Raw genomic sequence first — 41,669 nt, 5'->3', positions numbered from 1 at the left:
TCTCATGATATTTTTACACAAAAAATCATAAAATAAGCCAAAACCTGATTTTAAATATATTATTATTCAATATTTATTACATAATCTTACCTAATAGGTTATACTTCTGATTACATAGATTATATCGCAATTTTTTCATCTGATATTTCATAAATACTACAGGCCATCGGCCCAAAATACCTAATAATGCGACTACGAAATGCATCTATATTTAATACTTTGCGTATAGCAACGCCATCTATATTCATATCAAGTAAATGTATACCATGAAATAAACGATATATCCATTTCATAGTAGGTTTTTTAGTCTGTTTACCACTCTGTGTGGTTACTGTAGTATCTGTGGTTATTAACTGTTGTCTCAAAAAATACTGTGCAAAACTGTAAGTCATTAAACAAAGTGTCATTATCATCATAAGTGCATTAATACGTCCTGGTTTTTTGAGAAAAATAGAATCCACTTCAAAGGTGTTATCTTTTATAAACTTAAATCCAGCCTCTGTACCTGCCTGTTCTTTGTAAGTGGATAAAACCTCTTGATTGGGCAAGGATTGTATATCCCACTGATTAGTAGCTAATACAAAACGTCCTTTAGTTCTACTAGCTTGTGTAATAGATACTTCATTACGAGAAAAGACAGGAACTACTTGATAAACGGTAGCTAGGGGTTGGGTATCTTTGGAAGGACGTCCTTTACATTTATATTGATGAACCTGTTTAGTAGTATAGTCTATTTTATGATATTTAATAGTTTTAGATAGTTGTTTTACAGATTTATCTATATCTTTTTGGCAACCAAACTGTTCATAACTTAAACGCACTAACTGTTTTTGTAGATCTATACCTTCTTTCTTGATACGATGATTCAGCGTAATTATTTCTCGATCGTAAGCTTGTTGTGAATAAATTAAAAACCAACGTTGTTTAACTTTTTTATATGTCACTATAGTAGGATAGATCTGGTATCCTCCTTCTAGAGGTATCCATGGTATATCTGATCGATGTAAAAGTGTTTTACAATCTTGTATAGTAGAGGGAACTCGGGTAAGCCATAATAAATGGTCTCCTTGTTCAACACATTTGGGATAAAAGGATGCATCAGCAACATAAAGTAAATCAGGAACTTCTTTAAGTGCTTTACAAAATTGTTGTAATCGACTTGCAGCTGCATCTAAGGTTTTACTATCTGATGCATTACCAGAATGGGCTTCCATCCAAACAGGAAAATGGGCAGAACCTGTTGTGGCCAAGAGCAATGTCATTTGTTTAAGATCAAAGCGTTTATTTTTGGCGTAGCCATAAGTTGGAAATGGAACTTGTGCATCAGATGAAAGAGAGGAATCTAAATGATTATCATAATCTGTGCCATATACACTTAAGGTAGTAGTGTCTAAATGAACTGATTTGCCGATTAAATTATATTTTAAAGCAATAGATAACGCTATATGAGAAAATAACTTCTGGGGACCATACGCGAAAATAGCATCTAGAGCACGGCCTAAGGCATCATCATTAAAGTCTTCAGCTAAAAGACCGGGACCTAATAATTTATCTACTGGCTTGTTCGCTAAGAATTTAGGAAATAAGTATAGCCTATCATCTATAAAACCTAGTCCATTGAGTATCATAGCTAATACACGCTGACCATAAGTAGTTTTCGCGTTTTTGCTAAGAGGTAAACATTCGTCAATGAGTGATACCAAAGATAAGTTGTTTGCTGTCGCAGATACTAAACCTAAATGATCTAGAACTTTACTGCTTGCTTCCATATCAATACAAAATAAATTAATAATCAATCTAAAATTACATAATTATTTAATTAAAAAAAACTTTTTTTAGTGCGGAATGTCGGTTAGATAATACTGATAATCAAATTATATTAAATAAGTGCAAGGATATTCGTGTTGTTCAGATTAAACTAGCTGATAGATTGCATAATCTAAGAACTATAGCTGCACGAAAACTAGAAGACCAAAAAAGAATAGCAAAAGATACTATAGATTTTTACATTCCATGGTCCAAAAAAAATAATGCTTTAACCTGGTTATCAGAAATGGAAAATATATGTGAGCAAATATTACATACTAATCCTACATAAGATTAGGGTCTTTTGAACAGGACTTTCGAAAAGTAGTCAATAATTGATATTTTGTAACTCCCCAGGTACCTTTTTTAACTTTTATTTATGTTATATAATTGTTGTTTTTCTAATACCAGTTATGTGTTTATTGAAAATGAATAAAAAAAAGATTTCATCGTGCGCTTTATTTATTCTTAGTTGGTGCTTGTCATGATAAAGATGGCATAACAGTGTCTGTAGAAGAGCATTCAGGTAGTGGACGTCCGGATATAGTAATTAATGACCATAATCATAAAACCGTTTATATTTTAGAACTAAAAAAGAATGGAAGCGCTAATGAAGCATTGCAACAAATAGAAGATAGGAACTACGATAAAAAATATTATAAAGATTATAAAAGGGTGATCAATATGGGATTGAATTGCATTTTTGATGTGCAAACAACCAATAAAAATCCTAACCATCGCAATATAAATGCATCCTCTATAGTAGTAAAACGCAAAAAAAGTAATGATAGCTTAAGATTTTTACAAGAGGATAAGCAATATTTTGAACGTAAAGATGGAGATTTTGTATTATCCAATAAAACAATTACACGAAAAAGTAAAACAAGAAATAAAGGGGTATAAACACACCAATATTCCGCACAAAATTGATAATAAAATGGATAAAAAAGAAAGTGCTTTAGAATCATTTGAATATCATAATTCTTCAAATTACTTAATTAATTCAGAACAAGAATTTCAAACGGTTATAAAATTAAGTGCATTAAATATATCTGATTATTTTGAAGTATGTAGGCATATAGATTGTGAATCAGAAGATTATCTTCTACTTTATCCACATGAGAGGAATAGCAGTCGAGAAGAGCAATTACGGATGATCCATGATATAAATTTGTCTTTTATTACTGGTTTTATTGTTTATACTGATCAAGATATCCCAGTAGGATATATACTTGGTATGAGAAAGAAGCTTGAAAAAGTGAAACATGTCATGAATTTAGTAATAGCAATACGATCAAAATATTTTGGAAAAGGTTATGCTAACTTATTATTAAAATCATTGGAAAATGATGCACGGAATCAAGGAGTAGAAATTTTTCGACTTAGCGTCCTAAAAAACAATATTAGAGCCATTAATTTTTACAAAAAACATGGATTCCAAATAGATGGTACACTAACACACAATGTGAAAATTAGGAACTTGTTAATGTCAGAATGGTCTATGTATAAAACATTAGGTAATAATGATAAATTCTAGTAAGTTTTAATTGTGGGATGGGTATCCCTTAATAAGGTATTAATCTACAAGAATGATGAGGTCTTCTATATATTTATTAATCCGTTTCAGAACTTTCGCACAATAAGTAATAATGCTTATTCACATATCTTTTTTCTTTGTAATTTTAGTAATAAAATTTTAATTAGGTGTTATTGATATGCGAACCCGTAGCTTTTGGATTTTCTTTGTAGTAATATTAAGGTCATTTTTTATTGTAATACTTACTTTATTAGCTAATAAGGTTTTTGCTCAGGTAGATGAGAAAGCATTGGAAATTTTAGAAAAGACTTCTGCATATTATCAAGGATTAGAAAACTTTCGTGCTACCTATGATCTTGTTATTAAATATCCAGAAGAAGATATAACTCAATCCTCTAAATTGACCATTATAGTTCGAGGTCACCAGTATAGATTATCTTATGATCAAAAAGAAACTATAACGGATGGCGAAACCATCTGGGTATATGATAAAGAGATGAAAGAAGTTACGATTAGTGATTATGATAAAACCAATTATTCTCTGAATTTTGCTGATCTTTACAATCTTTATCAATATGGGTACCTTTTTTTTTATGTTCAAGAGCATGTCTTAAATAAAAGAAAAAATATCATTCGAGACGTTGTACAATTGATACCTTCTAGTGAGGATAGTGCTTTTAAAAGCATTACGCTTGAAATAGATCGTGCTTCTTTTCAGATTCATAAATGGGAAATAGTACAAAATGAAGAAATAAAGTATGTATGTACCATAAATAGTTTTGCTGCTAATATTCCATTATCTGATGACTATTTTAAGTTTGATATACATGTATGTAAAGACTTAGAGATAATAGATTTAAGAGAAAATGAAGAGGATATTTCTAGTCCTATTTTGGATGAATCATAGTGTTTTTTAAAACATCAATTTTTTATGGCTTGATATGTCTTTCGGATTTCATGGCCGCTTTATTGTTGTAATACCTTCCGGATTGGCCCGTGATTTAATAGCAACTCTATGATTTTTACATGACCACCATGCACTGCTTGAGCAAGTGGGGTACGTCCGTGCAGGTTTTTTTGTTCCAGATATATTATCTGGATGCTCTTATAGTCAACACCAACTACTTTGGGCTACTAGTGAAATGCTTCAGCTTTATATTTAAATCGAACGAGTAAAAACAAGCTTAATAAAACACGTTCAAATATTAAAGATAACCACACACCATTTATGCCCCAATTATATTTTATAACAAGAATATAACAAACCATTATCCCTACAAGTTGGGTAATAAAACTCAATACAAATGGTAAAGTTCTATCGTTCAAACCACGTAGTACACTAGTACCCCAATAACATAATCCGTAGAATAATTGAAAAAATGATAAATGTTTAATCAAATGTTTGATTAAGTAATCTACATCATAAGATGGCTTATAAAAGCGGATAATATAAGGACTAATAAATAACATCATAAATCCAATTAGTATAGAAATAGATAGAATCATCCAACATCCTGTAGTAACTATTTTTCTTACTAAGGAGCCATTGTTTTTACCATGTTGTTGAGCTACCAATATAGAACCAGATAGTCCTAAACCTACCGTAAAAATTGTAGTTAATTGACATATATTAAATAATATGGCATGTGCTGCTTGTGCTTCTACACTAGCCCAACTTGCCATTATTGTAATCAAAAACAAATATACTCCTTCAACACCAAACTGCAGCCCAACAGGCAAACCCATGCCTAATATTTTTTTAAAATATTTCCACGATATTTGGTGAATACTATATTTTACTGGATAGCCATTTGGTTGTACATAAGTCAAATAAAGCATGCCTACCACTGCAGTAAGTGTTTCTGAGAGTACAATAGCAATACCAGCTCCATTTAGTCCAAGCATAGGGAATCCACATGTACCATAAATCAATAAAAAATTGAATACAACATTTAGAATTAGTGTTAAAAATCCAAGAAATAATCCAATTTTCCCACAAGCAAGTCCTTCTAAATAACGTCTTATCATATTATTAATAGCTGAAGGAATAAGGGAAATAGATATAATCAGCAAATAAGGACGCCATAAAGCAACAACCTTAGCAAACTTGCTTATTTTTCCCATATAAAAAGATAGCCCAAACAAAAAAATAAGAAAAAGAAAAGCAAAAAATGTATTTAGCAACAATGCATGATTTAAGATATAGGTAACTTTTTTGTTGTTTTTCCTGCGATCTGAAAGTGCAATTAATGGAGAAACACTTACAGAAATACCAGAATTAACTCTCTTAAAAATATTAAACAATGTATTGGCAAACATAACAGAAGCAGCATGATGCATGTCAATCCTACTTACCATAATTGTGTTAACGGCTTCGAGTGCAAGAAAATTTAATGTACTGAAGATAATGGGGTAACTGCGAATGAGATATTCCCTAACTAAATTCCTATCGATATGAAAAAGAGATGACATACTAAAGATGTACCCAAAAAAGATAAATATACTGAAAGCTTAAAAAAAAGGTTTAGAAAATGTTTATGCCAACAAAAAGCGTAGTAACGTTATTAAATAACAATCAAATAGGAGATACATTATAGTAGCTTCACAGTAAAAACGAAAGGAAGAGAAAAAAACATATGCATAAGGACGTGATAAACAGTCTTCATTTATTTTAGAAACATTAATAAAAAATATACATATAATTAATAAAAAATATACATATAAAAGATTACATTAAAGAATATATATATATCAATATACAAATTTATTAAATAAAAACAATCATAAAAAGAAACTCCTCAGATGCTTTTTTAGGGTCTTGTTTGTTTTATTAAAAAATCATTGATTATTAAGCATAAATATTTTTTAAACCTTATACGGAACATAGAGGATATGGGGAGTTACAAATGATACCAGTTCATATGTGTAGCTAAAGAAAATTCAACTACACACGTGAACCGATACAGAATCATCTTTAAATAATTTTTTTCTTTTTGGTATAGAGCTATATTAGCCTCCTACACTAATTCGTTTGAATGCAGTAACTGTTAACGATGGTGCAATTTCCTGAAGAAACTGAGCTACTGTTAGCTTATTGTTTTTTACAAATGGTTGCTGCAATAGTGAATTTTCTTGGAAAAACTTAGTAAGCCTACCTTGGATAATTTTTTCTGTTTTATTTTCTGTAAGTCCTTCCTTCGTAACTTGCTCTTCAATAATGGCTCGTTCTCTTTCAATTAGAGCTGGATCTATCTGATCCTTATCAATTGTTATTGGATTCATGGCAGCTACTTGCATGGCAATGTCCCTACCTGAAGCTATAACTTGTTCACCTGTAGCCCCTTGTAATGCGACTAAGACCCCAAGGTTATTACCGGCGTGAATATAAGAAACAACACTATCTCCTTGTAATCTTTCATAAGTAGAGATAGCAATTTTTTCGCCTATAGTACCTATAGATGCAACAATAGCATCTTGAACAGTTCCATCACCTAATGGTAATGCATGTAATGCTTCTATAGAAATAGGCTTATGTGCTACTACAGCTTCTAATATTGTTTTTCCTAATTTCAAAAATGATTCATTTTTAGCCACAAAATCAGTTTCGCAATTCATAACTATTAAAAAAGCCTCTGTATGTTCTGCATTTACACTGGCAAAAACGCTTCCTTCACATGCATTGCGTTCAGCACGATTTGCAGATATTTCTTGCCCTTTTTTTCTGAGAAAAATAATTGCTTGTTCAAAATCACCCCCAGTTTCTGTCAGTGCTTTTTTGCAATCCATCATTCCTGCACCAGTTTTTTTTCTCAGTGCAGCTACGTCTTGTGCTGTAATAGCCATATATAAAAAATATTAAGTGTAATAAGAAACTTCTTTATGCCAATAGAGAAAAAACTATTTTTAGTTTAGGGAATATACCAAAACTATATTTGGTTATAGTAAACAACAAAAAGAAAATTTCAACGCTAATTTTCTCAATTAAAATAAAAACAGAAAAAATTAGCGCTAGAAATTAATTATCCCAGAACGATCCCTATCTACTGACTGCTTAACTTTCGTTAGAAGTTGGTGCTTCTTGCTGATTTTCAGTCGTTGTATTAGATAACTCACGCTCAGCAACTGTTGTTTGTGTCTTCTCAACTACTGCATTGGATGCAACATCAGAGGCGGTTGTTGCTTGAATCTGCTTAATTGCTGGATTGGATGCAATATTAGGAGCCATAGTTGTTTCTTTTGACTTATTTACAGAAGGTTTAAACCTAGTAGTCTTGTTCATCTTTGATGCTTCTGAAAAAGTTTTCTTTACTGCCACACCCTGCACAATTTTTACACCTTTCTTAGCGATAGTTTTAGACATACCGGCACCATTAACCTTTACCTCTTCAGTAGACTCTTGCTTAGACAGTGTTTCTGCTTTTTCTTTTTTATAAAGCTCAAGCCCTTCTTTGATTGCATGTGCCATATAATCCACTATAATATCAATGGAGCGGAAAGAGTCGTCATTTCCAGGAATGGAGTAATCAACTAGATCTGGATCTGTGTTGGTATCTGTAAGTGCAAAAACTGGAATGCCTAATTTACGAGCTTCTTGTATAGCAATATGTTCCTTATTGACATCTATTACAAATAAAGCAGATGGAAGCCTAGTAACATTAGCAAGTCCTTGTAATATTCTGTTCAACTTTTTTTGCTCTCGTGCAATAACCAATTGTTCTTTCTTTGCTAAATTTTTGTAAGCAGCTGAGTGTATGTTTTTTTCTATTACAGACATACGCTTTAGTAACTTTCTAATAGTTACAAAATTAGTAAGCGTACCACCAAGCCACCTTTCTGTGACATAAGGCATCGCTAAATCTTTTGCAACTTTTTCGACAACGACCTTAGCTTGTTTTTTAGTAGCCACAAATAAAATCTTTTTTCCAGTTCGTGCTATTGCATTTAATTGCAAAGCAACTTCTTGCATGGAAGTAATTGTTTGGTTTAAATCGATTATGTGGATACCATTCTGTTTCATAAAAATGAAAGGGGCCATCTTAGGATTCCACTTTCTGGTCAAATGTCCAAAATGGACACCAGCATCGAGCAGGGTTTTGTGTTCTAATTTTATCATTATGGATAATAGTAACTTAAAATAGGACTAACGTTTGGTGAACTGGAATCTCTTTCTTGCTTTTTTACGACCATATTTCTTTCGTTCTACTACTCTAGCATCTCTGGTAAGAAAACCTTCCTTCTTGAGAAGAGGTCTATTATTTTCTAGATCTAGCTTACAAAGAGCCCTAGCAACCCCTAAACGAATGGCTTCAGCTTGTCCACGTAGCCCCCCACCAGCAACATTAATATTTAGATCATACTTATCTAATATTTGCAATTTTTCTAGTGGTTGTTTAACGATTAAGCTAATTTCTTCTACTGGAAAGTAATCCAAAAGGGATCTTCGGTTAACTTTTATTTCTCCTGTTCCCTTAATAAGATAAACCCTAGCTATAGCGGTCTTTCTACGACCTACCGCATTGATTGTTTCCATCTGTTAGTATTTTAGCATTATGTGGACTGGTTTTTGAGCTGCATACTGGTGTACATCTCCCTCACAAACATGTAGGTTTTGAAACAATCTCCTTCCTAATCTATTTTTTGGCAACATGCCTTTTACCGCATGCTCTATAATGCGTTTGGGATTGGAAGTTTCAAGTTCCCTAGGGGTTGTTTTTTTGATGCCACCAGGATAACCTGAGTAAGTAACATAATTCTTTTTCACCCATTTATTACCTGATAAAGATATTTTTCCTGCATTAAGCACAATAACATGATCTCCACAGTCTACATGAGGTGTAAAATTTGGCTTGTGCTTTCCTCGAATCACGTAAGCAACCTGGCTAGCCAATCTACCCAGTGTTTGTGAAGAAGCATCAACAACCACCCATTGCTTGTCAACACTCTGCTTATTAGCATATTTTGTCTTATAACTTATATAATCCACACTTTTTTAAAAAAAACTGAACCAACAAAAAAATTTGAAAATCCTATAAAACAAGGAGACATCAAATATACTTTCTTATTATATTAAATGCAAATAGCGTTAAGATATATCTTTTCGAAAAAACGAATAACGCTATATCATTTCATTAACTTACAACTATTTCTGTTAAAGTACTTAAAGATAAGTATTTCCGAGCTAAATTTCTAATTTCTAAAGGTGTTATATTACGAACTTGATTATAAAATGCATTATAATAACTTTTATCCAATCCATGTAAGTATGCTGCTTGGAATTTTTGCATGATAGAAAAAGGATCATTAATGGTTTTTAAAAAACTGCCTAGTAAATAGTTTTTTACTTTTTGCAATTCTTCTTCTCCGACCAACTCATGCTGTAGTGTTTCTATCTCTTTATATATTTCTTGTATGGTTTCTTGTGTTACATTTTGAGCGACTTCTGTGGCAATACCTAAATAACCAGCTTCTTGTAAAGCATTAATACTAGAGTAAATACCATAACTATAACCCTTCTCTTCTCGTATGTTTCGCATGAGTCGAGAGCCAAAATAGCCTCCCAAAAGCTCATTTACAACAATCATAGGTAAAAAATCAGGATCTTTTTTAATCATCAATGGTTTGCCAATTACAATTGCAGACTGTAAACGTTGTCCATTAGTTAAGTGAACTTTATTCGCAGGATGTTTATAATGAACTTTTTTATTGTCTTGGTATCTTTTTTGTTGAGGCAATTGCTCTAAAAATTGTTGAATACGTTGTAATGCCGCTGGAGTAATTTGTCCACTTGCAAAAGCTGAACAGTCACAAAAGAAAGTATTTTTGTAATAGTCATCCAAATAGTCTATCTGAATATCAACAACGTTTTTTAAGGTCAAATGCCTCCCATAAGGATGTTCCGTAGTAAAAAGAGATTCAAAAAATTGCTTATAGGCAACTTTTCTATTTTTTTTATTTGCTACTTGAATAGTTTGAGCCTTTAATTCTTTTAGTAGTTTGAGTGACTTTTGAGGAAAGTTAGATTCTAATAGTATTTCTACCAATAGATCTAGCATGGGACTAAGATGTTTGTACAAAGTAGACAAGGACACGACACAAAAATCAGCTTGTGATCGTGTGCCAATCGTTGCACCATAATAGTCCATTATATTGGCAATGTCTTGTGTACTTTTATGCTTGGTACCTTCCAATAACATAGCGGAAGTAAAATAAGCTGTTCCTGGATACGTTTCGTAATAACTCCCAGACCTAAATACCAATTCTAGCTCTATAATTGGTTGGCTACCACCATTTAAAACATAAAGGGGGATTTGATTGCGAAGTGCATAAAATTCTGGCCAAGGAAAATCAATATCTTCTATTTCCTTGGATTTAGGTGGAATGGTTCTATCAAGCATAAAAAGAATTCATTTTTTTAGTGTGTAAAGTCGAAATCTGTTTTTCCTTTTGTAATTGCTGGATCTATTGTAATGAAAAAGTCTAAAGGCCATCTGGTTTGTATGGTATTTCGCAAAAAATCTTAATATCAATAATTTATATGATCATGGATATTATCCATGCAAGTAAAGATATATTAACTTTTTGCTTGGTCTTCCTCAACTATAGTTATTGGATGAAATGAGCGCATAACAATCAATAGACCAATAAATATAGCCACATCAGCTATGTTGAATACAGGAAGACAGTAGACTTCATAGCCACCCCATATGGGCATCCAATTAGGCATAACACCTGACCAAATATCGACATGAATCATATCTATTACCTGTCCATAAAACCAGTTGATTGGAGCATCAGAAGGTGTATTTCCTAAGCAAACACCATAGAAAATACTATCTATACTATTACCAATAGCACCTGCTAATACCGATACCCATCCCCAAATATAAATAGTAGGACCATGTTTTTTTAAAAAGCGAATGATATACCAAGCAATACCCGTGGAAGCAAGAATGCGTAGTATCGATAGAAATAATTTTCCATATTTTAGCCCTATTTGAATGCCAAAAGCCATACCAGGATTCAATGTATAGGTAAGTTTTAAAAAATTACCTAAAATATGGATTTGTCCACCAGGTCCCATTTCCATGTTGTGATAGACCCAAAGTTTAGATACCTGATCTAAAAGAATGATAAATAATAAGATGGAAAAGCATTTAAGGTACTGCTTCATAACAAAAATTTTATTTACAAGGAATAATTTAGCACTTCATATTTTTTTAGGCTCCATTACACAAAAACTTTTTGGAATTTATAAGTGTAAAACAATAACTAAAATATACAAAAGAGTACATATTATGTTTAATAATGAATAAAAAATATTTATTAATCTTCAGGCATCGAAACGAAAATATTGATATTCCAATACAAATAGAGGCGCTTCTCGTATAACGTATTAAACTAAATTTAAGTAAATTAAAACAAATTACCAAGAAATAAGACCGCTATCCTCTGGAAATAGGAGAGGTCTTTACACAAGTTCTTATAAACAAAAGGACAATGCTATGTGCATGAACAAATATACGTGATTTAGTTAAAGTTTTTTAGTAGAAGTAGCTGTTTTGGCTGTTTTCATTTCTTTTTGTAATGGTATACCTAATATAATATAAAAGCTGTATCCAAAGGCATGTTCATGTTCCTCTAGTCCAAAGCCAGGGATGTCAAATGGTAGGATATGAAGTTTATCTTCCATCTTTTTACCAAATTTATACCGTGCCGTACAGCCAATATACACTATGTTAATAACTCGTACCTTGCCTCCTGCTATAATTTCCCACCAATGAGCTATCCCTTTGCCTTTTAGATCGCTCAGAGACAGTGGTGCACTACATCTTTGTTTGCAATCTTCTTCTGGTTTGTGCTTGCATTGCAACTTATTACTCTTTAGTTGAAAATTAAAAAAGCTTCTTGCATAGCGCAAGCCTATAAAAAACTGATTATGGTCAAAGGTGGAAGATAAAAGGTTATAACCAAGTCCTACTCTAAAATAACGCCCATCTGTGTGCGAAAAAGAGCCTTTCTGCATTTGCTTATCATAGTGAATTGCTCCAAATCCATAATCTACATCCAATAAAATATTATTTAAATCAATAGATCCATTTATCTCATACATACTACCTGTCTTGTTGTACCAGCCAGTACAAGTTTTAGCAAAGTCAACGCCAAAATATAAAGCGGCAGGGAAAGTATTATTTTTTTGAACTTTATCATTTGCCATAATGTGGTCTATAGACATATGTAGTAAAATAAAACAAAATAGCAGTCTAGTAATATATGGTAACATGATTATCATTTAATTTTGTATTATCTTCTTTTATTGAGGGAACTCGATTTTCTATCTTAAACGTTTTAAAAATTGTTTTTTTATTTTTTTTACTAGAAAATTCGACATTTTTGATAATGTACTTTTGCTGAAGTCCCCCAGCATCTGGAGAGATTAAAGACACAATACATTCATAGGAAATGGTAATTTTTTGATAGTAAGCATCATTATATATGGTAAAACTGGTTTGATTGATAGTTGGCTTTAGGTAAATACTAAAAGGGTTTTCTAATGTAAAAGAACGATCATTTTTTTTTTTATCTTTTATTATATCACCATCTACTTGAAAATTTTCAAATTTCAATGATACACTACGTAAGCTCTCTAATTTGTCTGGAACAATATCGTCTTTTTTTTGTTCAAAAGTGATGTGTATTTGATCAGTATATCTACTTTCCCAACTTTTAAAATCCTTGCAGGATAGTAGGATAAATAAACATAATGGCATAATCTTTTTATAGATCTGTCTGTAAAAAGAGAGTCTTAAAGTAAATAAAAAAGCAAGCATGTAAAAAACTTTATAATGGTATGTTAAGCATTTTAATAGAATGCAACATTTTATTTAGTTAGCACTAGACAGATCCACATTATGTGTATGATCTTCTTCTTGTTTTTTAGTCAATGATTAGTCCTTTTATGAAGGATATATACGGCAAAAGCAACTATTACAAAACAAAGGATTGAAATTATAAAAAACCCCAAACAACTACTGTTTAGTATAGCATTCAACCAGTAAGCCAATCCTGAAAGTAAAAATCTTAATCCCAAACTGAATAATAAGAAAATAACAGCCACCAATGCGAAAATTGGTCCCATTTTTTTTATTTTTTCTCTCATAGTATCCTGAAATTCAGAGATAGATACAATAAGCTTCTCTCTTACTTTTTCTGCTATGTAGACACTACCAAACAGTTTGCACAGTAGTTTTATTATTCTATTCAACATCTTATTATTTTATATTAAAAAGTAAAAAAATAAATAAAAAAAGAGTTTAGTTTGCCTTATGGAAAAACCAAATTGATACACAAGGTATAAAATAGAAATGAGATCTAAAAATATTATAACTCCCGGTACCCTGTGTTCTGCATACAACAGATTTTTTTTATGGTTGATTTTTAATGAAATATAAAATTAGTGGTAAAAATTTTGGTAACATATTTTCCGATATGATAAAAATATTTCTATTTAACAATCAGTTGTTTTTGAAAAATTCAAAAAAAGTGCCTGGGGGAGTTATAAAAAAAACATTTTACACAATCTCTTCAAAAGCCTCACAACAATCACGCCAGATTACTTCTTTAGAGTCTTTTCACAGACGAGATCAAAATAATAAAAAGGCTTATGATGATCATATAATGGTATATCGTAGTGTTTACGCAATCTATCTTGCTCAGCTTGTTGATGCTGATGGCGTTTTATATTATGTTGTGCTTCTATAGATAAGGATAGAACATGATGCAACTTGAATGAAAATGGATATGGTTTTAATAATAAGGTATCATAGTAACTGCTACCAATACCACCTATCAAATTTGTGTACACGTCTAAATCATACTGTTGTTTAAAAAGCAGCATAAAATCTTTTTCATCTAATTTTCTCATAGTATTGAAAATCAATTCATTTATTCTTCCTTGAAGTGTGTGTTTTCCATCCTTATGGGGGTCAGGAAATGGATTGCGTAACAATTGATAGGCATCCTCTATGTAATATTCAGGATGCTCGTACAACATTCTGAAATCAAGCACCATCAATATATCCTTCAAGATCTATATAATGCTTATAGTACTTAGATTGATCGATAATATGCATGATGGTTTTAACAAACGGTATTGGCTTTTTCTCCCATTTAAAATTTGTACTCACCTGGTTATGTTGCCAATGTTCCCACATAGCACCTGTCCGAATCATTTCTATATTATTCTGAAATTCATCTGAGAAGTTATATTTTTTGATGGTATTAAAGAATCGCACTACATGTTCATCTTGATAATGCTTTACCATAGGATGGTCACCAGCTAAACAATAACCTAATGCCATCTGCAATAAAGAATCAGGAATCATGCTTTTACAATAAAGCTGATAGCAATCTTCTGCTAAAGACAAGTATGCGTCTAAATCCAGTTGCTCCATGCTATAGAGTGCGATTTTCTTATGTACTAAGGCTACCTTAGAATTGGCTAGTAACCTTTTTACATGTTTTTGATAGGTTTTTGGATAACGATAGATAACTGCAAAATCCTTTGAATGGAATAATGCAGTAGGATTCTCCCACATACCTACTTTTTCTGCAATTAAATGTACCTTTTCTTCAAAAGAAATATTTTGGGGCCATGTACAAGAACTTCCATTGTAGATCAGATAATAGTTACTCCATGTTTTTCTATAACACATACGAACACATGTTCCTACTGAAAAAGAAACTATACAGTAGAAAACAGACAGAAAATAACTCGATTTCATTAGTTTGCAACTATTTACATATGTATCCTTATAATGGACGAATGGTTTATTTTCAGTACTTTTGCAGTAAATATTTGATCCATCTATAACAGACAAAGATAAATATATATAGGATAACCATAGCATCAGCATACCATCTGGCTGCTATATCTTCATGAAAGCAAAAAGATTTGTTCATCTCCTTATGGTATGAATGTATCATTTTTTCTTTTCCAGATTTTACATCTGCTATAGATAACTTAAACCTTACAGGAAGTTGCTGATTGGTAGTTATATCATTCAAAATGCGTTGTAGCATTGGATGCTTGTAATGGTATATAAAGTAGCTTCTACACCCGGTGTTACACGAAATAAGTATGTTCACTGATATGTCTCCTTTTAGGTAGGCTGTACAAAAAGCTTCTACCAGTCTAGCATAGTTTTCTGCTTTTAGATGAGTCATGGCATCACGCAAAATGCGATAATGGACCCGAGTGTATCTGCCTTGTTTGATATAAGCTAAAGCTTCTGCAAAATAGCAATCTGGATGGGTATAAATCTCAATAAAATTACTGTAAGACAATAGGACATCCTTATAGATAATGGGATCTGTTTGTTTTTGTTTCTGTTTTTCTTTAGCAATAATATCTTCAATCATTGCTTTGAGAGAAATAGGTGGTCGTAAAAACTCTTTTTCTGTTTCTAAATCAGAGTGATAATTATTTATACACATCTGTTTTAGATACTCTACCACGTGCCCTATTTTCTTATCCATTTGGATATACAATAGTATATTAGTCACTTTAGCGTCTTGAATATGGGTAATAATGGGATGTGTATGGGTGATAGGCTTGTTCCCCAACATAGTAGACAGCACATCTACTTCTAGATAACCGGTCCGGTAAAGTTCGTAGCTTTTTTCTAAAAAGGAGATATAATCTGTAAGAGGCAATTGTGACATAGCGTAAGCTACAATTATTTTTTGCCTTTGACTAAACCAACGACTATGCAAGACAGACCATATATGGGAATAGTAGTATTGAGGATGCTGGTAAATACCTATAAAATCTTTAGATTGGAATAGGCTATGAGGGGATGTACCATCTTTTATCTTGCAGTCAATAGCAATTATTTTTTCCGCAAAGGTAGCACGATCATATTTTTTGCATCCATTTCGACTGATCGCATGAGCAGACCACGGAAAGGTTGGAAGACTTATATCTAAACCTCCCAAACCTACTAAAAAAGAGCTAACAATCCATACAAAAAGCAAACGATAGTTCATGCGCTAATATTAGACCTGTTGCGTAAGTCCTCAGTACTATTAATTAAAAATTGACCATAGCTTTGTGTAGTAACTTTCATCGTTGAGTACAATAATTTGCAGTTAGTAACTATAACTACAAAAATATCAATTATTCACTACTTTGCGAAAGTCCTGCAGAATATAGGTTTTGAAATTGACGAATTAGTAATAATTGTTTCCTTTTCTATTGTATGGTAACTTTTTATTTAGTATAATATTGAAACACACTTAATCATTCTGCATGAAATGAGTATTTCATTAAGCAAAATTTTCTATAAAGTGTTGTTTTTGAAGTAATATTAAATAAGTTTAATACTGCCGGTTGATTTTGATTTAATTAATGAAAATCTAAAAATTTGGTGCGGAATGTGGGATAAAAGAAAATAACTTAAATATATATAGCAGGAAAATGCTATACATACTATACAAATACTTACCTATGGAAAAGCTAACCCCCAGAGTAGACATTGTCTTTAAAAAACTATTCGGCGTTGAAGAGAATAAAGACTTATTGATATCACTTATTAATTCTATTGTTAATGAAGAAGATCAAGTAGCAGACATTACCTTATTGAATCCTTATAATCATCGGAACTTTAGACAGGATAAGTTATCTATCTTAGATATTAAAGCAGAGAGCTGTACAGGAAAGCGGTTTAATATTGAAATACAGATTACCGATGCCAAAGACTACGATAAGCGCGCATTGTATTACTGGGCTAAATTGTATACGGAGCAATTAGAAATTTCTAGAAGCTATGATATTTTATCCAAAGCCATCGGTATCCATATACTTAACTTTACCAGTATTCCTAAATCAGATAAGTACCATAATATATTTCATATTAAGGAAACAGATAATAATATACATTACTTCAAAGACCTAGAATTACACACCATAGAGTTAAAGAAATTTATTAGTGACAAAGATTCAAAACTATCCGACATCGTCTCTAAAGTAAGTAGTGGATTAGACAGATGGGTTACCTTTTTATCCCGTCATGATTTATTAAACAAAGAGCATTTACCCTCTGCGTTAAATGACAGCAGTATAAAAAAAGCGTTAGACGTCTTAGACGTTATGAACTTTAATTCAGAAGAAAAAGAAGTTTATGAAGATCATTTAAAATGGATTCGCACAGAAGCCTTGGCTGTTAAAACAGCCGAAGAGAAAGGCGAAAAGATTGGATTAGAGAAAGGTAAAAAAGAAGAACGTTATACAACCGCCTTAAAGATGTTAGGATTGGGCATCAATATAGACACCATATCCATTGTTACCACCTTTTCAAGAAAAGAAATTATTTCTATTATGGAAGAAAATAACTTAAGTATACTGGACTGATTTTTTAAGACAAAATTTTTGTTAATTTTGCTTCCGATTTTTTTCGGTCTATTAGGCCGCATTTTTTAAATAATTAAGATATACATTCATCGGGTTTTGATAATTAATACTTGAATGGAATCTTTGATCCCACATTCCGCACCAAAAAATATGATTTTTTAATTATTTTTATAATTGATTAATAATAAATTATGGTATTTCTATTAAAAACTTTAGCAGTACGCCAGCTTATGTATTAATTTTTATAAAAATATTTCCATCTGATAATCAATTATGCTATTTAAAAAATATATTTATCCATATTTTTTATTATATTTATAATCATTTCAAAAAAAGGTGCGGAATGTGGGTTTGATAATTATAGTTACATAACTACCCAGGTACCCTGTGTTATGCACACAACAGCTGTTGTTTTTATAGTTGATTTGTAATGAAATATAAAATTCGTGGTAAAAATTTTGGTAGCATATTTTCTGATATGTTAAAATTGATAAAAATATTTCTATTTAACAATCAATTTTTTTAATTCAAAAAAGGCACCTGGGGAGTTACGAAACACCTAATCAAAACAATAAAAAGGCTTTTCTTGGTTGTATGTAGCAATGCCATATAGCTTTTGTTGATAGATTATTTCTGGTAAACATTCTTTGATATAGTAGGAAAAATCTCTTTGCATGGTATGAGGAAGATGGAGATATTGGTTTAAATTGGTAGATATGGGAAATGGTTTTAGACTTAATGTATCGTATTGATTATACACTATATTGTATTCACTCCAACAGGATAATAGTAAAGCTAAATATCTGTACTTAGCATGGTGTGCTTGATATAAAGCCATCACCAGATCTAAGAATTGATGTTCGTCTAGTTTGCGCATGGTATTGATCATCACATCATGATAGATCCAAAGGGGATGATATTTTGTTGTTTCATCTACTTCTAAAAAAATATTGGGTTGTTCTAGCCATAGATGTACAAAGTCTACCGTTTTTATATAATAGTCAGGGTGTTCGTAAAGCATCATAAATGCATCACTACGTAATAAACCTTCTGTACTAGCTGACCATCCAATAAAGGAGTCTTGTACAATTTGCTTTACGGTATCATGAAAAGGCAGTGGTCGTTTTTCCCATTTAAAATGGCTGAAAATCTGTTTTTTATTCCAATCTTTTAATAAAAAACCATTTAGAATAAGGCTTACATGCTGTATAAGTTTAGGAGTTGGATGTAAAATTTGTGCTAAGAGCTTTTGTACAGCTGGGGCCTTATGGTTTTGTACAATCGGGTGATCTCCACCTAAAGTATAACCCAAAGCAGTGATCAATAGATGATCAGGAATTTGTGCTTCATTATACAAATGTACGCAATGGGAAGCTAATGCTAAATAGTCAGAAAAAGGTAATTGTTCCATCGCATATAATACAATTGCCTTATGTTCCAGTAAGTTTGTATGATTTGCTAAAAAAGCATATGTATGAGACAGATAAGATCTGGGATAACGATACATAACGGAAAAATCTTTAGAAGCGAATAACACCTTTGGATCTGTAAATGGACCTGCCTTTAATGCTATAGATGTTATTTTTTCATTGAAAGAAACATTTTTTTTCCATACACAACCACTTCCATGTTTTAAGAGCTGTTGGTCTTCTATGCGGTAGTGGAATATTTTATTCGAAATACTAAAAATTATATCGGTTATCTCATATTCTATTGTATGTCTGGTACAACTTCCTACTTTCCAGAAACAAGTAATAAAAAATATAAAACGAATACATTTACGGATCACTAACATAAAAAATACACTTTTTTGCAACGTAATGAATTAAGATACATTTTCCATCATTCTATAAAAAAAGTAGGTCTATATTTTGAAGTATACCAAAATTCGCCTGCCAGTTGCTTATATGCTTTACCAGAAGCCACGTCTGCTATACATTTTTTAAAATAAATGGGGAGATGTGTATTTTGCCTTATTCTATGCAGGATAGCTTGTACTTCAGATTTTTTGTAATTGACTAGAAAATAACCGGGTCTCCAACTGATGTGTCTTGACCGTATATTCCATCGAATGGGACGTGTTATTTCGATAAGCATACGTGTGCTCATCTTCTTTTCTATATAGGCTTGTGCACATGCTTCTAAAAATAGGGCATAGTTTTGAGCAGAAAGGAGTTCCATCATATGTTGTACAATAAGATATTCCTTAGTAGTATGATCAGGTTCGCTTAAAAATGTCATCACTTCTTCTATACAGGACTTTCGCAAAACAGATAATTGTGTTTGCATTTTTAGACATGGACATGTTTTATAGTATTGATAATCAATAATATTAACATTTCTCTATTTTATAGACTAGTCTATAAACAGTGTTTTTAACTAAAAGTGCGAAAGTCCTGATTGCATTAAAGAGTGGTTATAACAAAATAGTTGAAATCTTAATAAATATTGATAAAGGTTCAAAACTAGAATATTCACTTAAAACAGGTAAAATAAAATTATTTAAAACTTTATTTAACCAAAGAGAAAAAAAAACTGTTTATGATGTTGAGAAAGAGGAAATGTCAGAAACATGTACTATTTGTTTAGATAAATTAAATAATTCTTCCGAATCTGAAACTGGTTCTGATAAAGATATACATGCAATCAAATTAAAATGTGGTCATCTATTTCATTTAGATTGTTTATTTAGTTGGATTAATGTTCGTAAGCCAGATACTACATGTCCATATTGTCGAAAAGCCATTAATTAATACAGGACTTTCTCATTTTTAACTAAAAGCTGTATATGGATTATGCCAGCACAAAATATTAATAGAAGCTTGGGTATATGTACATGCAAAATATGTACCTAACAGAAAGGGTGATTGTGCAACTATGTAATAAAATTCCCCAGTATACTATATCACCACCAGAAACAATCGATATACCTGGGGAGTTACAAAAAAACTAAAAAAATCACTAATTAATTTTAATACTACAATCCCATAATCATTTCGTATTTTTATATCGTAATTAAAAAAATATAACCTGATCTGTCTTCATGAAAGATAATGATCCTCTGTTACAAGTATCATTGATGTAGTCTTCTCTATTGCTGCCTACATAACTCATTAAGACATATCGAGCAGTAAAAAAACAAATGTTTTAAAAAATGTTTTAAAAAAAACAAAAATATTGATACGGTATTACTGTGTCTTATACTATCTTTATTTTCATGTAAAACAAATAAGCATGGCATGGGTCAAGTATATTCAGGCTATCAAAAATTCAGATGAAGATATGCAAATAGATAATAATACTAAAAGGCAGAAACTAGAATACACAGGAATTTTACCTATTGGTAAATCTAGCATTGAAGCTGTAATTAAGTCAGGATATTATGTAGATAAAACAAAACATGCTGAAACATTATTTAAAGAAGAAGCTACTGTGTTTCTCTCTCGTCCCCGTAGATTTGGTAAGTCTTTATTTGTTAGCACATTAGAAGAAATAGCTAAAGGAAATAAAGAGCTATTTCAAGATTGCTATATCTATAATTCTGGTTATGATTGGAAGAAATATCCGGTCATTAGAGTGGATTTTTCTAAGATGGATAAAAACAACTCAGAAATATTAAAAGAATCTATTCTAAATGAATTATATACTATTTCTAATTCATATGAAATAGAAATGGAAAAGCCTAATAAAAAGACTCTGCCTAACACTTATTTAAAAGATTTAATCAACAAACTAGTTTCAAACTATACAGAACTTAAAAAGACTAATTCAAGTTATGAACCTAAAGTAGTCGTCCTGATAGACGAATATGATGCTTCTTTTATTAATCAATCAGATCCAACTATAAAAGAAGAAAACCGTTTAATTGTACGAGAATTTTTAGGAGTTATTAAAAGTCTTACTTCTAATAACTTTATTAAACTAGAATTTGTCACAGGTGTTAGCGCTTACTGTTTTAAAGATTGTAAATCTGGTCCTAATAATCTAAAAGATATTACGCTTAGTCCAAGATATTCAAATATAGCTGGTTATAGGGAAAAAGAAGATTTATTACAAGAAGGTTCTCCTTATTATAAACGTATAAAAAAGTTAGCAGAGGAAAAAGAATTGGATCCAGAAACAATTGTATCATATATGCGTTCTAAATACAATGGATATAAATTTGCTACACCTAAAAATACCGTTGCAGTCTATAATCCATGGTCTACCTTAAGATTTTTAGAAGAGGGTATACTAAATAACTATTGGTATAATTCAGGAACGCCTACTTTTTTAACCAAAAGAGCTGATGATTCCTATTTTAACATAGATTTTAGAAATATTATTACTACAGAGTACAAATTAACCAGTCCTAAAGAAAATGAGTTAAGTATGATTGGTAAAATGTTCCAATCAGGTTATCTCACTATTGATAAGTATGAACCACCATTAAATCAAGGAGAACTTCCATCAGATACAAAACCCTTACTAGTAAAATTCCCTAATGATGAAGTAGAAGAATCTTTCTATAATTCTTTATCTGAAGAAATTGAGCAATCATTACAGAGTAAATTAAGAAAAGACGAATTTCTTATTCCAGAAAAAATAAACAAAACGCTATCCAATGTAGATATAGATACTTTTATTACAGTTATTAAATCTTTATTCTCAGGTATTCCTTTTAATTTGTCCCAACAAGACCAGAATAAGAATGAAGCCTATTACCATACGGTATTGCATGCTATATTAGAATGCTCAGACATGGATCCACAAAATGAAAATACTACTAATCAAGGTAAAATAGATATTGTTTTAAACTCTTTACCATATGTTACATATATTTTGGAGTTAAAACACAATGCAAGTGCAGATGTAGCTATGGATCAAATAGACAATAAATCTTATAAAGATAAATTCCTTACCAAGGGTAAAGGTATTGTGGCGATAGGTATCAACTTTGATAGTGCTAAAGCAAAGCGTAACCTTGTCCATCATAAGTACAAATTCTACGATGAATCAGGCAATGAAATACTAGATAAAGATGATTTTCTAGATTATATAAAGAATAAGAAAGTCCGTAGTAGAGCTACCAGAAGTCAATGATATTTCAATAAAACAAAAATATTGATACGGTATTGCTGTGTCTTATACTATCTTTATTTTCCTTACATGAAAATAAAGATAATATGGGGTCAAGTATATTCAGGCTATCAAAAATTTAGATGAAGATATGCAAATAGATAATAATACTAAAAGGCAGAAACTAGAATACACAGGAATTTTACCTATTGGTAAATCTAGCATTGAAGCTGTAATTAAATCAGGATATTATGTAGATAAAACAAAACATGCTGAAACGTTATTTAAAGAAGAAGCTACTGTGTTTCTCTCTCGTCCCCGTAGGTTTGGTAAGTCTTTATTTGTTAGCACATTAGAAGAAATAGCTAATGGAAATAAAGAGTTATTTCAAGATTGCTATATCTATAATAAAACTAACTACGATTGGAAAAAATATCCTGTCATTAGATTAGATTTTTCAAGATTAGTTAATGAAACACCTGAAAATCTAAAAGAATCAATTCAAAGATCTCTACAAAGAACAGCTATAAAATATGGCATAGAGGCAAAAATACTTGCTTCTAGGGAAGCATTAAAAAAAAATTCTTCTAAAAAAGAAAATGATTCTTTTCAAGAATATTGTATAGACTTAGTTGACAACTTAATAACCTTAGAAGGTTACGAACCTAAAGTAGTTGTACTGGTAGACGAATACGATGCTCCTTTTATTAACCAACCAAATCCAGTTATAAAAGAAGATAACCTTATAATTGTAAGAAATTTTCTAACCATTATTAAAAGCCTTTCTGGTGACAATAAAATTAAACTAGAATTTATCACAGGTGTTAGTGCTTATTCTTTTAAAGAATGTCAATCTGGTCCTAATAATCTAAAAGATATTACGCTTAGTCCAAGATATTCAAATATAGCTGGTTATAGAGAAAAAGAGGATTTATTACAGGAAGGCTCTCCTTATTATAAACGTATAAAAGAGTTAGCAGAGGAAAAAGAATTGGATCCAGAAACAATTGTATCATATATGCGTTCTAAATACAATGGATATAAATTTGCTACACCTAAAAATACCGTTGCAGTCTATAATCCATGGTCTACCTTAAGGTTTTTAGAAGAGGGTATACTAAACAACTATTGGTATAATTCAGGAACGCCGACTTTTTTAACTAAAAGAGTTGATGATTCCTATTTTGATATAGATTTTAGTCAAAGTATTATTACTACAGAGTACAAATTAACCAGTCCTAAAGAAAATGAGTTAAGTATGGTTGGTAAAATGTTCCAATCAGGGTATCTCACTATTGATAAGTATGAACCACCATTAAACCAAGGAGAACTTCCATCAGATACAAAACCCTTACTAGTAAAATTCCCTAATGATGAAGTAAGAGAATCTTTTAAAGACTCATTATATGAAGAACTCAATGAAACAGTAAAATCAAAAGGTAAAACTAGCGAAGATAACTTAATAAATGCTCTGGTAGCAGTAGATATAGATGGTTTTATGTCTACCCTTGAATCTTCTTTTTCAAGTATCCCCTATTTCTTCTTTTTACAAGAACAAAATAAAAATGAAGCTTTTTACCATTCAGTGCTTCATGCTTTTTTAAGAGGAGCTAAACTAAATCCAGAAAGTGAAAAATGTTCCAATTTAGGAAGGATAGATATTGTTATTAACTCGATACCAAATATTACTTATCTATTTGAATTAAAACATGGACAAGATGCTCATACTGCAATAGAACAGACTCAAAATACTAAGTATATCCAACAGTATATTCGTCAGAACAAGGATATTGTTGTTATAGGCATAAATTTTGATAGTGATAAGCGTAATTTTAATGATTATGAATGCAAATATTATGACTCAAAAGGAAATGAAATATTGGATAGAGATGCTTTCTTAGATTGTATAACTAAACGGAAGAATGGTAGTAATAGAAACACCAGAAGACACGCATAAAAGAGCAGTCCCATCAGTCCTTACTCTAATACAATTTTTAATCTATACAACCGACATTCCGCACTAAAAAACATAATCTTTTTAATGAAATTCGTAACTCCCCAGGTATCTTTACATTTATGCCATCATACCAATAAAATTCAAACCTGACTATTGATAAGCTGTTTGATACCCTGTTGTAAAGTAATAGATGGATGCCATCCTAATGTTTTTCGTAATTTTGTAGCATCTAAGGCATAACGCCTATCTTGTCCTACTCTCTCGGTAATAAAAGAAATAAAAGACTCATACTTTTTCTCTTTAAGAGGCTTCACATCATCCAATATATTGCAAATCATAGATGCCATTTCTAAATTTGTACGTTCCTCATTAGCGCCAATGTTATAACAACCACTTTGACCATTATGAAAGATGCAGTCCAATGCACTACAGTGATCTTCTACATGCAGCCAATCTCGTATGCTACTACCATTCCCATGTAGTAAAATGGGTTTTTGCTCTAGTGCATGCTTCAACACCATAGGAATAAGTTTTTCTGGATGTTGACGTGGTCCATAATTATTGGTTGCCCGTGTAATTACTGCATTGAGTTTATAGGTATTCATATAGGCATTTACCAAACATTCTCCAGCTGCTTTACTGCTACTATAAGGATTTCTTGGATTAAGTTGAGCATCTTCTGTCAATGGCATTACCTTGACATCTAACGATCCATATACTTCATCTGTAGAAACATACAAAAATCGCTTAAAAACAGGATCTATTTGCTCAGGTTTATTAATCCAATGCAAGTAAGCCGCATGCAATAATACACCCGTACCTTCTATGTTAGTCTTTACAAATAACAATGGATCACTAATAGATCTGTCAACATGTGATTCTGCAGCTAAATGAATTACTCCATCAAAATTGAATACTTCAAATAACTTTGAAACAAGAGCAAAATCAATAACATCTCCTTCTACAAAGTGATAGTTTTGGTTATGGCTTAACACTTGCAGAAAGCATTTGTCTACCGCATAGGTAAGCTTGTCTAGATTGACAATAAAGTACTGAGGATATTTCTTTAATAAAAAATGAATTAAATGAGAACCAATAAACCCAGCTCCTCCAGTTACCAATAGTTTCTGCATCATTAACTTTATAGCTGGCAAAATAAAACTATTAGGCACTTAACCTTAAAATACTTCTTAGAAGCGGAGCAGGAGGGATTCGAACCCCCGGTACCTTTTTTTCGGTACAACCGTTTTCGAGACGGATACTTTCAACCACTCAGACACTACTCCATACATAATATCCTAATATGCCCTGTGCATTTTTATGCAAAAAAAGAATTATTCTTTTCCGAATGCTGTTTTAGTAAATTCTATAATTTGATCTAATACAGAATCATTTGAAAGCATAGCTTTACCTTTTGGCACGCGGATACCTAAAATATAAGGGCTATGAAAAACACCTTTTACAAAAACTTTTTTAAAATTTTTTTTATTAGGTGCAATATTTAAAGCATGCTGGCTATAGAGCGGGACTTGCATATCATGGCTTGTATTAACATGGCCATCACCAACGATGAAAAAACTATACATATTATTTAATGCTTGAAAAGAATATTTATTAACATTGTTAGATAAAAGAGCACCAAAATCATTCTGTTCAGCCCCTATAAACAAGATAGGAAGCTCTTCATTAGCAAGCATTTTTTGCGTAGCGCACAAAAAGTCACTTCCAACTATTAGATCTTTTGCACCAGGGAACATGCATATGCCTTGATTTTTTGTTATTTCTAACATAAGCTTTTCTTCTAGTTGAGTAGCAGGACAACCTAGCTCAGTAGAAAGCGTACGTAAGTCAGTTAAAACATCATTTGTAAGATGCTTGGCCAACATTTTTCTATCTACTCTAGCACCTGGAGCCCCTTCCCATGGAGTCGCTAATGTGATTAACCCTTTTACATTTAAGAGGTTTTCATATTGCTTAAGAAAAGTATATGCACGGTTTCCTCCTTGGCTATGCCCTATTAAAAGAACGCATTTGTTTGTAACATCTCCCACTTTCTCTTTTAACTCCTCAAAGCAGGCTGTAGCTTGGTCTTTTATAGAAAGATTTAAGCTTTGTATGCCCTCAACACTAGTTAAGGCAACTATAGAGACAGAAGGAAACTTTTCTTCTAGTTCTTTTTGGATTTTTTTAAAAGAAGCTGCTTTATTGCAAAGCCCATGGAATAGAACAATAAGCTTGTTGTCCTTTATCGCATCTGATTCTGCTCTGGATGAAAAGGGTAGCAGTAATAATATGAAGAGAATAGGTCTACATAGGTGAAAAATATGTTTTATAGGCATCATAATAGACAAAGATAAAATAGATTTAAACATAAATATGACTTTTTAATATATGATTAAGAATACAAAAAACAAGAAAGAAATTACGCTACATATATACTTCTAGAAAATCACAGGCATAATGAGTAACAATAGATGCTCATGTTTACTTTGACCTTTAGGTAAAATGATAACAGCCTTATTGGGTTCCCAGAAAAGAAACTCTACTTCTTCATTGGTTATGCTAACCAACATTTCTAGCAAAAATTTTGCATTAAATCCTACTTCTATAGAATCACCTGTATACTCACAGATAAGTTGCTCTTGTGCTTCATTGGAAAAGTCAAAGTCTTCTGCCGAAATAGCTAACTCATTTTCCATGATAGTAAATTTCACTTGATGCGTTACCTTATTGGCATAAATAGCTGCACGTCGTAATGAGCTTACTAAAGCTGGTCTATTTATAGTAAGCCTACTTGTATGTTCTTTGGGTATCACATTTTCATAATCTGGATAACGCTCATCTACTAATCTAGCAACAATGCTAATATTGTCTATATCAAATTGAATCTTATATTGATCAAAAGTAATATCGACCATCTTGTCCCTATTACTTAGTAACCCATTTAAAAGTGTCAATACCTTTTTAGGTATAATAATTGGACTTTGAGTAGATGCTGCCAAATCTTCACGATTATATCGAACCAATCGATGTCCATTAGTAGCTACAAAGGTGGCCATGTTATGGCTCAATTCCATGTATACACCAGACATAGCAGGCTTAAGTTCATCATTACTTGTCGCAAACATAGTCTTTTGCAAGATGTTTTTCAATGTTTCTACTTCGACCTGTAAATGGATACCATCATTTAGTGAGGGGAGTTTGGGGAAGTCATTAGCACTTTCTCCTGCTAGCTTATAATGGCCATTATCCGATTCAATAGAAATGGCATAAGAATTTGGATTGATGGCTATTTTTATGATTTGTTCAGGTAAGTTCTTAACTGTATCCAGCAATATGCGGGCTGGTATAGCAATGCTTATCTGAGCATCGGATTTTATCTTTAAAGAAGCACTGATAGAGGTTTGTAGGTCAGATGCGGTAACTATTAAGCAGTCATGATCTATTTCAAAAAGATAGTCTTCTAAGATCGGAACAATTGGGTTACGGGTAATAACCCCACTAATAGCAGTTAGCTGTTGTGATAACAAAGCTGATGATACAGTGAACTCCATGTTTAATTTTTTTTACTTTTTATGTTTCCTATACATGTCATACTCATTTTAAACGAAGATACAATTTTAAAAAGTATAAATTTATATTAAAGACTCGTAAAAATAAAATGAATGGTGAAATGATCACTTATTTATATTTGATAACGGAACTATATAAACTACCTATTGTAAACCATAGAAATTTACAAACCAATATAAGAAAAAAAATAAAGGATAGTGGTAATAGCACTTTTAAATACTAGGCATCCGTGCCCTTTTTATGGTTTACGGAAATGTGTGTTTTAATACTTTCCACTATAGATTTTGCCGTTTGTAGAGGGGCCTCTTCTTTACCTAATATATTTCGGATATGGTGATATATGCTTAATTGTTGGTTGCATGTTTCATGTAAAACCATTGTTAAAGTTTTACGAAGATTTTGTGGAGTTAATTCATGCTGAATAAGCTCAGGAACCACTATTTTGCCTACTAGTAGATTTACCAAAGAAATACAATCTATGGTTGTAATACGTTTATATATGAAATGGGTCAAGGGACTCGTTTTGTACACTACTATCTGTGGTAGATTAAACAAGGCCGCTTCTAAGCTTGCGGTTCCAGAGGCAATAATGCCAACTTGAGCAGCTGCTAATAAATCATAGGTTTGGTCAAAAACGACTTTTATATTTGTTGCATTGAAGGTTTGATACAATCCCTTTGGAAGATGGCTTAATCCAGCTACAATCAATTGGTAAGATGTAAAGTGCGCTGCTCCAGCAGTTATGATTGGAAGTATACGTCTTACTTCATCTATTCTACTGCCTGGCAACAATGCTATAATAGGTCGTTGGTCTAATGCATTTTCTTTTTTGAACAATGGATTGATAATGTGACTGGACACTTTTTTAACAAGCGGATTTCCAACATAATAAGTATTTAGGAAACCATGTTCTCGATAATATGCTGCTTCAAATGGAAGTGTAGAAAATACTTTTTGTATATCTCTTTTTATGCGTTCTATTCTTTTTGCACCATGTGCCCAAATCTTAGGTGGAATATAATAATATATCTGAAAACCATTGTGTTGAGCAAACGATGCTAAACGCATATTAAAACCACTATAATCTATTAAAATAACCACATTGGGTCTATATTCGATCAGGCTTTGCTTGCAGTATTCTAGTAGTTTCCATAGTTTATAAAACTTTTTTAAAAAATCTAGTCCCATATAAGCCATTTCGGTAGCGTTTACCATGCAGGGCGCTCCCATAGCTTTTTGCATCAACGGACCTCCACAAGACCAAAAATGAGCTTGATGATCTATCTTTTTTATTTCTGTAATCAAATCAGCTCCATGTATATCTCCAGAATGTTCTCCAGTAACAATATAGTAACGCATTAATTTTGGAAATTAAGTTGATGTACAGAAACTAAGTTTACCCAGATTCCTAATTCTGTATATTACAGATTATAGGACATATTAATACCAAATGGACGTTGAGCTATGCAAAAATATATCAGCATTTGATGATGATTAAATTTTCTAATAATTCCAATATGACCATTTACCATATATCGTAATGCATAGTACTAGCCTGGATATGAAGTAAAAAATGAGTCTCCTCTATATGCTTTTCCATCATGTTTATGGTCTAGTCTAGTGGAACATTCAGGAATAGGGCATCGGCTTAATGCGGGTAAACGTATACTCATTCCAATTTGTAGTAAAAAACCACTTATTTTATGAGAAACAATAGGTGGATTAAACATGATTGCCTCTTCTTGTTCATCTATGATTTCTATATCTAAAATTTGATTACTCATACAATGGCCATAGGCAACACGGATACTCCAGTTAACGTAACGAGAAATTTGTTTTTCCCATGTAGCCCCGATATCAAAATTGAAAAAATACATCCAATTGTAGATTGTCCCGAATTCAGTATGTCTGAACATACATGGTGCTAAAGTGCTATCTAACAATAAAGCATAGGTATTACTTTCACATATTTTATAACCTAAAAGAAACAAAGGGGAACAGCTAAAATAATAAGATTTGGGTGGGGTATACATCAATGATTTATTTATATCAATTTTATCTTGGCTATTGCTGTTTATTAAGGTATCTCCATATAGTTCTCCGGTCATATTTTTTAAAAAAGAATATTTTATACCCGCACCAACACCAATCCTTAACTGTCGAAAATCCGTTGACAAAAAAAGCTGGGTAGAGATCGAAATACCTTTCCCTGTAAAATACAAAATCTGTTTATCATCAAATAAATTGTCAGAAACCTCTTTTAAACTTTCATTTGTATTAAAATAAATAGAAGGCGCATGATACCAACGTATACAGTATAATGTTTTATTATTATCTGGATTAATTGGAGTATTGAACTGTAACTCATTACTCTTTCCAGAAGGTTGCATGCCAGAGATGCCTACTTTGTATGTGTCTTGTTTTACAAAAAAACTTCCATGTAGTCGAACCCTACTCCAAAAAGGACCATTAGCCTCATAAGCATGCAATGGTAAAATAGAAGCTACTACAGACCATATGCAGAAAAATAATATTGAAAATAAATTCAATCGATTAATAATTAGATTGCTACTCAATGTGCTGAATGTTAATAGTACGTACATCTCCATTCCTGGACATACATATAATACAATATTATTTCACGAATTAAATATGTAAAAAACTAACCTGTAAAGTGGAAAAAATCCGATTAAGTAGGAGAACCATATCATTTTTCCAATGGGTTTATTTAAGTGTTTTGCAACTTTTTTCGTTGTGTTTCAATAACGCTATCCTCAATCTTTTCAAATAATAATTCTGGTAATTTCAATGGATCCCCAGGCTTTAACAGATTAGCCACATTAATATTATCCCATCCTATTTCTATTAAACCTAGCATATCTGCCATTTTATTACTGGTTTTGGGTAAAAAAGGCCTGATCAGTAATGTTACAGTAGCTATTAGTTGAAGGGTAACATTTAAAACAGATCCCGTTAATTCTTTGTTAAGTTTTATCAAATTCCATGGTGCCATTTCTGTTAAATACTTATTACCCAATGTGGCATAACTCATGCATAATTGCAATCCTTCTTTAAATTTAAACTGTTCTATAGCATTGCCGACTTCTACAAATGAAGCATTGAGTGTTTTAAATAGATTATGTTCATTTTGACTCGAGAAATTTCTAGGAGGAACCTTTCCATCAAAATAAAGATGTACGAGACTAAATGTTCTATTTACTAGATTACCTATATTGGCTACAAGTTCATTATTGTTTTTATCTTGAAAATCTTTCCAAGTAAAATCACTATCCTTATTTTCTGGTAAAATGGTACAGAGCACATAACGCAATACATCTTCTTTATCTTGAAAATCTTCTAAATATTCATGCAACCATACTGCATGATTTCTAGATGTAGAGAATTTTTGACCTTCTAAATTTAGAAATTCATTAGCAGGCACTTGTTTAGGAAGAATAAAACCCTCATGTGCCTTAAGCATAACGGGAAAAATTATGCAGTGAAAAACAATATTATCTTTTCCCAAAAAATGCACCAATGTGGTATTCGGATCTTTCCAAAAAGGTTCCCAGTCTACTTGTTTGGCCGCTGCCCACTCTTTGGTTGCGCTAATATAACCAATGGGTGCGTCAAACCAAACATAAAGTACCTTATCTTTACCTTCTGGTAATGGAACAGGAATACCCCAAGACAAATCACGTGTTACAGCTCGTGGTTGTAATCCTTGATCTAACCAACCTTTACACTGACCATATACATTGGTTTTAAATTCTTTATGTTCTTTTAAAATCCATTTTTTAAGCCATGTTTCATATTTATGCAAAGGCAAGTACCAATGTTCGGTTTTCTTGAGGATTGGTTTCGCTCCACTAATAGCTGACATGGGCTCAATAAGTTCTTCAGGGCTCAGTGTACTACCACAAACTTCACATTGATCTCCATAGGCATTCGGATTCGTACAATGGGGACAGGTTCCTTTGATATATCGATCAGATAAGAACTGATTATAAGTAGGATCATAGTATTGCTCTGTTTCATGCACTTCAAAAACACCTTTTTTGTGTAATTCTTTGAAAAAACTTGAAGCAGTTTCATAGTGCATGGAAGAAGTAGTTCTGGAAAAAATATCATAACTGATACCTAACCCTTCCAAAGCCTTTTTATTCAGTGCATGATACTTATTTACCACCTCTTGTGGAGTAGAGGATTCCTGTTGTGCCCGAACGGTTATGGGAACACCATGTTCATCTGAGCCACTAATAAAAACAACGGATTTTTTTTTTTGTCTTAAATAACGCGCATATATGTCAGCGGGAAGATGTGCTCCAGCAACATGGCCTAAATGAATAGGACCATTTGCATAAGGGAGCGCAGCAGTGATTGTATATCTTTTTTTAATATCCATTTGCATAATATAAATTTTCTTATTGTTTTTGCATAAGATAAACTCTTAATGCATCAATAGCTTTTTATAACAAATATATAAGACTTTTTGAGTTTTTCGCTACATATACAATAAAACCTCCACCAAACAAAGATGGCCCTTGTAATGCGTGTAACATAAAAAAAGAAGCAACGCTTCAGGTACACTATGTTCTGTATACAACATATATTATTTTATAACTGATTTACAATTAAATATAAAATGAACAGTAAAAAATTTGGTAGCACATTTCCTTAATGTCGGTTTTAAAAATTGTATATAGCATTTTGTAATAATGGAAGCTTTGCATCTTTTTCTGAAATGATGCTAGGAGTAGCATATTTTTCCCAAGGTATACGTAGTGTAGGGTCCTGAAAGTGGATACCCTGTTCTACATGTGGATGGTAATACATATCACATTTGTAACATACTACCGTATTATTTTCTAATGCTATAAAGCCATGGGCAAATCCTTTAGGGATAAAAAGTTGGTGTTGGTTTTCTGAAGAAAGAAAAAATCCCTGCCAATGGGCAAACGTCCCCATTGCTGTACGTAAGTCTACCACAACATCCCATATAGCACCATGTACTACATACACTAATTTTGCTTGTGCATAAGGTGTTAATTGGTAATGCAGGCCTCTTACAGTTCCTTTTTTAGATAAAGATCTATTTTCTTGTACAAAAGAAACATCCAAGCCAAATTCATAAAACCGATCTTTATGATAAGATTCTAGAAAATATCCTCTTGAATCGCGGTGGATGGTAGGTTGAATAAGTAGGAGATCTGAAAGATGTTGTTTTTCTAGTTTCATATAGTATATAAAATAAAAAAATACTAAAATAGTATCCATTCAGCTGTATGGCTTCTATAGCTGAGTATACAGTGAATGGATACGGATTAAACCAATATTAAAATGTAAAATTGGTAAAATTGGTAAAATTGGTAAAATTTACTAATTCATAAGATTATTTTACGCTCTTATTTGTCTTTTTTTTTCTTTCTCTTAAGGAGACGTTTAAAGAAACCTGGCTTGTTTTTCTCTTCCCCTTTTGCTGGTTTTATTTCATCATCCTTTTCATCACTTTGTACTGTTGAGTCATTTTTTTCTGGTTCTATTTCATCATCATCACTCTGTTGTACTGTTGAACCATTTTTTTCTGGTTCTATTTTGTTTTTTTTGATTGATCTAATATGATTTGTGTGTTTTAGTTCTATTTTATTACCATCATCTCCATTATTATTAGGTTCTATATTTTCTTGTATTATTGTTGTGTCACCTGAATGATTTGTATGAACAGAAGGAGCAGATGTCTTAGGAGTTGTTTGTTTATTACTATCGGTTGGTTCTTGAGTAGGTGGTTGGCTGAGTGGCCTTTGGTTAGCTGTTCCAGGATTGCATCCATATGGTGCTGCTATGACAGATAAAAGCATAAGAGCCATTAATTTTTGGTTAACGAATAACATAAAATTAAGAAAAATGAGTTTAAAAATTAAAATGCTACAATTAATAATTGTAAATTAAATCAATCAGATTTTCTCAAAAGAGTCAAATTGATTTATTATAGTAATAAACAGATTTTCCTATTTAGCTTTTAGTGACTCCATGAGCTAATAGGATTAGCTTTATGCCTTCTATAAGTTGTTTGGGAATAGTTGATATAATACATGTTTTTGTTTTTTGTTTTATTTAAGTCAGATTATTTGCTGCTATCAAATCCTATCAATATCTCCAATCAAGCCCAAGGGTCTTATTAAGGTAATTTTTTGTCAAATATTTACCATGTTTAATATTCCTTTCAATAGATATAGTAATAAAAAAATAGTCCGTATGCAAGTGGGCTCGATTGCATTTGTTTATGTGCGTAGCTGGATCTGTACGGTAGTACTAGGATGGGTTAATTTTGCTATATTTTTTTCTCAAAATGTCAGTTCAGGATTTAAAAAAATCTTTGGATGTATCATTATTCACATACTAACTGTTGCTCAAACTCAAGATTTACACGTTTATAGGCATGCCATCCCTTATAGGGGATAACCTGGCTATAAAAAAGTAGTAGCTTGTCAAGCTTTGGATGAATGTTTTGAGCTCTTCCAAGTTCTATACGATGATTTCCGATCTGGGTACCAAGTACGATTTTATCATGCTCATCTACCTCTAAACTGGTAACCTGGCGTGACAAAAATGGATGTTCATAAAGTGCATGCAATAGACCTAACAATTCCTTTTTACAAAATTGTTTCCCGTTTTTTTCAACAGCTATGTTTTGAAGGTTTCCACCTACAATCAATAACCGTAGCAATAGAAATTCCTTTATTACTATTAAATCACCATATTCATCAATGTATAAATGTGTATGATTAGGCTTAGATGTATCAATAATGCGAGCAATGAGATACTTGATTTCTACAATAATTTTTAAACGGCCAGACCAAGTTTTATAGATTAATACATCTTTTATAAGTGGCTGACTTTCTAATTGCTTTTTGATGCGATAGGAATTAATCTTATTCAGTGGAGTACCTATCAAAGGAATTTCATGTGTAGACTGTATCCAGTGCAATAGCACCTTTTCTGTTACAAACGACTTCTGATTGTTCTTTTTTATTTGTATATCAATGTTTTTACAGCATATAGATTGATATTGTTTATCTGCAATCAGTAGCGATAGACATAGGCACAAGGTTAAAAAAAAAGCAAGTATACTTTTTGCTATTTGAGCGATTTTCTCCATTTACTAACCATAGATAAATCAAATTTATTTGGTATTAATGACTTAGAAGCCTAACCTAAGAGGAACAACTAAAGAATATTAGCCAAACTATAAAAAGTATAGGTAATAAAATAGGTATGGAAAATCGGAATATATAATTCCCAAAAGAAGGCATTTTTATGCCTAGTTGTTCAGCAATAGATTTGACCATAAAGTTAGGACCATTACCAATGTAAGTCATAGCACCAAAAAAAACAGAAGCAATAGAGATAGCCTTAAGGCGGATGATGGAATGTAGATATATTCCTTCCCCTGCATAAGCTTGTACATCTGTTAATAGGGCAATATTAGCACCTTGTGAAGCCATGCTAGCAGCTGTAAAGTTTAAATAGGTAGGTGCATTATCCAAAATAGAAGAAAAAAATCCTGTTCCCCAGTATAATGTATTGGGCGTAATAAGTTGTTTTCCATATTCAGACTGCGCCAATGCACCAATGAGTTCAAGTGCTGGTATCATAGTACCAAAAATACCTATGAAAATAAGACAAACTTCATTTAGCGGTTCGAAGTTAAAATCATTCAATGCCAATACCTTCTTGTCTGCTGTATAAAAGGAAAGTAGTGCAACTGCCAGTATAATCAATTCACGCACAAAGGAAATATTATGGCCATGGTAGTCAATTGCAGGTACCCATGGTACAATCGTTGGATCTAGGAAGACCGCACCGATTATTATTGCTAGCCAAAACAAATTTTTACTCCCCTTTATAGATATAGTAGGTTTAGTAATGAGATGGGTCTGCTCTGATACAATCTCTTGCTGATTTTTTCTATCAAAGAAATAAAAAATCACTAAAAGCATAGAGATAGCTACAACCCAAGGTACAGCATTATGTACCAATGTCCATGTAAAAGGAACTCCCTTAATAAATCCCAAAAATAAGGGAGGGTCACCAATTGGCGTTAATGCTCCACCTACATTGCTGACTATAAAGATGAAAAAGATAACATGATAAACGCCGATACGATGCTTGTTTAGCCTTAAATAAGGACGGATAAAAAGCATAGAAGCTCCTGTAGTACCTATTAGGTTAGCAAATATAGCTCCTATAGCCAATAAAATACTATTTACCAATGGAGTGGCTTTTGTATGCACTGCAATTAATATACCCCCAGTTGTAACATATAAAGCAGTAATTAAAGACATAAATTGTATGTATTCTGCTGCTGCTTCTATTGGTTTAATCTTATTTCCTAGAAAATAGTAATAGTAAAATATAACAAAACCAGCTAAAAAAATGGATATTTTAGGGTAATGTTTGTGCCAAAAATGCGTAAAAAAGAGGGGGCCTGTGGCAATCATTAATAATAAAACAACAAAAGGTATGGCCAACCAAAGTGGGGGAAGCGTTATGGTAGCAACTAAATGGTTTGCCTGATCAATCGATGATTTTTCTGTAAGCGTAAGAGGGACTTCTTTATTAAGCATAGGATATGTAGCACCAATAGTATAACATTTGTGTACAATACAGTGATAAATTGACAACAATAGTGCACAAGTCTTTTTTAGATAAAAAAACATTAATGGCTGAAAATTAATAAGCATATAACCTCTTTTTAAGCTGATAACGGAATAAAATAGTCGTTAAAACACAAACAATATACTAACATTCTAGCTAAAAATCACTATATTGGCTAAGTGTCTTACATAAAGTGTTATGCTTTCCTGATTATAGATCAGGTCTTTTTTAAGATTTAGTGATTATTTGACTTGATATTATGATTGTCAAAACGAAAAAGTACAAAATACCAAGTACGCTGTATATGAGACTTGGGATACAAAATATTTTGCGTACCCAGTGGTGGATTTTTCCATTAATAATGCTTTTTATGAGTGGTACATTCTTCATAAGAACAATTTGGTTCATACTAGGTGCTATTATATTCTTTATTTTTTATCTGCTCTTTTGGGTCGTTCAATTTTATGGACTTATCCAACTGGAAGAGAATCGCCCTCTGTTTGACAGGGTAATGTATGAAATTAATAGCCAATATTTCATTATACAGTTAAATCCTAAACATGGCATGCCCATACCATGGGCAGATTTTATTAAGGCATATAAAAAAAAAGAATATTTCTTGTTAGTTTTGTCTAAAGTTCAATTTTTTTATATCCCATTCAAGATTCTTAATGGAGATAATGAAATAAAGTTTTTGACAACAATACTGCAACGCAAAGGATTGTTAACATAATTGTTTTTTATCCAGTGTAATTGAAATCATATTTACTGTTTTACTTTGGTAATTAATACAAAAGTAAAACAAAGGTATATGGTATAATGGGTTAAATTTTATTTTTTTACATGGCGATTATTGGAAATATAAGAACTAAAATAAGTAATACTTTTGTAGCCATAGCAATCTGTTGTTTGGTAGCTATACTACTTAGTAGTGATCTAGGACAGGTGATTGCCTATTTTTTTAATGCAAATCACAGTCTCAGCACTGGTACGGTAGGTGGAAAAAGCATTAGCTATGTTGACTATCAAGAGCTTTGTGATATACACTTTGCTAGAAACTTTAAAAGCCAGGGAAAGCAGCCAACGGAAGCAGAAATCATACGTTTCAAAGATCATATTTGGCGACAGCTTATTGAAGATATAATCTATAAAAAGGAATTAAAGAAAATTGGTATGGCAGTAGGTACTGATGAACTGGTTGATTTAGTTCAAGGAGAACATATTGATGCGAGTATTAGCGCTAGTCCTATTTTTCAAAACCCTGCAACGGGGTCTTTTGACAGACAAAAGTTGCTGGACTATTTAAGTCGCCTATCAGAAAATGGGCAAGTAGAATGGTGTCAGCACGAAAAAGATTTTGTAGCTAAAAGAGTAAAAGATAAACTCATTAAATTGATGCAAAAAAGTTGTTTTACTACTACCTTAGAAAAAGAAAAGATAGCGCAACGTGATAACATGTTTTGTAATGTAGATTATCTCTATATCCCTTTTAACTCAATTAGCAGCGAGTTAGTTGCTCCTACTAAGCAACAACTTCAGGAATATATGAATGCGCATAGAAACCACTATAAAGCTACTGAAAGTAAAACCATTAAATACATTACTTTTCCAGTTCATCCTGATGAAAAAGACCATGCTACATTTCAAAAAGAATTAAATGCCATTTTAGCTCAATTTTCTACTACGTCAGATCCATTTGTTTTTGCTAAAGAAAAAACAGACGGGAAGCTTCAAGACACTTATTTAACCTGTGCAACAGATGAGCTTCCTGATGCACTCGCAAAAATAAAGCATACGCTTCAAAAAGGAATGGTAGTAGGACCTATTAGGGATGAAGGACTATTTATTTTTTATAAAATTAATGAGATAAAAAGAATAGAGGATACTTGTAATTATGACATTGCTGTAATTCAAAAAAAATCTACGATCAGTGATGCTACACGTAATAAACTTTTTAGAAAAGTGAATCATTTTGTCTCACAAATAAAAAAAGTATCAGATTTTGATGAATTAGCTAAAAAAGAACATATAAGGATTCAAAAAGAAACAATTAGTCCATCTGACTCATCTATTGGTATATTTCCTGCTCGAGAAGTAGTATGTTGGCTGTATACTGCAGCTTCTATAGGAAAAATTTCTCCAGTATTTGATTTAGGTGATGCATATATGTTAGCTATGATGGTGAATCAGACAAAAGAAGGGGAGTTGTTACCGCTAGATGTAGTGTATAGTGAAGTATACTATAAAGTAGTAAATCAAGCAAAAGCCGAAATTATTATAGATAAAATTAAACAGATTAATGCAACTACCCTGCAAGATATAGCAGAAAGCTATGGAGAAAATTTAACCATACACTCTATAGATGCTTTACATTTTTCCAAAAAAAATGATATAAATGTTCAAAATGCTAAAGCTTTTATAGGAAAATGTTTTGGGCTAAAACCAGGATCTATAAGTGATCCAATTGTGGATAATGAAGGTGTTTTTATTGCTTGCGTAAAAGATATCCAGTTAGTAGAACAAGAAAAAGCATCAGAGGATCCATTCGATTCTATTACAAAAGGACAAATAGATCAAATCATGCAGAATTACTATATTGGGAAAGCTATGGAGGAGTTAACAAAGGTTACAGATGAGCGCTATAAGCACGGGTAAAATACTTGCAGTTGATCATTGGACGTCTTTTGAAATGAACTTAATCTTAGCTCTCCATGTATTATATATTCGTCAGAACTTTCACAAAGTAGTCCCTAATTGATATTTTTGTAAATTATAGTTATGGTTAGTACAAATTATTGTACTGCATCATGAAAGATACCACGAGATACACTTACTGTAACACATTTTTATGCATTTTTAACAAATATATTTTTTGAAAAAAATAAAAATGTTGCTTATATGAAAAAAATTACGTAATGTTGAAATGCACCTTAAATCGAAGTGCCTTAAGGCCAGGTAAAAGCTAAAGTTGTGTTCATTCCTTACTTAGTTTTTATTCCCCTTAATATACTTGATTGTTTATTTGTGCTTTTGTAGCATTTACAACTGCATATGTGAAATAAGATATAAGTAGTAATTTTACTTTTTTTGAGTATTTAAAATGTGTTTATCAAGGTTTTTTTATACGTTATGGGTTTTACTTACAATCTGTATACCCGTATTTGGCAAGCAGGTTTGTTTGACCAGCACTTCCTTTCAATGGATACGTGATCACAGCCACTTCCCAACGTTTGTCCATTTTTTTGTAACTCAGCCTCTACGAGCAGAAGTAATAGGCTACGAACAATTTAGGCAGCATTGTAGAGAGATACCATTTAAACCCTATAGCTTTGCTATGAAAAACTTGAAATTACCTACTCGCGATTGCCATGTAGGTCACTTAGATTATCATGAAGTTTTATATGGATTATCCACATTACGTCATATAGATGAAGTTACTAACCTAGTAGGCAGTATAATAGTAGATCCTACCCAACAGCCGATTTTAGAAAAAGACCTTCGTGACCTCTATGCACAATATGTATCCACTGCCTATGAAGCATCTACTCATGAGGTAGATTACATGGATAACTACCTTTCCTATGTAAATCAGTTTCTTCATAAGAATAAAGAAAAGCTAGATCAGTATTTAATGGACATGTGTAGATTCTACGGCACTAACACATTGCCTTTTAATACCATTAAAGTATATGCTTGTAGGCCGAGTTATACCAAAGAACCTGGCACTGGTGGAAGATCATTTGCTATCTATAATCATATATTTTTAGATACAAATAGGTTCCCCTGTTGCGATGATTGTAAACGAAGCCGCATAAGCACTGTGTTGCATGAAGTAGCTCATATCCTCTATCGGCAACAAGATGATAGCGTACAGTATGCTATAAATCGTGCGTTTAGAGCTTCTACTTCTCCTTATGCAGGGTTAGCACATCATTATTTTAATGAAGCATTGGCTACAGCCATACAAGGCTATTTTGAAGAAGTGGTAGACCATAAAACGAATGCCATTTTTACAGGATACAATAATCGTTACATACAAGAATTTGCCCATATCTTACTGCCTATGGTTAAAACCTATATGCAAAAAAAACGTTGTCTAGATGTAGCTTTTGTACAGAAGGCTATCCAATTGTTTGCTTCAACTTTTCCGAATAGTAAATATGAGTTACCGCTTTTTGGAAAAGGAGGTACTCCTGTGCTTATGTACAAAGAATTTGATGGAGACGAAATATTTAATATAAGTCATGTGGCACTACAATGCAATAGATTCCAGGTAGCATTATTAGATGATACTAAAGAAATAATGGAGGATATGCGAAGCACGGATCACTATGCCAGCAGTCCTATATTTTTTACATTGAAACCACAAGAGGTGCCCATGTTAGAAAATATGGTAAAAAAGAATCCCTATCTCAAACAGCTCTCAGCAGTACAACGTGCCTTTGTTGGGCAAGAACCCGGCGTTTATATAGTACGCACCAAAACAGGACGCCCATATCTATTCTTTGTAGCTGATAGTTTAAAAGATATTGAAACATTGTTTGAAAAATTAGAAAAAGAAGCTATTTCTGACAAAGAAAAATACTTACTGTAAAATCTAATAACCATATGATCAACTCTAAACACTTTAAATTATTATCATTCCTACTACTACTCTTCCTATGTCAGTCATG

At 32.1% G+C, this 41,669-nt stretch carries 37 protein-coding genes and 1 tRNA gene; 11 read left to right on the top strand and 27 right to left on the bottom strand.

The genetic code is table 11. The annotated features are described in order from the left end of the window. Positions 1-119: 119 nt before the first annotated feature. Entirely contained in the window at positions 120-1,769 is a 1,650-nt protein-coding gene (locus tag CCPUN_RS04590; protein ID WP_133282394.1) for an IS1634 family transposase, read from the bottom strand. Between the two features lie 104 nt (positions 1,770-1,873). Between CCPUN_RS04590 and CCPUN_RS04585 the strand changes: the two genes are divergently transcribed. The 4 genes from CCPUN_RS04585 (at position 1,874) to lolA1 (ending at position 4,250) form a co-directional block, all read left to right on the top strand. Beyond that, entirely contained in the window at positions 1,874-2,098 is a 225-nt protein-coding gene (locus tag CCPUN_RS04585; RefSeq protein WP_133282393.1) for an HD domain-containing protein, read from the top strand. 140 nt (positions 2,099-2,238) lie between these two features. Beyond that, entirely contained in the window at positions 2,239-2,709 is a 471-nt protein-coding gene (locus CCPUN_RS04580; RefSeq protein ID WP_133282392.1) for a PD-(D/E)XK nuclease domain-containing protein, read from the top strand. Between the two features lie 34 nt (positions 2,710-2,743). Further along, complete coding sequence (locus CCPUN_RS04575; protein ID WP_165941966.1) at positions 2,744-3,343, top strand: GNAT family N-acetyltransferase; 600 nt, start codon at positions 2,744-2,746, stop codon at positions 3,341-3,343. Positions 3,344-3,521: 178 nt separating this feature from the next. Then, positions 3,522-4,250 carry an outer membrane lipoprotein periplasmic chaperone LolA1 gene (gene lolA1, locus CCPUN_RS04570; RefSeq protein ID WP_133282390.1) on the top strand — a complete coding sequence of 243 codons (729 nt, stop codon included), beginning with the start codon at positions 3,522-3,524 and terminating at the stop codon, positions 4,248-4,250. A 59-nt stretch (positions 4,251-4,309) separates the two neighbouring features. Here lolA1 and CCPUN_RS04945 read toward each other — a convergent pair whose 3' ends face one another. The 13 genes from CCPUN_RS04945 to CCPUN_RS04505 all read right to left on the bottom strand — a co-directional run bounded on the left by CCPUN_RS04945 (position 4,310) and on the right by CCPUN_RS04505 (position 16,387). Next, positions 4,310-4,414 (bottom strand): hypothetical protein, encoded by a 105-nt coding sequence (locus tag CCPUN_RS04945; protein WP_420888381.1) that lies wholly within the window; start codon positions 4,412-4,414, stop codon positions 4,310-4,312. A gap of 63 nt (positions 4,415-4,477) precedes the next feature. Beyond that, complete coding sequence (locus tag CCPUN_RS04560; protein ID WP_133282389.1) at positions 4,478-5,815, bottom strand: MATE family efflux transporter; 1,338 nt, start codon at positions 5,813-5,815, stop codon at positions 4,478-4,480. Positions 5,816-6,352: 537 nt separating this feature from the next. After that, a complete protein-coding gene (tsf, locus tag CCPUN_RS04555) occupies positions 6,353-7,186 on the bottom strand; it encodes a translation elongation factor Ts (RefSeq protein WP_133282388.1) in 834 nt (277 codons plus the stop codon). Between the two features lie 208 nt (positions 7,187-7,394). Continuing rightward, on the bottom strand, positions 7,395-8,456 hold the full coding sequence (gene rpsB, locus CCPUN_RS04550) for a 30S ribosomal protein S2 (RefSeq protein ID WP_133282387.1): 1,062 nt from the start codon (positions 8,454-8,456) through the stop codon (positions 7,395-7,397). A 27-nt stretch (positions 8,457-8,483) separates the two neighbouring features. Beyond that, complete coding sequence (gene rpsI, locus CCPUN_RS04545; protein WP_133282386.1) at positions 8,484-8,873, bottom strand: 30S ribosomal protein S9; 390 nt, start codon at positions 8,871-8,873, stop codon at positions 8,484-8,486. A gap of 3 nt (positions 8,874-8,876) precedes the next feature. After that, positions 8,877-9,326 carry a 50S ribosomal protein L13 gene (gene rplM / locus CCPUN_RS04540; RefSeq protein WP_133282385.1) on the bottom strand — a complete coding sequence of 150 codons (450 nt, stop codon included), beginning with the start codon at positions 9,324-9,326 and terminating at the stop codon, positions 8,877-8,879. Positions 9,327-9,471: 145 nt separating this feature from the next. Next, positions 9,472-10,737, bottom strand: coding sequence for a M16 family metallopeptidase (locus tag CCPUN_RS04535; RefSeq protein WP_133282384.1), 1,266 nt, complete (start codon positions 10,735-10,737; stop codon positions 9,472-9,474). 176 nt (positions 10,738-10,913) lie between these two features. After that, positions 10,914-11,513 carry a lipoprotein signal peptidase gene (locus CCPUN_RS04530; RefSeq protein ID WP_133282383.1) on the bottom strand — a complete coding sequence of 200 codons (600 nt, stop codon included), beginning with the start codon at positions 11,511-11,513 and terminating at the stop codon, positions 10,914-10,916. A 360-nt stretch (positions 11,514-11,873) separates the two neighbouring features. Next, positions 11,874-12,557 carry a DUF6048 family protein gene (locus CCPUN_RS04525; protein WP_133282382.1) on the bottom strand — a complete coding sequence of 228 codons (684 nt, stop codon included), beginning with the start codon at positions 12,555-12,557 and terminating at the stop codon, positions 11,874-11,876. Between the two features lie 46 nt (positions 12,558-12,603). Next, positions 12,604-13,170 (bottom strand): hypothetical protein, encoded by a 567-nt coding sequence (locus tag CCPUN_RS04520; RefSeq protein WP_133282381.1) that lies wholly within the window; start codon positions 13,168-13,170, stop codon positions 12,604-12,606. Between the two features lie 782 nt (positions 13,171-13,952). Next, a complete protein-coding gene (locus tag CCPUN_RS04515) occupies positions 13,953-14,411 on the bottom strand; it encodes a hypothetical protein (RefSeq protein ID WP_165941964.1) in 459 nt (152 codons plus the stop codon). Continuing rightward, positions 14,401-15,123: a hypothetical protein gene (locus CCPUN_RS04510; RefSeq protein WP_133282379.1), complete on the bottom strand. Its 723-nt coding sequence runs from the start codon at positions 15,121-15,123 to the stop codon at positions 14,401-14,403. Before CCPUN_RS04510 ends, CCPUN_RS04515 begins: the two co-directional genes overlap by 11 nt. 52 nt (positions 15,124-15,175) lie before the next feature. Continuing rightward, positions 15,176-16,387 carry a hypothetical protein gene (locus CCPUN_RS04505; protein WP_133282378.1) on the bottom strand — a complete coding sequence of 404 codons (1,212 nt, stop codon included), beginning with the start codon at positions 16,385-16,387 and terminating at the stop codon, positions 15,176-15,178. A gap of 460 nt (positions 16,388-16,847) precedes the next feature. On the opposite strand from CCPUN_RS04505, the gene CCPUN_RS04500 reads away from it, so the two are divergent. After that, positions 16,848-17,750, top strand: a complete 903-nt coding sequence (locus tag CCPUN_RS04500) for an Rpn family recombination-promoting nuclease/putative transposase (RefSeq protein ID WP_133282377.1) — start codon at positions 16,848-16,850, stop codon at positions 17,748-17,750. Between the two features lie 559 nt (positions 17,751-18,309). On the opposite strand, the gene CCPUN_RS04495 is transcribed toward CCPUN_RS04500, so the two are convergent. Then, on the bottom strand, positions 18,310-19,545 hold the full coding sequence (locus CCPUN_RS04495; RefSeq protein WP_133282376.1) for a hypothetical protein: 1,236 nt from the start codon (positions 19,543-19,545) through the stop codon (positions 18,310-18,312). 47 nt (positions 19,546-19,592) lie between these two features. Then, positions 19,593-20,018 (bottom strand): hypothetical protein, encoded by a 426-nt coding sequence (locus CCPUN_RS04490; RefSeq protein ID WP_133282375.1) that lies wholly within the window; start codon positions 20,016-20,018, stop codon positions 19,593-19,595. A 101-nt stretch (positions 20,019-20,119) separates the two neighbouring features. Here CCPUN_RS04490 and CCPUN_RS04485 point away from each other — a divergent pair, with 101 nt between their 5' ends. The 3 genes from CCPUN_RS04485 (at position 20,120) to CCPUN_RS04475 (ending at position 24,765) form a co-directional block, all read left to right on the top strand. Continuing rightward, positions 20,120-20,503 (top strand): RING finger domain-containing protein, encoded by a 384-nt coding sequence (locus CCPUN_RS04485; RefSeq protein ID WP_133282374.1) that lies wholly within the window; start codon positions 20,120-20,122, stop codon positions 20,501-20,503. A gap of 481 nt (positions 20,504-20,984) precedes the next feature. Beyond that, positions 20,985-22,832, top strand: coding sequence for an AAA family ATPase (locus tag CCPUN_RS04480; protein WP_133282373.1), 1,848 nt, complete (start codon positions 20,985-20,987; stop codon positions 22,830-22,832). A 127-nt stretch (positions 22,833-22,959) separates the two neighbouring features. Beyond that, complete coding sequence (locus tag CCPUN_RS04475) at positions 22,960-24,765, top strand: AAA family ATPase (protein WP_133282372.1); 1,806 nt, start codon at positions 22,960-22,962, stop codon at positions 24,763-24,765. 140 nt (positions 24,766-24,905) lie between these two features. Here CCPUN_RS04475 and rfbB read toward each other — a convergent pair whose 3' ends face one another. The 11 genes from rfbB to CCPUN_RS04420 form a co-directional block, all read right to left on the bottom strand. Continuing rightward, positions 24,906-25,901: a dTDP-glucose 4,6-dehydratase gene (gene rfbB, locus CCPUN_RS04470; RefSeq protein WP_133282371.1), complete on the bottom strand. Its 996-nt coding sequence runs from the start codon at positions 25,899-25,901 to the stop codon at positions 24,906-24,908. A 61-nt stretch (positions 25,902-25,962) separates the two neighbouring features. Further along, a tRNA-Ser gene (locus tag CCPUN_RS04465) sits at positions 25,963-26,051 on the bottom strand. 48 nt (positions 26,052-26,099) lie between these two features. Next, positions 26,100-27,137, bottom strand: coding sequence for an esterase/lipase family protein (locus CCPUN_RS04460; protein WP_133282370.1), 1,038 nt, complete (start codon positions 27,135-27,137; stop codon positions 26,100-26,102). Between the two features lie 69 nt (positions 27,138-27,206). After that, positions 27,207-28,319: a DNA polymerase III subunit beta gene (gene dnaN, locus CCPUN_RS04455; RefSeq protein ID WP_133282369.1), complete on the bottom strand. Its 1,113-nt coding sequence runs from the start codon at positions 28,317-28,319 to the stop codon at positions 27,207-27,209. A 238-nt stretch (positions 28,320-28,557) separates the two neighbouring features. Continuing rightward, a complete protein-coding gene (gene lpxB, locus CCPUN_RS04450) occupies positions 28,558-29,697 on the bottom strand; it encodes a lipid-A-disaccharide synthase (protein ID WP_133282368.1) in 1,140 nt (379 codons plus the stop codon). Positions 29,698-29,888: 191 nt separating this feature from the next. Further along, on the bottom strand, positions 29,889-30,947 hold the full coding sequence (locus CCPUN_RS04445) for a hypothetical protein (protein ID WP_133282367.1): 1,059 nt from the start codon (positions 30,945-30,947) through the stop codon (positions 29,889-29,891). A gap of 119 nt (positions 30,948-31,066) precedes the next feature. Next, positions 31,067-32,749, bottom strand: a complete 1,683-nt coding sequence (metG, locus tag CCPUN_RS04440) for a methionine--tRNA ligase (protein ID WP_240034359.1) — start codon at positions 32,747-32,749, stop codon at positions 31,067-31,069. A gap of 278 nt (positions 32,750-33,027) precedes the next feature. Then, positions 33,028-33,576 carry a dTDP-4-dehydrorhamnose 3,5-epimerase gene (gene rfbC / locus CCPUN_RS04435; RefSeq protein WP_133282366.1) on the bottom strand — a complete coding sequence of 183 codons (549 nt, stop codon included), beginning with the start codon at positions 33,574-33,576 and terminating at the stop codon, positions 33,028-33,030. Between the two features lie 167 nt (positions 33,577-33,743). Further along, complete coding sequence (locus CCPUN_RS04430; protein ID WP_133282365.1) at positions 33,744-34,196, bottom strand: hypothetical protein; 453 nt, start codon at positions 34,194-34,196, stop codon at positions 33,744-33,746. Between the two features lie 530 nt (positions 34,197-34,726). Next, positions 34,727-35,497, bottom strand: a complete 771-nt coding sequence (locus CCPUN_RS04425) for a cell division protein FtsQ/DivIB (RefSeq protein WP_133282364.1) — start codon at positions 35,495-35,497, stop codon at positions 34,727-34,729. 55 nt (positions 35,498-35,552) lie between these two features. Further along, positions 35,553-37,082 (bottom strand): sodium:proton antiporter, encoded by a 1,530-nt coding sequence (locus CCPUN_RS04420; RefSeq protein WP_240034358.1) that lies wholly within the window; start codon positions 37,080-37,082, stop codon positions 35,553-35,555. A 218-nt stretch (positions 37,083-37,300) separates the two neighbouring features. On the opposite strand from CCPUN_RS04420, the gene CCPUN_RS04415 reads away from it, so the two are divergent. The 3 genes from CCPUN_RS04415 to CCPUN_RS04405 all read left to right on the top strand — a co-directional run bounded on the left by CCPUN_RS04415 (position 37,301) and on the right by CCPUN_RS04405 (position 41,590). Then, positions 37,301-37,729: a YcxB family protein gene (locus CCPUN_RS04415; RefSeq protein WP_240034357.1), complete on the top strand. Its 429-nt coding sequence runs from the start codon at positions 37,301-37,303 to the stop codon at positions 37,727-37,729. A gap of 110 nt (positions 37,730-37,839) precedes the next feature. Beyond that, complete coding sequence (locus tag CCPUN_RS04410; protein ID WP_133282362.1) at positions 37,840-39,651, top strand: peptidylprolyl isomerase; 1,812 nt, start codon at positions 37,840-37,842, stop codon at positions 39,649-39,651. 679 nt (positions 39,652-40,330) lie between these two features. Continuing rightward, positions 40,331-41,590 carry a hypothetical protein gene (locus CCPUN_RS04405; protein ID WP_133282361.1) on the top strand — a complete coding sequence of 420 codons (1,260 nt, stop codon included), beginning with the start codon at positions 40,331-40,333 and terminating at the stop codon, positions 41,588-41,590. The last annotated feature ends 79 nt before the right edge of the window (positions 41,591-41,669 follow it).

Source organism: Cardinium endosymbiont of Culicoides punctatus, from assembly GCF_004354815.1.
Taxonomy (GTDB): Bacteria; Bacteroidota; Bacteroidia; order Cytophagales; family Amoebophilaceae; genus Cardinium.
Note: the sequence above shows the minus strand (reverse complement) of the source record. Positions and strands in the feature narration are given on the sequence as shown.

Excerpts from the sequence above, each read along its gene's own strand:
- CCPUN_RS04445 (WP_133282367.1), bottom strand. The coding sequence starts at position 30,947 with ATGGAGATGTACGTACTATTAACATTCAGCACATTGAGTAGCAATCTA.
- CCPUN_RS04430 (WP_133282365.1), bottom strand. The coding sequence starts at position 34,196 with ATGCTTTTATCTGTCATAGCAGCACCATATGGATGCAATCCTGGAACA.
- CCPUN_RS04415 (WP_240034357.1), top strand. The coding sequence starts at position 37,301 with ATGAGACTTGGGATACAAAATATTTTGCGTACCCAGTGGTGGATTTTT.
- rpsI (WP_133282386.1), bottom strand. The coding sequence starts at position 8,873 with ATGGAAACAATCAATGCGGTAGGTCGTAGAAAGACCGCTATAGCTAGG.
- metG (WP_240034359.1), bottom strand. The coding sequence starts at position 32,749 with ATGCAAATGGATATTAAAAAAAGATATACAATCACTGCTGCGCTCCCT.
- CCPUN_RS04410 (WP_133282362.1), top strand. The coding sequence starts at position 37,840 with ATGGCGATTATTGGAAATATAAGAACTAAAATAAGTAATACTTTTGTA.
- lolA1 (WP_133282390.1), top strand. The coding sequence starts at position 3,522 with ATGCGAACCCGTAGCTTTTGGATTTTCTTTGTAGTAATATTAAGGTCA.
- CCPUN_RS04425 (WP_133282364.1), bottom strand. The coding sequence starts at position 35,497 with ATGGAGAAAATCGCTCAAATAGCAAAAAGTATACTTGCTTTTTTTTTA.
- CCPUN_RS04520 (WP_133282381.1), bottom strand. The coding sequence starts at position 13,170 with ATGCTTGCTTTTTTATTTACTTTAAGACTCTCTTTTTACAGACAGATC.
- CCPUN_RS04495 (WP_133282376.1), bottom strand. The coding sequence starts at position 19,545 with ATGTTAGTGATCCGTAAATGTATTCGTTTTATATTTTTTATTACTTGT.
- CCPUN_RS04420 (WP_240034358.1), bottom strand. The coding sequence starts at position 37,082 with ATGCTTATTAATTTTCAGCCATTAATGTTTTTTTATCTAAAAAAGACT.
- rpsB (WP_133282387.1), bottom strand. The coding sequence starts at position 8,456 with ATGATAAAATTAGAACACAAAACCCTGCTCGATGCTGGTGTCCATTTT.
- tsf (WP_133282388.1), bottom strand. The coding sequence starts at position 7,186 with ATGGCTATTACAGCACAAGACGTAGCTGCACTGAGAAAAAAAACTGGT.
- CCPUN_RS04460 (WP_133282370.1), bottom strand. The coding sequence starts at position 27,137 with ATGTTTAAATCTATTTTATCTTTGTCTATTATGATGCCTATAAAACAT.
- CCPUN_RS04475 (WP_133282372.1), top strand. The coding sequence starts at position 22,960 with ATGCAAATAGATAATAATACTAAAAGGCAGAAACTAGAATACACAGGA.
- CCPUN_RS04505 (WP_133282378.1), bottom strand. The coding sequence starts at position 16,387 with ATGAACTATCGTTTGCTTTTTGTATGGATTGTTAGCTCTTTTTTAGTA.
- CCPUN_RS04405 (WP_133282361.1), top strand. The coding sequence starts at position 40,331 with ATGAAAAACTTGAAATTACCTACTCGCGATTGCCATGTAGGTCACTTA.
- CCPUN_RS04515 (WP_165941964.1), bottom strand. The coding sequence starts at position 14,411 with ATGGTGCTTGATTTCAGAATGTTGTACGAGCATCCTGAATATTACATA.
- CCPUN_RS04510 (WP_133282379.1), bottom strand. The coding sequence starts at position 15,123 with ATGAAATCGAGTTATTTTCTGTCTGTTTTCTACTGTATAGTTTCTTTT.
- CCPUN_RS04525 (WP_133282382.1), bottom strand. The coding sequence starts at position 12,557 with ATGGCAAATGATAAAGTTCAAAAAAATAATACTTTCCCTGCCGCTTTA.
- CCPUN_RS04535 (WP_133282384.1), bottom strand. The coding sequence starts at position 10,737 with ATGCTTGATAGAACCATTCCACCTAAATCCAAGGAAATAGAAGATATT.
- lpxB (WP_133282368.1), bottom strand. The coding sequence starts at position 29,697 with ATGCGTTACTATATTGTTACTGGAGAACATTCTGGAGATATACATGGA.
- CCPUN_RS04590 (WP_133282394.1), bottom strand. The coding sequence starts at position 1,769 with ATGGAAGCAAGCAGTAAAGTTCTAGATCATTTAGGTTTAGTATCTGCG.
- rfbC (WP_133282366.1), bottom strand. The coding sequence starts at position 33,576 with ATGAAACTAGAAAAACAACATCTTTCAGATCTCCTACTTATTCAACCT.
- CCPUN_RS04480 (WP_133282373.1), top strand. The coding sequence starts at position 20,985 with ATGGCATGGGTCAAGTATATTCAGGCTATCAAAAATTCAGATGAAGAT.
- dnaN (WP_133282369.1), bottom strand. The coding sequence starts at position 28,319 with ATGGAGTTCACTGTATCATCAGCTTTGTTATCACAACAGCTAACTGCT.
- CCPUN_RS04575 (WP_165941966.1), top strand. The coding sequence starts at position 2,744 with ATGGATAAAAAAGAAAGTGCTTTAGAATCATTTGAATATCATAATTCT.
- CCPUN_RS04530 (WP_133282383.1), bottom strand. The coding sequence starts at position 11,513 with ATGAAGCAGTACCTTAAATGCTTTTCCATCTTATTATTTATCATTCTT.
- rfbB (WP_133282371.1), bottom strand. The coding sequence starts at position 25,901 with ATGATGCAGAAACTATTGGTAACTGGAGGAGCTGGGTTTATTGGTTCT.
- CCPUN_RS04560 (WP_133282389.1), bottom strand. The coding sequence starts at position 5,815 with ATGTCATCTCTTTTTCATATCGATAGGAATTTAGTTAGGGAATATCTC.
- CCPUN_RS04500 (WP_133282377.1), top strand. The coding sequence starts at position 16,848 with ATGGAAAAGCTAACCCCCAGAGTAGACATTGTCTTTAAAAAACTATTC.